This is a genomic window from Bacteroides sp. AF20-13LB (assembly GCF_003603065.1).
In the GTDB taxonomy this organism is placed as follows: Bacteria; Bacteroidota; Bacteroidia; order Bacteroidales; family Bacteroidaceae; genus Bacteroides; species Bacteroides uniformis.
This window is the reverse complement of sequence record NZ_QTMH01000011.1, coordinates 104242-161912: the sequence shown is the minus strand read 5'-3', so window position 1 is coordinate 161912 and position 57671 is coordinate 104242. Positions and strand designations below refer to the sequence as shown.

At 42.4% G+C, this 57671-nt stretch carries 53 protein-coding genes, 1 tRNA gene, 2 pseudogenes and 1 riboswitch (1 of these 57 running past the window's edge); of the genes and pseudogenes, 22 read left to right on the top strand and 34 right to left on the bottom strand.

From position 1 onward, the window contains the following. The 3 genes from DWX62_RS14970 to radA all read right to left on the bottom strand — a co-directional run. Positions 1-2444, bottom strand: partial view of a two-component regulator propeller domain-containing protein gene (locus DWX62_RS14970; RefSeq protein WP_120172976.1) — the 5' portion only. 1549 nt of this gene lie to the left of the window's left edge; the window shows 2444 of its 3993 coding nt (coding positions 1-2444); it begins with the start codon at positions 2442-2444; its stop codon lies beyond the left edge, outside the window. Between the two features lie 93 nt (positions 2445-2537). Next, positions 2538-4160 carry an FAD-dependent protein gene (locus tag DWX62_RS14965; protein ID WP_120172975.1) on the bottom strand — a complete coding sequence of 541 codons (1623 nt, stop codon included), beginning with the start codon at positions 4158-4160 and terminating at the stop codon, positions 2538-2540. A 5-nt stretch (positions 4161-4165) separates the two neighbouring features. Further along, positions 4166-5533: a DNA repair protein RadA gene (radA, locus tag DWX62_RS14960; protein WP_120172974.1), complete on the bottom strand. Its 1368-nt coding sequence runs from the start codon at positions 5531-5533 to the stop codon at positions 4166-4168. A gap of 121 nt (positions 5534-5654) precedes the next feature. Between radA and DWX62_RS14955 the strand changes: the two genes are divergently transcribed. After that, positions 5655-6197, top strand: a complete 543-nt coding sequence (locus DWX62_RS14955) for a carbonic anhydrase (protein ID WP_005834976.1) — start codon at positions 5655-5657, stop codon at positions 6195-6197. Between the two features lie 10 nt (positions 6198-6207). Here the strand turns inward: DWX62_RS14955 and DWX62_RS14950 are convergent, their stop codons facing one another. After that, a complete protein-coding gene (locus DWX62_RS14950; RefSeq protein WP_005828507.1) occupies positions 6208-7245 on the bottom strand; it encodes an asparaginase in 1038 nt (345 codons plus the stop codon). A gap of 448 nt (positions 7246-7693) precedes the next feature. Here DWX62_RS14950 and thrA point away from each other — a divergent pair, with 448 nt between their 5' ends. From thrA to thrC, 3 genes are all read left to right on the top strand, one after another. Further along, on the top strand, positions 7694-10126 hold the full coding sequence (thrA, locus tag DWX62_RS14940) for a bifunctional aspartate kinase/homoserine dehydrogenase I (protein ID WP_117681354.1): 2433 nt from the start codon (positions 7694-7696) through the stop codon (positions 10124-10126). A 21-nt stretch (positions 10127-10147) separates the two neighbouring features. Further along, positions 10148-11407, top strand: coding sequence for a cofactor-independent phosphoglycerate mutase (locus tag DWX62_RS14935; RefSeq protein WP_120172973.1), 1260 nt, complete (start codon positions 10148-10150; stop codon positions 11405-11407). A 70-nt stretch (positions 11408-11477) separates the two neighbouring features. Continuing rightward, positions 11478-12779, top strand: a complete 1302-nt coding sequence (thrC, locus tag DWX62_RS14930; RefSeq protein WP_120172972.1) for a threonine synthase — start codon at positions 11478-11480, stop codon at positions 12777-12779. 485 nt (positions 12780-13264) lie between these two features. Here thrC and DWX62_RS14925 read toward each other — a convergent pair whose 3' ends face one another. Next, positions 13265-13588, bottom strand: a complete 324-nt coding sequence (locus DWX62_RS14925) for a type II toxin-antitoxin system RelE/ParE family toxin (RefSeq protein WP_005834986.1) — start codon at positions 13586-13588, stop codon at positions 13265-13267. Continuing rightward, positions 13573-13740, bottom strand: coding sequence for a hypothetical protein (locus tag DWX62_RS14920; RefSeq protein WP_016274202.1), 168 nt, complete (start codon positions 13738-13740; stop codon positions 13573-13575). Before DWX62_RS14920 ends, DWX62_RS14925 begins: the two co-directional genes overlap by 16 nt. A gap of 69 nt (positions 13741-13809) precedes the next feature. On the opposite strand from DWX62_RS14920, the gene DWX62_RS14915 reads away from it, so the two are divergent. Next, the gene (locus tag DWX62_RS14915) at positions 13810-14718 is read left to right on the top strand and encodes a DMT family transporter (protein ID WP_022402260.1); all 909 of its coding nucleotides are present in this window, start codon (positions 13810-13812) and stop codon (positions 14716-14718) included. Here DWX62_RS14915 and DWX62_RS14910 read toward each other — a convergent pair. From DWX62_RS14910 to DWX62_RS14900, 3 genes are read right to left on the bottom strand one after another with little or no spacing between them, the layout of a single operon-like run. Beyond that, on the bottom strand, positions 14678-15355 hold the full coding sequence (locus tag DWX62_RS14910; protein WP_009037242.1) for a thiamine diphosphokinase: 678 nt from the start codon (positions 15353-15355) through the stop codon (positions 14678-14680). The genes DWX62_RS14915 and DWX62_RS14910 overlap by 41 nt on opposite strands. 7 nt (positions 15356-15362) lie before the next feature. Beyond that, positions 15363-16013, bottom strand: a complete 651-nt coding sequence (gene pnuC / locus DWX62_RS14905) for a nicotinamide riboside transporter PnuC (RefSeq protein ID WP_022402261.1) — start codon at positions 16011-16013, stop codon at positions 15363-15365. Next, entirely contained in the window at positions 16013-18325 is a 2313-nt protein-coding gene (locus tag DWX62_RS14900; protein WP_057253224.1) for a TonB-dependent receptor, read from the bottom strand. Before DWX62_RS14900 ends, pnuC begins: the two co-directional genes overlap by 1 nt. A 33-nt stretch (positions 18326-18358) precedes the next feature. Continuing rightward, a riboswitch (TPP riboswitch) is annotated at positions 18359-18455 on the bottom strand. 123 nt (positions 18456-18578) lie between these two features. On the opposite strand from DWX62_RS14900, the gene DWX62_RS14895 reads away from it, so the two are divergent. Then, positions 18579-19430 (top strand): mechanosensitive ion channel domain-containing protein, encoded by an 852-nt coding sequence (locus DWX62_RS14895; RefSeq protein ID WP_009037240.1) that lies wholly within the window; start codon positions 18579-18581, stop codon positions 19428-19430. A 125-nt stretch (positions 19431-19555) separates the two neighbouring features. Here the strand turns inward: DWX62_RS14895 and DWX62_RS14890 are convergent, their stop codons facing one another. Beyond that, entirely contained in the window at positions 19556-19798 is a 243-nt protein-coding gene (locus DWX62_RS14890) for a hypothetical protein (RefSeq protein WP_005828479.1), read from the bottom strand. A gap of 128 nt (positions 19799-19926) precedes the next feature. Between DWX62_RS14890 and DWX62_RS14885 the strand changes: the two genes are divergently transcribed. Further along, entirely contained in the window at positions 19927-20469 is a 543-nt protein-coding gene (locus DWX62_RS14885; RefSeq protein ID WP_005828477.1) for a hypothetical protein, read from the top strand. Positions 20470-20517: 48 nt separating this feature from the next. On the opposite strand, the gene DWX62_RS14880 is transcribed toward DWX62_RS14885, so the two are convergent. Further along, positions 20518-20925 carry a pyridoxamine 5'-phosphate oxidase family protein gene (locus tag DWX62_RS14880; RefSeq protein ID WP_005835009.1) on the bottom strand — a complete coding sequence of 136 codons (408 nt, stop codon included), beginning with the start codon at positions 20923-20925 and terminating at the stop codon, positions 20518-20520. A gap of 76 nt (positions 20926-21001) precedes the next feature. After that, a complete protein-coding gene (locus tag DWX62_RS14875) occupies positions 21002-21817 on the bottom strand; it encodes a helix-turn-helix transcriptional regulator (protein WP_005835011.1) in 816 nt (271 codons plus the stop codon). A 127-nt stretch (positions 21818-21944) separates the two neighbouring features. Between DWX62_RS14875 and DWX62_RS14870 the strand changes: the two genes are divergently transcribed. The 6 genes and pseudogenes from DWX62_RS14870 (at position 21945) to DWX62_RS14840 (ending at position 27207) form a co-directional block, all read left to right on the top strand. After that, a complete protein-coding gene (locus DWX62_RS14870; protein WP_117878733.1) occupies positions 21945-22394 on the top strand; it encodes a hypothetical protein in 450 nt (149 codons plus the stop codon). A gap of 234 nt (positions 22395-22628) precedes the next feature. Further along, positions 22629-22838, top strand: a complete 210-nt coding sequence (locus DWX62_RS14865; protein WP_005828467.1) for a winged helix-turn-helix domain-containing protein — start codon at positions 22629-22631, stop codon at positions 22836-22838. Between the two features lie 636 nt (positions 22839-23474). Then, on the top strand, positions 23475-24851 hold the full coding sequence (locus DWX62_RS14855) for an MATE family efflux transporter (protein WP_005835018.1): 1377 nt from the start codon (positions 23475-23477) through the stop codon (positions 24849-24851). Between the two features lie 139 nt (positions 24852-24990). Further along, positions 24991-25830, top strand: a complete 840-nt coding sequence (locus DWX62_RS14850) for an AraC family transcriptional regulator (RefSeq protein ID WP_120172970.1) — start codon at positions 24991-24993, stop codon at positions 25828-25830. 8 nt (positions 25831-25838) lie between these two features. Beyond that, positions 25839-26612, top strand: a complete 774-nt coding sequence (locus tag DWX62_RS14845) for an N-acetyltransferase (protein ID WP_005828455.1) — start codon at positions 25839-25841, stop codon at positions 26610-26612. A gap of 4 nt (positions 26613-26616) precedes the next feature. Then, a pseudogene (locus DWX62_RS14840) lies at positions 26617-27207 on the top strand (RteC domain-containing protein). 81 nt (positions 27208-27288) lie between these two features. Here the strand turns inward: DWX62_RS14840 and DWX62_RS14835 are convergent. From DWX62_RS14835 to DWX62_RS14770, 13 genes and pseudogenes are all read right to left on the bottom strand, one after another. Then, positions 27289-27516, bottom strand: a pseudogene (locus DWX62_RS14835) (Arm DNA-binding domain-containing protein); the annotation flags it as partial. Positions 27517-28088: 572 nt separating this feature from the next. Next, entirely contained in the window at positions 28089-28838 is a 750-nt protein-coding gene (locus DWX62_RS14830) for a hypothetical protein (protein WP_046451571.1), read from the bottom strand. Beyond that, the gene (locus tag DWX62_RS14825) at positions 28838-29839 is read right to left on the bottom strand and encodes a hypothetical protein (RefSeq protein WP_046451572.1); all 1002 of its coding nucleotides are present in this window, start codon (positions 29837-29839) and stop codon (positions 28838-28840) included. Before DWX62_RS14825 ends, DWX62_RS14830 begins: the two co-directional genes overlap by 1 nt. A 20-nt stretch (positions 29840-29859) precedes the next feature. Then, the gene (locus DWX62_RS14820) at positions 29860-31083 is read right to left on the bottom strand and encodes an ATP-binding protein (protein ID WP_120172969.1); all 1224 of its coding nucleotides are present in this window, start codon (positions 31081-31083) and stop codon (positions 29860-29862) included. A gap of 146 nt (positions 31084-31229) precedes the next feature. Continuing rightward, complete coding sequence (locus DWX62_RS14815) at positions 31230-32204, bottom strand: DUF5712 family protein (RefSeq protein ID WP_120172968.1); 975 nt, start codon at positions 32202-32204, stop codon at positions 31230-31232. Positions 32205-32208: 4 nt separating this feature from the next. Beyond that, positions 32209-32793: a BfmA/BtgA family mobilization protein gene (locus DWX62_RS14810; RefSeq protein ID WP_046451574.1), complete on the bottom strand. Its 585-nt coding sequence runs from the start codon at positions 32791-32793 to the stop codon at positions 32209-32211. Between the two features lie 284 nt (positions 32794-33077). Beyond that, positions 33078-33410 (bottom strand): helix-turn-helix domain-containing protein, encoded by a 333-nt coding sequence (locus DWX62_RS14800; RefSeq protein WP_046451575.1) that lies wholly within the window; start codon positions 33408-33410, stop codon positions 33078-33080. A gap of 161 nt (positions 33411-33571) precedes the next feature. After that, positions 33572-33994 (bottom strand): hypothetical protein, encoded by a 423-nt coding sequence (locus DWX62_RS14795; protein ID WP_007656975.1) that lies wholly within the window; start codon positions 33992-33994, stop codon positions 33572-33574. Then, the gene (locus DWX62_RS14790) at positions 33969-34202 is read right to left on the bottom strand and encodes a hypothetical protein (RefSeq protein ID WP_085978836.1); all 234 of its coding nucleotides are present in this window, start codon (positions 34200-34202) and stop codon (positions 33969-33971) included. Before DWX62_RS14790 ends, DWX62_RS14795 begins: the two co-directional genes overlap by 26 nt. Before the next feature lie 111 nt (positions 34203-34313). Further along, entirely contained in the window at positions 34314-35012 is a 699-nt protein-coding gene (locus tag DWX62_RS14785; RefSeq protein WP_057098592.1) for a hypothetical protein, read from the bottom strand. A gap of 2 nt (positions 35013-35014) precedes the next feature. Next, a complete protein-coding gene (locus DWX62_RS14780) occupies positions 35015-35677 on the bottom strand; it encodes a hypothetical protein (RefSeq protein ID WP_046452808.1) in 663 nt (220 codons plus the stop codon). Further along, positions 35674-36522, bottom strand: a complete 849-nt coding sequence (locus DWX62_RS14775) for an ABC transporter ATP-binding protein (protein ID WP_007656984.1) — start codon at positions 36520-36522, stop codon at positions 35674-35676. The genes DWX62_RS14780 and DWX62_RS14775 overlap by 4 nt, the downstream gene beginning before the upstream one ends. Before the next feature lie 123 nt (positions 36523-36645). Next, the gene (locus DWX62_RS14770; protein WP_007656985.1) at positions 36646-37236 is read right to left on the bottom strand and encodes a TetR/AcrR family transcriptional regulator; all 591 of its coding nucleotides are present in this window, start codon (positions 37234-37236) and stop codon (positions 36646-36648) included. A 287-nt stretch (positions 37237-37523) separates the two neighbouring features. On the opposite strand from DWX62_RS14770, the gene DWX62_RS14765 reads away from it, so the two are divergent. The 3 genes from DWX62_RS14765 to DWX62_RS14755 are packed head-to-tail and all read left to right on the top strand — an operon-like array spanning position 37524 to position 38465. Continuing rightward, entirely contained in the window at positions 37524-37838 is a 315-nt protein-coding gene (locus tag DWX62_RS14765; RefSeq protein WP_025835668.1) for a helix-turn-helix domain-containing protein, read from the top strand. Next, positions 37825-38118 carry a DUF3876 domain-containing protein gene (locus DWX62_RS14760; RefSeq protein ID WP_025835670.1) on the top strand — a complete coding sequence of 98 codons (294 nt, stop codon included), beginning with the start codon at positions 37825-37827 and terminating at the stop codon, positions 38116-38118. The genes DWX62_RS14765 and DWX62_RS14760 overlap by 14 nt, the downstream gene beginning before the upstream one ends. 53 nt (positions 38119-38171) lie before the next feature. After that, complete coding sequence (locus DWX62_RS14755; protein ID WP_120172967.1) at positions 38172-38465, top strand: helix-turn-helix domain-containing protein; 294 nt, start codon at positions 38172-38174, stop codon at positions 38463-38465. A gap of 282 nt (positions 38466-38747) precedes the next feature. On the opposite strand, the gene DWX62_RS14745 is transcribed toward DWX62_RS14755, so the two are convergent. The 4 genes from DWX62_RS14745 to DWX62_RS14730 form a co-directional block, all read right to left on the bottom strand. Next, the gene (locus tag DWX62_RS14745; RefSeq protein WP_025835674.1) at positions 38748-39968 is read right to left on the bottom strand and encodes a site-specific integrase; all 1221 of its coding nucleotides are present in this window, start codon (positions 39966-39968) and stop codon (positions 38748-38750) included. 242 nt (positions 39969-40210) lie between these two features. Beyond that, a tRNA-Lys gene (locus tag DWX62_RS14740) sits at positions 40211-40283 on the bottom strand. 94 nt (positions 40284-40377) lie between these two features. Beyond that, positions 40378-41493 (bottom strand): AI-2E family transporter, encoded by a 1116-nt coding sequence (locus tag DWX62_RS14735; protein WP_120172965.1) that lies wholly within the window; start codon positions 41491-41493, stop codon positions 40378-40380. A 22-nt stretch (positions 41494-41515) separates the two neighbouring features. Beyond that, positions 41516-42121 carry a thymidine kinase gene (locus tag DWX62_RS14730; protein ID WP_005828444.1) on the bottom strand — a complete coding sequence of 202 codons (606 nt, stop codon included), beginning with the start codon at positions 42119-42121 and terminating at the stop codon, positions 41516-41518. Between the two features lie 110 nt (positions 42122-42231). Between DWX62_RS14730 and DWX62_RS14725 the strand changes: the two genes are divergently transcribed. From DWX62_RS14725 to DWX62_RS14705, 5 genes are all read left to right on the top strand, one after another. Then, a complete protein-coding gene (locus DWX62_RS14725; protein WP_034523325.1) occupies positions 42232-42774 on the top strand; it encodes a hypothetical protein in 543 nt (180 codons plus the stop codon). Between the two features lie 13 nt (positions 42775-42787). After that, a complete protein-coding gene (gene rsmI / locus DWX62_RS14720; RefSeq protein ID WP_008665787.1) occupies positions 42788-43462 on the top strand; it encodes a 16S rRNA (cytidine(1402)-2'-O)-methyltransferase in 675 nt (224 codons plus the stop codon). Between the two features lie 34 nt (positions 43463-43496). Next, positions 43497-44375: a hypothetical protein gene (locus DWX62_RS14715; protein WP_005835026.1), complete on the top strand. Its 879-nt coding sequence runs from the start codon at positions 43497-43499 to the stop codon at positions 44373-44375. A gap of 86 nt (positions 44376-44461) precedes the next feature. After that, positions 44462-45160: a YjjG family noncanonical pyrimidine nucleotidase gene (locus DWX62_RS14710; RefSeq protein ID WP_016274189.1), complete on the top strand. Its 699-nt coding sequence runs from the start codon at positions 44462-44464 to the stop codon at positions 45158-45160. Positions 45161-45212: 52 nt separating this feature from the next. Beyond that, positions 45213-45878: a MarC family protein gene (locus tag DWX62_RS14705; RefSeq protein ID WP_008665785.1), complete on the top strand. Its 666-nt coding sequence runs from the start codon at positions 45213-45215 to the stop codon at positions 45876-45878. 59 nt (positions 45879-45937) lie between these two features. Here the strand turns inward: DWX62_RS14705 and DWX62_RS14700 are convergent, their stop codons facing one another. After that, a complete protein-coding gene (locus DWX62_RS14700) occupies positions 45938-47455 on the bottom strand; it encodes a RagB/SusD family nutrient uptake outer membrane protein (RefSeq protein WP_117681205.1) in 1518 nt (505 codons plus the stop codon). Positions 47456-47472: 17 nt separating this feature from the next. Then, positions 47473-50322, bottom strand: coding sequence for a SusC/RagA family TonB-linked outer membrane protein (locus DWX62_RS14695; RefSeq protein WP_257932148.1), 2850 nt, complete (start codon positions 50320-50322; stop codon positions 47473-47475). A gap of 417 nt (positions 50323-50739) precedes the next feature. Between DWX62_RS14695 and DWX62_RS14690 the strand changes: the two genes are divergently transcribed. Beyond that, the gene (locus tag DWX62_RS14690; RefSeq protein ID WP_008665782.1) at positions 50740-51960 is read left to right on the top strand and encodes an ATP-binding protein; all 1221 of its coding nucleotides are present in this window, start codon (positions 50740-50742) and stop codon (positions 51958-51960) included. 95 nt (positions 51961-52055) lie between these two features. Here DWX62_RS14690 and DWX62_RS14685 read toward each other — a convergent pair whose 3' ends face one another. The 3 genes from DWX62_RS14685 to DWX62_RS14675 are packed head-to-tail and all read right to left on the bottom strand — an operon-like array spanning position 52056 to position 57627. Beyond that, entirely contained in the window at positions 52056-53009 is a 954-nt protein-coding gene (locus tag DWX62_RS14685) for a hypothetical protein (RefSeq protein ID WP_005824271.1), read from the bottom strand. A gap of 30 nt (positions 53010-53039) precedes the next feature. Beyond that, positions 53040-54629, bottom strand: coding sequence for a RagB/SusD family nutrient uptake outer membrane protein (locus DWX62_RS14680; protein ID WP_008665781.1), 1590 nt, complete (start codon positions 54627-54629; stop codon positions 53040-53042). A 31-nt stretch (positions 54630-54660) separates the two neighbouring features. Next, positions 54661-57627 carry a SusC/RagA family TonB-linked outer membrane protein gene (locus tag DWX62_RS14675; RefSeq protein ID WP_081027245.1) on the bottom strand — a complete coding sequence of 989 codons (2967 nt, stop codon included), beginning with the start codon at positions 57625-57627 and terminating at the stop codon, positions 54661-54663. Positions 57628-57671 lie beyond the last annotated feature (44 nt).

Below are 57671 nucleotides of genomic sequence, written 5' to 3'. Positions count from 1 at the left end.
CGGATATCATGCGCGGTATTGACAAAGAAACGGGTTTTCTCATCGGATATCTTTTTCTGTTTTCTCAGTGCCATGACACGGAAACCGACAACGGACATCAGTACTGTCAGCAGGACATAGCAGGCTATGGTCCAAAAACTGAACCAGACGGGGCGCGCAATGCTGATGTCGATGCTTCGCTCTTCAAAATAAAGATAAGGCTCTTCCTTGGATACCGCCCGTATGTAAAGTTTGTAATCGCCCGAGGCAAGGTTGGTGAAGCGGAGATGCCCTTCTTCACCCAGGCGGTTCCAGTCATCGTAAAAGCCTTCCAGCTTCCAGTAGAAAGTGACATTGTCCGGCGCGTCATAATTGATGGATGAAATACTGAGGGAAAAAGTGTTCTGGTTATATTTCAGCTTTAACCGGTCTGTCTGGTTGATGTTTTCCTTCAAGGGGGAATTCGGACTGCCGGGAAAGACTGTCTGATAGAGTATCTGAAAATCGCTGAGTATCATAGGAGAGTAGATGTACTTGGGCAAACGGGTTCCTTCGGGAAACTCGATGGCTCCGTCTGTGCTGCCAAAGACAAAACCCTTGTTCTTGCGTAGCGTTCCGGAAGAGGCACTGAAGCAGGAGGACATCAGCCCTTGCTCTTTAGTCCAGTTGTGGAATGTCTTCTCCGTAGGGTGGAAACAGCTGATTCCGTTTTCGGTACTCATCAGGATATGCCCGTCCGACTCGGGGAGTATGGTGTAGATGTTGTTTGAAACCAAGGCACAATTGTCCTTGTGATAATGCTTGAACGTACTGTCCTTTGCGTTGTAGACAACCACTCCGGAGCCGTTTGTTCCTATATATAGAGAGAGGTCTTCCGCTTGGTAAAGTGTGTTGATGTAGGTCGTCTCTTCCTGCAAGGCGACATATTGGAATCTACCCGACTCTTTGTCCAGCAGATACAGTCCGGCACTTGTCCCAATCCACATGTGTCCGTCGTCCTTTTCTGTAATGGCGGTGACGGAATTTATTCCGGGATACAGACGGACGGAATTCAGGGACAAATCGAAGCACTTCAGATTATAGAACCCTCCGGACCAGATATATCCTTTGGAGTCTTTTACAATGTCGCGGATATACTTGTCAGGACGAATGTTGTCCGGATTGAGCAGGTAAGGGGAGAAATATTCTACCGAGAGTGTCCTTTTATTTATTTTGTATACTCCCGAAGTATATCCTCCTGCCCAAATAATGCCGGGTGATACCTCGCATAGCGTAATGAAGATGTGATTCTTGTTTTTCAGTTGATGGTCGAAGGAGCTCAGGAATGAATGCCACTGCCCGGTTTTCGATTGATAAAGGCTGATTCCGTTACTTGTTCCGAACCATAGGTCTCCGTCACTGTCTTCAATGACAGAGTGTACCTGGTCGTTGACCAGCGATTGTCTGTTTCCGATAGAATGCTTTATCCAGTTGTAGCTTTTGTACCGGTTGTCTATAATGGTAATTCCTTCCGGGTAGTTGGCTATCCATATCCGCTTTTCTTCATCAATATAAATGTCATTGATGTTATTACTGTTCATCTCATTGTGGCTTTTGTAGCTGGAGACGATGTACGGTTCCGAGATACACGAGTTCATGTTGATTTTGTGTATACCCATACCTTCTGTCGCTATCAATAGCTCTGTCTGGTTCAGAGGTTTGATTCGGGCAATGTTTACATCGCTCAAATCCGTATTGGAGTGTATAATCCGTTGTTGCCGTATGTCGTAGGCAAAGACTCCTTTTTCAAAAGTACCGATGAAAAGTCTTTGTGATTCTTGGTGGAAATAGAGTGAACTGATTTGGGCCTGGATTTTGTCAAGAGGTTCAAGAGGGACAATCTGCAATGTCTCATTTTCGAGTTTGACATATCGCAATCCCTTGTCGGTACCCATGAAGAAGTGGTTATTGTCCACTTGTTCGATACTTGTAATGCTGCTTTTCAGTTCATTGGACATTTGATGGACCTCTCCGGTTTGTGTGTCGTAGAGAGCGATGCTGTATCTGCTGCAGAGCCAAATCCTGTGATTGCAGTCCATATAGCCGTAGCTGATATTGACCGGTGTCTTGGGCAGTTTATATACTCTGTTGAACACATCGTGTTCTTGGTTGTATTGAAAAATACGACCGGCTTTACCTATGACCCATAATTTCCCTTTCTCTTCAAAATACAGCCAACCGAGATGGATGGGGAAACTTGACTCTTTGTTTTCTTCTATTAATTTATAATGCTTGATGTCTTTTCCATTGTACCGGTCTATGCCTTCGTTGGTGAGGAACCACATATAACCTACCGAATCCTTTTGAATGTCGAAGATTCTGCGGTTGCTCAATCCGTTTTCCACCCCTATGTATTTATATGTTTGCGCCGTAGCTATGAGAGGCAAAAGGAATAGAAAGCATACAATGTTTATGATGAACCTCATAATAAATACAATATAACAACATATATGTGATAATAGTTTACAAATTAAACGAGAAAAAGTGAAAAATCAAAATTTGGATGTAAATATTATAGCTTAATCAAAGAATGCCTTTGCCGCTTCCGCACATCGTTCGCCGTCAATTCCGGCAGAAACAATGCCTCCGGCATATCCGGCGCCTTCTCCGCAAGGGAACAATCCTTTTACGCGTACATGTTGCAGTGTCTCCTTGTCTCTTGTTATGCGTACCGGCGCCGAAGTACGGGTTTCCACTCCAATCATTGTCGCCTCGTTCGTCAAGAAACCACGGCTGTATTTCCCGAATAGCTGGAAACCTTTGCTCAGGCGTTCTGCAATGAAAGAGGGCATCCAGAAGTGGAGAGGTGAGGAAACCAGTCCCGGTGCATACGAAGTTTCCGGCAGGTCGTAACTCAGTTTTTTCTTAGTGAAGTCTGCCATTCTCTGTGCCGGTGCTGTCTGCTTCATATTGCCTTGTTGCCAGCAGAGGCGCTCCAGATACTCTTGAAAATACATCATGCTTAATTGGGAGTTGACGGTTGGCAATTGACAATTAGTCGTGCTGTCGTGCTGCATAGAAATTGTAAATTGTAGATTGTCAATAGTAAATTGCTCTATGTCTTCCGGGCGTAGCTCTACCACCATTCCCGAATTGCTCCAACGGGAACCGCGGTTGCTGGGACTCATCCCGTTGACTACAATCTGCTCGGGACCGCTGGCGGCGGGCACAACGAAGCCGCCGGGACACATGCAAAAGCTATATACTCCTCGTCCGTCCACCTGGTTTACAAAACTATATTCGGCGGCAGGCAGATATTTTCCCCGTCCGTTCCGGTTGTGATATTGTATTTGGTCTATCAAGGTGGCAGGGTGTTCCAGTCGTACGCCTACGGCAATGCCTTTAGCTTCAATCTCTATATTGTTGGCGGCAAGCCAGCGGTATACGTCCCGGGCGGAGTGACCGGTGGCAAGTATCACCGGGCCGAGGAAAGTCTTGCCGGTATTTGCTTCAATGCCTTTGACTTCATCCTTCTCTATGAGCAGGGCGTCCATGCGTGTTTCGAAGTGGACTTCGCCACCACACTGGATGATAGTGTTCCGCATGTTTTCGATGACACGCGGCAGTTTGTCCGTACCTATGTGCGGATGTGCATCTACCAGAATGGAAGTGGAGGCTCCATGTTGGCAGAAGACGTTCAGAATCTTGTCTACATTGCCACGCTTCTTACTGCGTGTGTACAGCTTGCCATCCGAGTAAGCTCCGGCACCTCCCTCTCCGAAGCTGTAATTGGACTCCGGGTTGACGAGTTGCTGGCGGCTGATTTGCGCCAAGTCTTTCTTGCGTTCCCGTACGTCCTTTCCACGCTCCACAATGACGGGGCGCAGACCGAGCTCTATCAGTCGCAGGGCGGCGAAGAGTCCTCCGGGACCGGCGCCTACCACTACTACTTGGGGCTTTCCTTCTACATTATTATATAAGGTATGTTGATATTCGTCCTCTTTCGGCATTTCGTTCAGATATGCCCGTACGTTGAGGTTGATATAGATTGTCCGTTGGCGGGCATCGATACTGCGCTTCAAGATGCGCGTTGCTGTTATCTCCCGTGCATTCAGTCCTTTCTCATGTACTAAGTACTCTTTCAGGCGTTGCTCGTTTGCCGCTACTTCGGGCAATACGCGCAGTTGGTATTCTTGTATCATAATGATTATCCGAATAGGGCACGGAATGCTTCTTCCACCTTCCGTACCGGTATCAATTCCATTTTAATCTTCTTCGTGTTCAGTCCTTGCATATTATACTTGGGAAGTATGAATCGCTTGAATCCAAGTTTCTCTGCTTCTCCGATGCGCTGCTCTATGCGGTTCACTGGGCGGATTTCACCTGACAGACCTGTTTCTCCCGCCATGCACACCTCCGGCTCTATGGCCGTGTCCATGTTGCTGGAGAGGATAGAGCTGATGACGGCAAGGTCTATTGCCGGGTCGTTCACTTTCAATCCGCCGGCAATGTTGAGAAAGACGTCTTTCTGTGCCAGCTTGAAGCCTACACGTTTTTCCAATACGGCCAGCAGCATATTCATGCGGCGGATGTCGAACCCTGTGGCAGAGCGTTGTGGGTTACCATATACGGCACTGCTGACCAATGCCTGCGTTTCGATGAGGAACGGTCTGATGCCTTCTATCGCGGAGGCGATGGCTATGCCGCTCATACCTTCATGGTCCTGGCTCAGCAGTAGTTCGGATGGGTTGCTCACCTGCCGTAATCCATCTTGCCGCATTTCGTAAATACCCAGTTCGGCAGTGCTTCCGAAGCGGTTCTTGATGCTGCGCAGGATGCGGTACATGTAGTGCTGGTCGCCCTCGAACTGGAGTACGGTATCCACGATATGTTCCAGTACCTTGGGGCCGGCTATGCTTCCTTCCTTATTGATATGCCCGATAAGGATGACCGCCGTATGCGTTTCCTTGGCAAAGCGCAGGATGGAGGCGGAACATTCCCGTACCTGGGCAATACTCCCCGGCGACGATTCAAGGGTTTCGGTAGAAATCGTCTGTATGGAGTCGATGATGACGATGTCCGGGCGGATGTTCTTGATATGGACGTAAATCTGTTCCAGGGAAGTTTCGCACACGATGAGGCAATCACTGGAAGCACTTGTCAAACGGTCGGCACGCAGTTTCAACTGACGGGTACTTTCTTCGCCGGAGACGTAGAGGATACGTTTCTCCGGTATACGGAGTACGGTTTGTAGCACCAGGGTGGATTTCCCGATACCCGGTTCGCCGCCAATTAATACAAGAGAACCTTGTACCAGACCGCCACCCAGTACCCGGTTCAGTTCGGCATCATGGAGATCGATGCGCGGTTCGTCATCGGCTACAATTTCATGGAGGGTTACGGGTTTGGCTTTGGCGGTCTCTATACCCGATACGGGACGTTTGTTCACCACTTCTTTCCGTACCACCTCTTCCACATACGTGTTCCACATTCCGCACGACGGACACTTGCCTACCCATTTGGGAGAGTCTTGTCCGCAGTTGCTGCATACATAAACCGTCTTCTCTTTAGCCATAGTTGTGCATTCTCTTCTAAAATGATTGCCCAAAGGTACAATTTTTCGATGCAGGGCTTGCAGACTCCCATAGAGTTTTTTTATTTTTGTGAGTAGAAAACAATAACATGTTATAAAAGCCATGATAGAAGATATTCTTGCATACAACAAGCGTTTTGTAGCCGAGAAGGGGTATGAGAAATACATCACGAATAAATACCCGGATAAGAAGATTGCCATCCTCTCTTGTATGGATACCCGTTTGACCGCTTTACTGCCGGCAGCCTTGGGCATCAAGAACGGCGATGTGAAGATGATAAAGAATGCGGGTGGAATCATTTCACATCCGTTCGGTAGTGTCATTCGTAGCCTGATGGTGGCCATTTACGAGTTGGGCGTGACGGAAGTGATGGTTATTGCCCACTCCGATTGCGGTGCGTGCCACATGAGCAGCGCCCAGATGATAGAGCATATGAAGGCCCGGGGCATCAAGCAGGAGACGATTGATATGATTCGTTTCTGCGGAGTGGATTTCGAGTCTTGGCTGTATGGATTCGAAGATACGGAGAAATCGGTAAAGGGTACGGTGGAAGCTATTATCAATCATCCGCTGATACCGAATGATATCAATGTCAGCGGTTTCATAATAGATTCTGTGACGGGAGAATTGACCCCGGTGCAGTGATAGTTGTGCTTCACACGGTAATTTCCCCTGCCAGCGGTCGTCCCATCAGTTCGCGTATTTCGGCAGGTGGATAATCGTGCCCCAGAAGGAACATCAGCTTGGTTACGGCAGATTCCGTTGTGCTGTCATATCCGCAGACAACTCCTGCCTGCATCAGTTGGTAACCGGTTTCATAGCGCTCCATTTCAACAGTGCCGGCACTGCATTGGGTGACGTTGACAATGATGATGCCTTGTTCGCAGGCATCATGCAGGTGGCGTAGAAACCATTCCTTTCGGGGAGCGTTGCCGGAACCGTAGGTTTCGAGGACTACGGCCTTCAGTCCTTTAGTGGCAAGTATGGCTGCCACGACATTTTCCTGAATACCTGGAAAAAGCTTCAGTATGGCGATGTTGGTATCAAGCAGATAATGAGGCTCCAGTTCGTGGGGAGTGCCGTGCGTATGAATTTGCACATTATTATATTTAATATGTATACCGGCGGAAGCGAGTACCGGATAATTGAAGGAACGGAAAGCATTGAAGTTCTCCGCGTTCATTTTGGTGGTACGGTTGCCGCGCATCAGGTGGTTTTCGAAGAAGATGCAGACTTCGGGTACGATGGGCTGTCCGTTGGAGTGGCGGTCGGTGGCTATTTCGATGCTGGTCAGCAGGTTTTCCTTGCCGTCTGTGCGGAGCACGCCAATGGGCAGTTGCGAGCCGGTTAGGATGACGGGCTTGTTCAGCCCTTCAAGCATGAAGCTGAGTGCAGAAGCTGTGTAGGCCATGGTGTCTGTGCCATGCAGGATGACGAAGCCTGTATATTGGTTGTAGTTGTTGCTGATGATGCGTACCAGTTTGCGCCAGGCATCGGGGTCCATGTCCGAGGAATCCATGGGCGGGTCGAATTGATAAGTGTCGATACGGAACGCAAATCTCTGAAGTTCGGGAACATGTTTCTGCAACTGCTCGAAGTTGAAGCTTTCCAGGGCGCCGGTTTCTGCATTCTCTATCATTCCGATAGTTCCACCGGTGTATATTAGCAAAACGGAAGTATTTTCTGGGTTCATGCGCACTTTTCTTTCATGTTTTCCATGCAAATATAATGATATATATTGAGAGTGATAGCAAAATGTTAGAAAAGAATAAACGGATATACAGAAAAAAGGTATGGAAAGTGTGAAAGTGTAAGCCGTAAGTTGTGCATATTTCTTGCCTTTTTAGAGGCTTTCTGTATTTTTATCGCAAAAAAGTCGCAAAAAGTGATAGATTGAATGTTTTTATTGTTACTTTTGCAACACTTATCATAAATGATAGAAACAAGAGACTATGAACAAGTACTATCAACATACAGTCACATCCATGTGGACCATGACCCTTAGGGGTTAGGGATAGTATTTTGTGTTTCTACGTGTTACACCATTTTCAAGCAGTTTTTCCATTTAATTAAAGTCAATGCAAGCCGTAGCAGCTTGTTTCCGACACATTGTATCAACCATCTCAACAATATAAAGAGAAATGAAAGTAATGAAATTCGGCGGAACGTCCGTAGGTTCCGTGAACAGTATTTTGAGCGTCAAGAGAATTGTAGAAGCAGTCGATGAACCGGTTATCGTGGTGGTGTCCGCATTGGGCGGCATCACGGACAAGTTGATAAACACCTCTAGAATGGCGGCAGCCGGTGATGCTTCTTACGAGAATGAGTTCCGGGAGATTGTCTACCGTCATGTGGAAATGATTAAGGAAGTGATTCCGGCAGGCGAGGTGCAGGTTGCCTTGCAACGCCAGATTGGTGAGCTGCTCAACGAGCTGAAGGACATCTTTCAGGGCATTTATCTGATAAAGGACCTTTCGCAGAAGACGTCCGATACGATTGTGAGCTATGGCGAACGTCTTTCATCTATCATCGTTGCCCAGTTGACGGGAGCGGAGTGGTTTGACTCACGCAAGTTTATCAAGACGGAAAAGAAGCATTCCAAGCATGTGCTGGATACGGAGCTGACAAATTCGTTGGTGCGCGAGACATTCAGCAGCCTGCCCAAACGCGTATTGGTTCCGGGTTTTATCTCCACAGACAAAATGACGGGAGAGGTAACGAACCTGGGTAGAGGTGGCTCTGACTATACGGCGGCAATCATTGCTGCTGCACTGGATGCCGACAGTCTGGAAATCTGGACGGATGTAGACGGATTCATGACAGCTGACCCGCGTGTGATTTCCAGGGCATACACTATCAATGAATTGAGCTATGTGGAAGCTACGGAGCTTTGTAACTTCGGTGCGAAAGTGGTCTATCCGCCTACAATCTATCCGGTTTGCCACAAGAATATCCCCATTCTGGTGAAGAATACCTTCAATCCGGAGGGTGTGGGAACTGTCATCAAGCGAGAGGTTTCCGACCCGCAAAGCAAGGCCATCAAGGGTATTTCATCCATCAATGATACGAGCCTGATTACAGTGCAAGGCCTTGGTATGGTAGGTGTCATCGGTGTGAACTACCGTATCTTCAAGGCGCTGGCAAAAAATGGCATCAGTGTATTCCTTGTGTCCCAGGCTTCTTCGGAGAATTCAACGTCTATCGGTGTGCGCAATGCGGATGCCGACCTGGCTTGCGAGGTGCTGAACGAGGAGTTTGCCAAAGAGATAGAGATGGGAGAGATTTCTCCTATTCAGGCAGAAAAGAACCTGGCTACCGTGGCCATCGTAGGCGAGAACATGAAGCATACACCGGGTATTGCCGGAAAGCTGTTCGGTACGTTGGGGCGTAACGGTATCAATGTGATTGCTTGTGCGCAGGGTGCTTCGGAAACCAACATCTCGTTTGTAGTGGACAGCAAATCATTGCGCAAATCGCTGAATGTCATCCATGATTCTTTCTTCTTGTCGGAATATCAGGTACTGAATCTTTTTATCTGCGGCATAGGAACCGTAGGCGGCAGCTTGATAGAGCAAATCCACAGCCAGCGCCAGAAGCTGATGCAGGAGAACGGCCTGCAGCTGAATGTAGTGGGCATTGCCGATGCAAACAAAGCCATGTTCAGCCGCGAAGGTTTCGATTTGGGACGTTTTCGTGAAGAACTGCAGGAGAAGGGAAAGGACAGCTCTCTGGAAACGCTGCGTAATGAGATTATCGGTATGAACATCTTTAACTCTGTCTTTGTGGACTGTACGGCAAGTGCAGGCGTGGCTTCCCTTTACAAGGACTTGCTGCTGCACAATGTTTCGGTAGTGGCTGCTAACAAGATTGCTGCTTCTTCCGAATACGAGAACTACCGTGAACTGAAACAGATTGCCCGCCAACGCGGTGTGAAGTACTTGTTTGAAACCAATGTAGGCGCCGGACTCCCCATCATCAATACCATTAACGACCTTATCCATAGCGGTGATAAGATATTGAAGATTGAAGCCGTGCTGAGCGGTACGTTGAACTATATCTTCAATAAAATCAGTGCCGACATTCCTTTCAGCAAGACCATTAAGATGGCGCAGGAGGAACGTTACTCCGAGCCCGATCCGCGTATCGACCTCAGCGGAAAGGATGTTATCCGCAAACTGGTGATTCTGGCACGCGAGGCCGGTTACTGTTTGGAACAGAGCGATGTTGAGAAGAACCTCTTTGTGCCCGATGACTTCTTTGAAGGCTCCCTGGATGACTTCTGGAAGAAAGTGCCGAGCCTCGATGCCGATTTCGAAGCCCGCCGCAAGGTGTTGGAAGCCGAGAACAAGCATTGGCGTTTCGTAGCCAAACTGGAAAATGGCAAAGCATCTGTCGGTTTGCAGGAAGTCGGCGCCAACCATCCGTTCTACGGGCTGGAAGGCAGCAATAACATCATCCTGCTGACCACGGCACGCTATAAGGAATATCCGATGATGATACAAGGCTACGGAGCCGGTGCGGGTGTAACGGCTGCGGGGGTATTTGCGGATATTATGAGCATTGCAAACGTTTAATCCAAATCGTAATATAGAAAGATGAAACACATCATTATATTGGGTGATGGTATGGCCGACTGGCCCGTGAAGGCTCTGGGAGGCAAAACCTTGCTGCAGGCGGCTACAACTCCCTATATGGACAAGCTGGCACGCATGGGACGTGTGGGAAGGCTGGTGACGGTGGCCGAGGGATTTCATCCCGGCAGTGAGGTGGCGAATATGTCCGTTCTGGGCTATAACCTGCCGAAGGTGTACGAAGGCCGCGGTCCATTGGAGGCGGCGAGTATCGGTGTGGACTTGCAGCCGGGTGAGATGGCGATGCGCTGCAACATTATCTGCATCGAGGGAGACAATATCAAGAATCATTCTGCCGGGCACATTACTACAGAGGAAGCGGATGTGTTGGTAAAATACCTTCAGGAGCATTTGGGTGATGACCGCGTGCATTTCCATACGGGCGTGCAATACCGCCATCTGCTGGTAATAAAAGGAGGGGACAAGCGCATTGACTGTACGCCGCCCCACGATGTCCCTTTGAGGCCTTTCCGTCCGTTGATGGTGAAGCCGATGGAGGGTACGGAGAATATTTCGGTCCCCGAAGGCGGTGCAGAGCTTACTCCGAAGCAGACTGCCGATTTGATTAATGATTTGATTCTCCGTTCGCAAGTGTTGCTGGAAAACCATCCGGTCAACATGAAGCGGAAGGCCGAGGGTAAGGACCCTGCCAATAGCATCTGGCCGTGGAGTCCCGGTTATCGTCCGCAGATGGAGCGCCTTTCAGACAAGTTCCCGCAGGTGAAGCGTGGTGCTGTGATTTCTGCCGTGGATTTGATTAACGGCATCGGCTACTATGCCGGATTGCGGCGCATCACCGTAGAAGGTGCGACGGGGCTTTATGATACCAACTATGAGAATAAGGTGGCTGCCGCCCTTGATGCATTGCGGACGGATGATTTTGTCTACCTGCATATCGAGGCCAGTGATGAGGCCGGTCATGAAGGAAACGTCCCCTTGAAGATTATGACGATTGAGAATCTGGACAGCCGTGCCGTAGGTCCTATCTACGAGGCTGTGAAGGATTGGGAGGAACCCGTTGCTATCTCCGTATTGCCCGACCATCCCACTCCCTGCGAACTCCGTACGCATACGGCCGAACCTATCCCGTTCCTCATTTGGCATCCGGGTATCGAGGCTGACGAAGTACGGACATTTGATGAAGTGGCAGCCTGCGAAGGCAGTTACGGACTGATGAAAGAAGACGAGTTTATTAATGAATTTATGAGTTCCACCACAGAGTAACACAGAGTTTCACGGGGTTTTATTTATAGAGAATTCTGTGAGACTCTGTGGTGAATAAAAAAATACCGCAATGAAATATTATAGCACCAACAAACAAGCCCCCGAAGCCACTCTTGAAGAGGCCGTGGTAAAGGGGCTTGCCGCAGACAAGGGGCTTTTCATGCCCTTTACAATCAAAACTCTGCCACAAGAGTTTTACGATAGCATCGATACACTCAGCTTTCAGGAGATAGCCTATCGCGTGGCAGATGCTTTCTTTGGCGAGGATGTTCCTGCCGATACGCTGAAACAGATTGTTTATGACACACTCAGTTTCGATGTCCCTCTGGTCCGGGTGACGGAGAATATTTATTCGCTTGAGCTGTTCCATGGTCCGACGCTTGCCTTTAAGGATGTGGGCGGTCGCTTCATGGCGCGTTTGCTGGGATACTTTATCAAGAAAGAGGGCAAGAAGCAAGTCAATGTTCTCGTTGCTACTTCCGGTGATACGGGGAGTGCTGTTGCCAATGGTTTCCTCGGTGTGGAAGGCATACACGTCTATGTGCTCTACCCGAAGGGAAAAGTCAGTGAAATCCAGGAGAAACAGTTTACTACCTTAGGGCAGAATATCACGGCCATTGAGGTCGATGGCACGTTCGACGATTGCCAGGCTCTGGTTAAATCCGCTTTTATGGACGGGGAACTCAACGAGCACCTGCAACTGACCAGCGCCAATTCCATCAACGTGGCGCGTTTCTTGCCGCAGGCATTCTATTACTTTTATGCCTATGCTCAACTGAAGCGTGCCGGTAAGGGAGACAATGCCGTCATTTGTGTACCCAGTGGTAACTTCGGCAATATCACTGCCGGCCTCTTCGGCAAGCGTATGGGACTACCCGTGGAACGCTTTATCGCTTCCAACAACCGCAATGATATCTTCTTCCAATATTTGCAGACGGGTGTTTGTACACCGCGTCCCAGTATCGCTACCATTGCTAACGCGATGGATGTGGGCGACCCGAGCAACTTTGCCCGCGTACTCGACCTTTACGGAGGCAGCCATGCCGCCATCTCTGCCGAAATCAGCGGTGCCACTTATACCGACGAGCAGATTGCCGAAACTATGCGGGAAGTGTGGAAGAAAGACCATTACCTACTCGACCCGCACGGAGCCTGCGGCTTCCGGGCCCTGGCCGAAGGACTGAAACCCAGCGAAACGGGCGTATTCCTGGAAACGGCCCATCCGGCGAAGTTCAAGGATACAGTGGAGAAGATTATCGGTGAAGCCGTAGAAATACCTGCCAAGCTTCAGGCCTTTATGCGCGGCGAGAAGAAGAGCCTGCCAATGTCGAAGGACTTTGCAGACTTCAAGCAATATCTGATGCATGTATAAAGAATGGGACGTCAGTAAAGAAAAACACCGGATTGCTTGACATTGTCTTTCGGATGTTGTATCTTTGTAACTGCAATCTTAGTTCAGATTCAATTTTAAATTAGCATAAAAGGAGAGGCGTCGCTTCTCCTTTTTTGTTGTGTTCTTCCGTCACTTCATTAGCCAAAGCTTAGGGTTTACTCTCCTAAACCGGTGCTTTACAGATTTAATCCTCCACTTCAGCAAGCGGAATGGCAGGCATTTGCTTGGAAAATCCCGGCGGTTTTGACGAAAAGCTCGGATGTTTTTGACGAAAAGTCCGGATGTTTCGGATGAAAAGCTCCGAGCTTTCGGATGATATGTTCAGCGCTGACAGATGGTGTGTCGAGGATAAACGGATGATATGTTCGGGACGGATACATGGTTTGTTCCGGCTATATGAACGGACGATCATGCGTCTGTTCCGTTAATCTTCCATAAATCTGCTCTTGACAAGATTGGCTGCTTTATTCTGTATCGGGTTCTTCCCGGATGATGTTTATCATGCTGCCCAACTTATGATGGTTGTTCCATAGCACAAGCACTTCAATTTTCCGGAGACTGTGCCGGTAAAGAAGCGTATAGTCGGGATGCGGAATGATGTACCGTATGTTCTCTGCTTCGGTGGGCTGTCCGATAAACGGATTCAGCGTGACACGGTACAATGCATTTTGGAACAAGGTGTACAGAGTCCCGCCACACCGTTTGTTGCCATCTCTTTCTTGCGAGGAAATCAGCAAGTCCTTCAGAGCTTCTTTGGCAAGTGGCGACCATATTATTTGTTTAGCCATGCCTTCACCTCCTTACTGATTGTGACATCCTCTTGTCCTTCTCCCTCATCCAGTTGCCGGCAGGCTTTCTTAAGGTCATGGCGTAGCCGGGTGGAGAATGCGAGGACTTGCTTTGTTTGCTGGGACGATTGCTCTTCTTTAACTTTTGCCATAACGTTATCTCCTTTTCCCTTAAAACATTTCAAAGTAATGAATTGTTTGAGGGGAAAAATACGAAGCTGATGAAAGATAAGAAACTGGAAGCCAATCTCAGTATGGTTGCATCGCGCGTCATGGCGGGGTTGAATATGAATGGATTGAAATTTCTGCTCCCTTTGTGGCTGGGTGCATTGACGGGTGTCACGGTGCGTTGTGTCTTTGCTGCCGTGGCATTTTGGATAACAAGCTGGTTTGTAAAGGAGGCACCGGTCACAAGGCGGCAGCGGATAGGGCTGTTCTGTCTGGGAGCTTTCGGACTCTACGGGTTCATGTTCTACTATCTGCTGGGTATCAGTAAGACGACTCCGGTTTCCAGTGCCATCTTCAACTCCATGCAGCCCATTTGGGTTTTTCTGATATCTGTCTTTTTCCTGCACGAAAAGGCTACGCTGATGAAGATAATCGGCATAGCGCTGGGTTTTGGCGGTGCGTTGTTGTGCATCCTTACGCAAGGCAGTGATGACCTGGCGCACGATGCGTTTACGGGCAACATGCTCTGCATGGTGAGCTCGCTGGTCTTTGCCGTTTACCTGATTGTGAGCAAGAAACTGCTGGAAGAGGTCGGGGTAGTGACGATGATGAAGTACATCTTTGGCGGTGCGGCAGTAACGGGATTGATTGTGTCGTCCATTATAGGCTGGGATGCACCCTTGCTTACGGATGCCTTGCATGGGAAGTGGCACTGGGTGCCGTGGGCGGTGTTGGCGTTTGTGCTGGTTTTCCCTACTTACCTCAGTTACTTTCTGGTTCCGGTGGGCTTGAAGTATCTCAAGACGACGGTTGTAGCCATGTACAGCTATCTGATACTGGTGGTGACTACCGTTGTTTCCCTCACCTTGGGGCAAGACCGTTTCAGTTGGACGCAAGCCGCTGCCATTGCCATGATTTGTATCAGCGTGTACTTTGTTGAAGTGGCGGAAGCGAAGAAGTAGTGACGAATACCAGGTATTCCCCTTCCGCTTCGATGGTGAATTCTGTACTGGTGCATTCGTTGAGTGTGCCTTGCCACCAGTTGGTGAAATCGCTGAGGGGATAGACCAGTCCTTTGCCATGCAGACCGTGTGCAGTGAAGTTGATGATGGATACTTGCTGTCCGGGATGGCTTGGGAAGGTGCGGGTACTCCGGCAGGGGATGAAGATGCCGTAATCGGTATAGGTACGTACATCGGCTCCGGCACGGAGATAGTCGATGAGCAGGCTGATATTTCCCAGTGTATGGTCTTCACGTTTGCCCGTGGCACCGATGATGGCGATACGGCGTTTGCCTTTCGCCAGCAGGAAGTTGACGGCTTTAGTCTGGTCGTTGGTCTCCTGGTCGCTGATACGGTGTAGGATATGTCCGAACTTCCGGCGGTTTTCATCACTGAGGGAGTCACCGTCGCCGATGATTACGTCGGGAGTATGGCCCCGGCGGATGTATTCGTCCGCTCCACCGTCGCAACAAACCACATAAGGCGCTTCCGCCAATATCTTTAAAGGTAGGGGACTTGCAGGATATTCCCCATTTGCCAAAACTACGGCATCAATAGTTAATAATTGCTCGTTGCTCGTTGATAGTTCGTCTTTCATGTCTTTCTTAATCCCTAATCTCTAATCCTTCATCCTTGTTCATCATTTTCCTCCATTTGAAGTAGCCAAAGATAGCTATAATTGTGTAAAGGGCATATAGTCCGGCTGTAAAATCAAGTCCTTTGTAGATGTACAGTCCGGCGCTAACGGCATCTACCGCAATCCATGCCCACCATTGCTCTACATATTTCCGTGCCAGCATCCACATGCCGGCTATGCTCAGTGCGGTGGTGAAGGAGTCCAGCCAGGGCACATTGCTGTCCGTGAAGTTTATCAATATCCAGGCAATGCCAAGCAGAGCGGCGATGAATACGGCAGTAAGTGGCAGCCGATAGCGCGCCGGCATATGGGTGATAGGAAGTTCCAGTTTTTGTTCTTCTGTTCTTGTGTCCTCTCCTTTCTGTCCTGCACCTTTCCGCCGCAAGATAGTCCGGCGCAGAAATGCTCCGTACTTCCACATCATCCAGCCGTAGATGGCAGCACCCAGATAATAGATGTTGATGCCGAAATCTGCATACAACCCCGCATCATAGTAGACAAAAATATAGACGGCAGGCATAATGATGCCCGCTATCCAAAGATAAATGCTTGCCCGGTACTCCAACCAGAGATAGAGAATCCCGACCACAGTGCCTATAATCTCAAGAGTATGTTCCATCAGAAATTGATTGCTATATGTCCCAATACATTCGTTCCCGCCTGGGCAGCGTAGCCGGCATAGTTGTAACGGACTTTTCCTCCGTTGTCGTCGTGATAGTATCCGCTGCCTGCGTATCCGTTGTTTTCGTATTCTTCATTGAACAGATTGTAGATGGTGCACCCTATGGTTACCGACTTTACTTTAGGCAACTTGAAGGTATAGGAAAGATTTAGGTTGCTTACGAAATAAGCATCCAGTGTGCACTCCTCTTGCTTGGCGTTACTCATGTATTGCTTGCTGATATATTGTGACTGTAACGAGGCCTCGAATCCCTTGAACGTATAGCCGAAGCGGTTGTTCAGTATGAAGTCGGGAGAGAATGCGATGGGGGTATCCCCGTGTTTGATGACCCATGCTTCCGACCCAGCCTCCTCGTTTTCAAAAAGTGTCTCGGTAAAGTTCTGCACACGGTTCTTGCTGAGTGTGGCATTGATGTCCCATTGGAAGCCGCAGTCCAGTTTGATGCCAGCCATCAGTTCAATACCCGTACGGTAGCTGTCGGGCACGTTGCTGGCCATGGCTTCGCCTATCTCGTTCAGCTCTCCCGTCAGTACCAGCTGGTCTTTATAGTCCATATAGTAGAAGTTGGCACCCGCATGGAGCCATGAGTTGGCGAAGGTATATCCCAGTTCGTAGTCGAACAAACGCTCAGCCTTGGGATGTTCGGTGAAGTAGCCGTCGGTGTAGTTGTTGCGCGTAGGTTCTTTATGGGCTACGCTGAACGAACCGTATAGGCGGTGGTTGCGGTCGATTTGCCAGGACAGTCCGGCTTTCGGGTTGAAGAAGTCGAAGTCTTCGTCGATGTCCAGCTTCTGCATTCCCGGAGTGGCGGCAGTCCAGTTGTACTTGTCGTTCAGTCCGTTTATCTTGTAGTTGATGTGGCGGTATTGCAGGTCGAGGTAGGCGCTGAGGCCGCTTACCAGTTCATAATTGGCTTTCAGATAAATATTTCCGTCATTCTTTGTGGCGTTGTTGCGGTAGTAGTCGTGGTCGGGGTTCAGATGGCCGATATAATTCTTTACCCAAAGCACCCTGCCGAAGTGGTCGCCGTCATAGCGGTTCAGTGCACCGCCTAGCGAGGCATGCAGACGGTCGGCTTTGTAGCTTACGGAGAAGATTCCACCGCCAAACCAGTTGTCCATTGCCTTCTTGCGGATAAGGTCGCTTACTTCTACCTTGCCGCCATTGTATTCGAAAGGAGACATGCCGTACTCTGCTAACGAGCGTTCACCTTTATATTCTTGATAGTATCCGTCGCCTTTGGTGTAGTGCAGGCCGATATTCAGGTTCCATTGTGGGGTGAAATTGTGGTTGAATAGCAGCTGGTAATTCTTTTGCGTATAGTTGTCGGTCTGGTCGTCATAGAAATGCAGTGCACCTCCTTCGTCCGTGAGGTAATGCTTCTCGCCGTTGTCGTCTTTATAATATTCTTTGTTGTATACATGGCCGTCCCGGTCGGTGGCGTACATGAATCCGCAGGAATTATAACGCCGTCCGTAACGTTCCATCTCTTCCTTGCTGGCATAGTTCCATGCGTGGTAAGTGCGCTCTTTGCCGGCAAAGGTTATCAGCTTGATAGAGGTGTTGTCATTGTAGTACCCTCCTTGCAGGTAATAGGAGTTCAGTCCCACAGACGCCCGGTCTATATATCCGTCTGTACTGATGTTGGAGAGCCGCGCGTCGAACGACCAATGATTGTTGATGAGTCCCGTTCCCACTTTCACCGTCTCCTTGTGCGTATGGAAGGAGCCGTAGGAACCGTTGAATTCTGCATAGGGTTTCATGGAGAAATCACCCGTCTGCATGTTGATGCTGGCACCGAAAGCTCCTGCACCGTTCGTTGAGGTACCAGCTCCGCGTTGCACCTGCATATCCTTGACGGAGGAGGCGAAATCCGGCAGGTTGACCCAGAATACCGTGTGGCTTTCCGCATCGTTGATGGGAATACCGTTAGCGGTGACGTTGATGCGTGTGCCATCTGTTCCGCGGACTCTCAGTGTGGTGTAACCCACCCCGGCACCGGCGTCGCTGGTAGTAATGGCGGAGGGTGTCATACTCAACAGATACGGCAGGTCTTGTCCGAAATTCTGTTTTTTCAGTTGTTCTTTGCCTATATTGGTGAATGCCACCGGTGTGCTGTTTGTGGCACGTGTGGAGATGACTTCCACTTCCTGCAGGTTTATCACCCGCAGACTGTCTTGCTCTTGTGTCTGCGCACAGACACCCAGTGCTGCCATAAGGAGGCAGGTCGCCATTGCATGTCTCTTCATTTGCAATTGTTTCGTTTAGATGAATACAGAAAAGGGGAACTTTTCTTCTTTTCCCTCCGCCGGCATTACCCGGATCAGGTTAATGGGTATGATCTCAGCCCGTCGTATTAGGGCACCCCTTAGTTGAAATCGGGAGCAAAGGTAGGAGTTTTCGTCGAAAGTGGCAAGTTAAGTGAACGAAAGTCAGAGTTATTTGTTAATTTTGCAGCATTAATTTTAAAAAAAGAGTATAGTTATGTTATCATCTTTATTCATGGCAGCCTTTGCTGCCCAAGTTGCTGACGATGGTTTCAGCAAACTGCAGATATTCCTTCAGCAATTGATAGATTGGGGCGTAAGTGCCGGTGGACGTATTATTGGAGCTGTCATCATCTTTGTGGTAGGACGGTTCTTGATTTCCTTTCTTAGGAAAATGCTGGCGAGGTTATTGGCAAAAAGACATGTGGATGCCAGTATCCAGAGCTTTGTGAAAAGTTTAGTCAATATCTTGCTGACCATTCTGCTGATTATTGCCGTTATCGGCAAATTGGGAGTGGAAACTACTTCTTTTGCAGCTTTGTTGGCATCTGCCGGTGTGGCTATCGGTATGGCACTTTCCGGAAACTTGCAGAATTTTGCGGGTGGATTGATTGTACTGTTGTTCCGTCCTTTCAAGGTAGGCGACTGGATTGAAAGCCAGGGAGTGTCCGGAACGGTACGTGAGATTCAAATCTTCCATACGATTCTGACCACAGCCGACAATAAGGTAATCTATATCCCTAACGGTGCGTTGAGCAGTGGTACAGTGACTAATTACAGCCGTGAGGATACGCGTCGTGTAGATTGGGTGATCGGTGTAGAATATGGTGAGAATTATGACAAGGTAGAGAGCACCGTGCGTCGTATCATCTCCGAAGACAGCCGTATCTTGAATACTCCCGAACCGTTTGTAGCTCTTCATGCCTTGGATGCCAGCAGTGTGAATGTGGTGATTCGTGTTTGGGTGAAGAGCGGAGACTACTGGGGCGTTTATTTTGATATGAACAAGAAGATTTACTCCGTATTCAATGAGGAAGGTATCGACTTCCCATTCCCGCAGTTGACGGTGCATCAGGCGAAAGACTGAGTGGGCTACAAGTTTCAATTTACTGGCTATCAGCTACTATAAGTTACGGGCTACAAGTGTACTGCATTATCATACTGCAGGACACTTGTAGCCCGTAACTTAATAGTAGTCGGTAACTCCGTAATTTATTTATAACTTAATTCTGCCTCTATTTCTTCGCAGACATCTTGCTCCAGGTTGAGCAGCTGATTGATTTCTTTTCGTTTTTCCAAATCCGTGAAATAGCTCTCCACTACTGCATAGATGTTGAAGCCGGTTGTGGAACCCGCAGCCAAATCCAATGACTCAACCATTTTCTCTACTGCTTGATGAATGCGTTTCTTACTGATAAAATGCAGTTCATTACTATGAATTAAGCTCTTTTCCATGATATTTTCTGTTTTAGTTATTGTAGTTATAACATTCTATCAAGCAAGTAAGTTCATGTAGATTGAACAGATTTGACAGTCGGTCGAATGATATTTTTCCTATATTTGCAAAAAATATAAACGCGGCAATGAAAGAACTGTTTATAAAAATACTCCGTTTTCTGATGTTTGTACTGGTCGTAGCTTTGGGCTGCATCGGATATAACATCTATGAAGATACGTTGGCTGCTGTGTGGATACCCGTAGGGGTAGGACTTGTGGTGGCAGTCGTTACACTTCCTCTATATAAAAAATGGATATGGCTGACAACGATGGAGCAAAAGGCAGTGAATATATTGTGCCATGTGGTGTGCGTGGGTGTCATCAGTTGTTCGCTTTTTCTGGTAGGGAATTATCGGATGGCGGCTCCTGCTTCGACAAAGGAGGTGACGGTTACCGTACTTGAGAAGCTGATAAAAGAACATGAAAAGAGACGTAAAGTAGGCAAGCATCGTTATGTGTCGGACGGAGTACGTAAGGAATATTACTTAAAGGTGGCTTTCGAGGATGGAGCGATAGAGACCTTGCATGTTTCCACAGCCACATACAACAAAGCACGAAAAGGCAAACCGAAAGTCCTGACTTTGCAGAAAGGAGGTTTCGGATTGCCGGTGATAACGAAGGGGCTATAGTTTTCATCCCCCCATGCAAGACATCAGATGAGGAACTGAATGCTCTTCTTAAAGATTTCTGCGTACAAAATGTCCGTCAATCCAAATGGTGGCATGGTGTCCTTTGAATTTCAGTAATACATAATTGGGATCTGTCGGGCCTTTGCTGAAGTGTGCGCTGAACCACTCTTGCCACATTTCCTGCTTGGTGGCTTCGTCTTCTATAATCTCCACCTCACCGGTGAGCACTACGCTGTTTCCTTTTTCCTGAAAGCACAAACCTGCTTTCGGATTGGCTGCAAACTCCTTTGTTTTAAGACTGTCTTTGCCGGTCGCCAACCATACGGTTGTGGCCCCTTCCGACTTGATGTTGCTCATTGGAACGGGGCGGGGATATCCCTCTTGGTTGATGGAAGTGATGACGACGGTTTCGCATCTTGCCAAGATTTCTGCTGCTTTCTCGATTAATGTTGCCATATTGGATGTTTTTATTGATTTGATTGCTGCAAATATAGGCATGGTAATAGGAAGAGCTATTGTAAAAAATCGACTTTTATGTTTTCACATAACTCAAAGTCCCTTCTTCCAATGGAGCGGAAGTGAGAAGCTGGCTTGGCGCGTTGCCGGACATCTTTTTGATTTCTTTTGAGAGATGGGAAACATCATAATATCCTGCTTTGATGGCAACGGACAGCAGATTGTCGAAAGAGGTACTTCGCAACAAGTCTACAGCATGTTTGAACTTCATAATCCGACTGTACTCTTTGGGTGTAAGTCCGGTGTGCTGCTTGAATTTCCGTTCGAAATGGCGTTGGCATAGGCAAGTCTCCTCCGCTAACCGGAGGAGTGACAAGTCACCCTTGCATCGATTGATTTGCTGTATGGCGAACAGCATGCTCCGTTCTGCTTTTGGACTGTATCGGCATAAGGCTTGAAGCAGGAAGTTTTCAATAAAGACCAGGTGCTCTTGAATGGTTCCCAGTTCGCCCAGTCTCTCTGCAAAAGAGTGGGTAAAGAGGCTTGTAAGCTCATCGGCGTTTAACCGCAAGTTGGTGAGCTCCTGCAAAGGGAGGTCCATGAAACGAAGTATTCCGCAAGGCAGAAAACGGATTCCCAGCATATGGACTGTTACCGTATGGGTCACTAATTCGGAATATTTGGTCATGGCTCCAATGAAGTAGGTATGGTAGGGCTGCATAACGAGGCTGTCGTGTACGGCCTTAGGGGCTTCACCCAACGTGAATATAAAGTCTGTGCATCCGTCCGGCAGGATGTTGATATGCATGCCGTATCCGGGTTGTCCTTTAAACTCCCAATATTTGTCAATATAGGGGGAGAGCAGGGGGCTGGGATGATATTCTTTGTACATAGGTTGTAAAGATAGGAATAAACTTCGAAGATAGGGAAATCCCTATGTATAAATAGAGAGAATCACGGAAAAGGAGGTTTTTATCATACTACATTTGCTGTATGGATAAATACTAAAACTTTCTATTATGAAAAAGATGTCAGTTGTTTTAGGCTTGTTACTCGCTGTCTTGGTGACGGGCTGTGGCATTTATGAGAGCTACGGGTTTGATTATAAGCAGTTGAGCAGCATTGAACGTGGTATGAGCTTTAAAGAGGTGTGTACCATTTTAGGAGAGCCTGCATTTCGAGATTTGAATAAGGAGGGAGAGGCTTGGACATTCCGTGCTTATACTCCTGCGGGGTGGTCGGCTGTCAAGGTGTGGTTCAAAGACGGAAAAGTGGACGAAATGAAGAGCTATCTGGAGGATACTTATCCGGTTACCACTTCGCGGGACAAGAGTTTCATGAATGAGAAAAAAGAATCTTCCGACAAGAGTAGCGAAACAAAGGTAATAGTTTCGCCGGAAGGGAAACATTACATCAAAATGGGCTCGGTAGTAGTCACTCCCGAAGGCAAGCATATAATAGTACCTTGATTATACCAACATAATCGTTTCCGGATATAGTATAATGTGAATATACCTTTCTATAAAGTGTTGATATTTATAAAGTTCTATATTTTTTGCAGATTTTAGGTATATGTAGTTCAAAGAATGTTATCTGAAATGAAAAGAATGGGCAATGTTTGTCATTGCTCTGTCTTTATCTTATATTTGAGTAGATAATATAGGATATCATTTTAAGAAAGGAACTAATAATAAGATAATAATATGAAGAGTATTGAGAAGGCGACCAATAATATGAAAATGGTATATTCCATTTTGTGCAATCTTAAGAAGTGTACAATCTTTGAATTGCAGAAACTGACGAAGTTCAGGGATGTGGATTTGTGTTTGGCCTTGGGGTATCTGCTGCAGAATAACCAGATTTATCAGAAGCGTATTGATAACATGGTTTACTATGGAGTCATCGCAAAATGAAAAGAGATACAATAGGTTTACCACACATTTTGCTTACATGCTTGCATGGTGCTTTCTAATTGTTTGTTATACCGCATTTTACAGTATGTAAGCAGATGCCATGCAAGTATGTAGGCAAACTTTGCTTGCATGCTGTTTTTTCTTGTGCAAATGGCTGGTCTTCTTTCCGCAAAGAACAGCTCTTTCTCCTACTAAAAGCTTATTAATGACTATTGTGCACGGTTGTGATGCAGTTTCTTCACTATTGTGGTACGGCTTCTTCATGCTTGTGGAGAAGTCGTACCACAATAGTGCGCATGCCTAACTATCATTTATTCAGTGTATTGACAGCCTATGTTAGAGCAATGAAAGACTGATAGACTGTCTTTCATTGGCTGTGTGTCTACCTTCAAAAGAGTGATATGGTAGTGGATAATGTTCATGTTTTGCTGCTTTTTCAGTGAAAGAAATCATGAATATTTGGATACTTGAAAAAGAAGTCCCACCTTTGCACGCGAATTAGAAAACCAAAAGAGTTTTGTAATCCTCATCGGAGGGCTGTAAAAATGCCGGATAAGATGACTGGGTAAAACCAATCATTTTATCCGGCATTTTTTTGCTTTTGGGCAAGACAATAACCTATAAATATAGTTGAACATGAAAAGAGATGCAATTGATTTGAGTACACTGAATGTGTTTACATTGTTTCGGAAATATTTTGTTCCTACGTTGCTGGGTATGCTCAGTATGTCGGCCGTAACAGCGATTGACGGGATATTTGTCGGGCATGGAGTAGGTAGCGACGGGATTGCGGCCGTAAATATCTGTGTCCCTTTACTGATGCTTTTTACGGGAATCGGGCTTATGGTTGGTGCCGGGTGTTCTGTGGTCGCTTCTATCCAATTGTCGAGAGGCAAAAGCAAGTCTGCTCGGTTGAATGTGACACAAGCATTACTGTTTGTAACGATTGTTGCTTTGATACCCTCTGCTTTGATGATGGCTTTTCCGGCAGAAACAGCCCGGATGCTCGGCTCTTCCGAACATCTGTTGCCTATGGTGACGGATTATCTGCTGTGGTTTGTTCCGTCATGGGTCTTTCAGATATGGATAACGGTGCCGCTGTTCGTCATTCGTCTGGACGGTGCTCCAAAGCTGGCTATGTTGTGCAGCCTGATTACGGCTGTAATCAATGTGGTGCTCGACTGGCTGTTTATCTTTCCTTTTGGCTGGGGAGTCATGGGAGCAGCATTTGCCACTTCCATCAGCATCATGGCCGGCGGACTGGTGGCGATGGTCTATCTACTGTTTTATGCTCGGCATTTGCGTTTACAACCACTCAAATGGAGTGTCAAGAGCCTGCGGCTTTCCGTGCGGAATATTGGTTACCAGTGCCGTATCGGTCCTTCTGCCTTATTGGGAGAGGCAACGCTTGCTGTTCTTATGTTCGTCGGGAACCAGGTATTTATGTCCTATCTGGGGGACGATGGCGTAGGGGCATTCGGTATAGCGTGCTATTATATTCCTTTTGTTTTCATGGTAGGTAATGCTATTGCACAATCTGCCCAGCCTATTATCAGCTATAATTTCGGACTGGGCTACAAGGAAAGAGTGATGACGGCGGAACGTATTGCGTTGCTGACGGCTGTGGTCTGCGGTGTGGTTGCAACGGTGGCATTCACTGTTTATCCTTATCTGCTGGTTGGCCTTTTCATCAGTCTTGACAGTGAAGCGGCGAAGATAGCGATACACGGTTTCCCCTATTTTGCAAGCGGCTTTGTCTTTTTCATTGTGAATATTGCTGTGGTAGGTTATTTTCAGAGTGTTGAAAGAATAAAGCCAGCTACGATTTTTGCTTTGTTGCGTGGCTTTGTTTTCCTTATTCCGAGTTTTATTTTGTTGCCGAAGTTCTTGGGTGTGTCGGGAATCTGGTTGGCAATGCCACTCTCGGAGGCTTTGACAATCATTGTGATTCTGCTTTTTGTTCTGAAGCATCGGTATGCTTATAAAGTTTCCAGCCAACTCATTACGTCGTAGATGCCTTTAAAAAAACGAGGTTGTGCCAACGTTTTGACATAACCTCCTAAAACCGTAACCTAAGATTTCTAAAATTGGCGAGATTGGACAATCATACATTTGTATGAACTCTATATATTTGCAAATTATATCGTTATAGATGAAAAGTAGCACTGAAAATATATACAAACAGAAAGTCAATCAAGTAATTGATTACATAAATTTTAATCTGCATCAGCCATTGCAATTGAATGTAATAGCCGACATAGTAAATATGTCTCAACGGCAATTGCTCCGTATGATGAGTTCTGCTTTGGATGAACCATTATACTCTTATGTGGCGAGGCAACGAGTAGAACGAGCTGTACTATATATGCAAACTGAAGACATGAGTTTACAGAATTTGGCTGGGTTAGTCGGCTACGATAATCCGCAATCGTTCTCCAAAGCATTTAAGAAACAATTTGGTATCTCTCCCAAAACATATATCAGCAGATTAAGGATGCGATTAAAAGAGTGCGAACATGATGGAAAGGAGTGCGAATTGCATTCTGAAGTCTACAATTTCGAGGGATTAAATTTAGTATATATCCGTATATGGGGTAAGTACGGAGAGGAAGAACCTTATGAAACAGTATGGAGTAAATTGATACATTTCTTAAAGAGCAATGACTTACTTCTGCCCGATACACATTTTATTGGGTTAAGTTTTGACGACCCTAATGTGACAAACCCTAATCAATGTCGTTTCTATGCTTGTGCATCGGTACAAAAGGAAATTATGCCTACTTGTGAATTTGGTACAATCCGGCTACCACAAGGTAAATATGCGGTCTATACGTTGCAGGGGTATTATACAGATTTGCAGGACTGGTATAACATCATTAACGTAAGCCAAGAATATTCACTTCGTCATGGGATGTCTTTTGAGGAGTATATCAATTATTCAAAAGAAAATAAAAAAGAGAGTATCACAAAAATCTACATACCGATAAAATAAATAAAAGCATGGAAAATAGTTTACCTAAATATATAACTCTAACAGAGGATAATATAGATAAAGAACATATCTGCTGCGCATTCTCTGACAAAAAATGCTTGGAAGGATATGAGTCCAAAAAGGAATGGCTAAAAAAGGAATTTGCTAATGGCTATGTTTTTAGGCGGCTTGATGCACGAGCCAAAGTTTTTATAGAATATGTTCCTGCTGAATATGCGTGGCTTCCGGTTACTGCCCCTAATTATTTAATGATTAATTGTTTTTGGGTTTCAGGGCAGTATAAAGGTCAAGGGCATGGATATAATTTGCTCCAATTTGTGATTGAAGATGCAAAAAAGCAACAAAAAAATGGATTGGTTACTGTTGTAGGTACAAAAAAGAACCATTTTATGAGTGATACGAAATGGTTACTGCAACATGGCTTTAAGGAAATAGAAAAACTTCCAAATGGATTTTCATTGTTGGTAATGAGTTTTCATGAGAATAGTGCAGTTCCATATTTTAATGATTGCGTCAAAAGTGGAGAATGCCCCGACAAACTGGGAATAGTGGCTTATTATTCTAATCGTTGCCCATATACGGATTATTATGTAAATGGAGTGTTGCGTGTTCTTGCGCAAGAAATAAATATTCCTTTGAAAGTAATTAAATTGGAAACGAGAGAGCAAGCACAAAACTCTCCTACACCAGCTACTATATTTTCTCTTTTTTACAATGGGAAGTTTGTAACTACGGATTTAAGTATTTGTACTGAGTCTAAATTTACAAAACTATTAAAGTAGTAAAATGAAAGAACTGGTTAATAACATGTTAGCTGAAATAGAGGTCAATATATCTGAAATCGACCTCTACGGTTATGATATTGTTGAAACTTTTCTTTCAATAGTGCGTCGTTTGCAAGCGGTTCTCAATGATTTAAAAACAAAACTGCAAATTCATTCCTTCTATAAGATTTATCGGATAGAAACACAATGCCCCGATGGTAGTAATGATGTAATCAGAAACTATATTAAGTAAAGAACTGGATAACCTGACCTGCTTCTTTAACCGTAATCTGGACTTTTACCAATATTATCGTTTTCATTCGACCTTGTATGATGAATATTATGTTGTTCGTGGAAAGTTTGATTTACGCCTATGTACCGATAGCGCACAATTCGATAAAGACCTGAATTTCTCAACCTTGTTTCTTCGGGTGGCATTAACAATGGCAACGTGGGAATAAAAGAAATGATGAATTTTCTCAGTACGGTGCTCTAAATGGAGTTAGGCGATTATTATGCCGCTTATATTGCCATGAAAGAACGGAAGAAGGATTGGACGGCATATCTTAGCCGTTTGCAAGACAGCTTAGTCAAACGAATGGACGAAGGATAGTAAATGACAAACTTCTGTTTTTCTTTTCGCCAGTATTATATTGCTTCAATATTATAAATCAACCATTTAGTCTTGTTGGGGTACCGTGCTGTGGATGCTTTCCAGCATAGAATTGATATGTACGGCTTCTGCGGTTCTGCCGGAAGCCTTGCCTAACTTCACGCTCCAGTGAGCCGGATTTATTTCCAGTTTGGTGTTGAACTGGGCTACAACTTGGTCGATAGTGATACGTGCGATAATCGGTGCGTTGCCGTTCTTCTTTACTGCATTTCGTTTGACGAAATAGAGTAGCTTGAAAGTACTTCTCATAATCTCTTTTTTAGTTACAAAATTAAATTGATGAACTGAAAATGAGATATTTGCAGTACGGACAAATCAAGACAACAAACCGACAATTTCAGACATTCCGTGACCTAAAATCCGAAAGGTCGGACAGGTCACGAATTGGTCACGAAAGTATGTCTTTTTGTGACCATTTCGTGTCTTAGGTCACGGACTTTATACAAAGAAAAAACTCCTGCAATACCTTGATATTGTAGGAGTTGTCTTTTCTTTGTCTGGTTTTGTCCAGCTTCTTGGTGATCCGCCTGGGATTCTCCTTGCAGAGTTACCACGCTGATATTTAAAACTTTATATTTTTAACTTCAAGCATATCCCATGAATTATCCCACTAATTTGCTACGTACTTTTGCGGCAGTTTGCTCATGGAGAATACTGAGTGCAAAAATAGTGATTTTAATTGGTTTTACCAAACTCATTAAGGCTTCTTTGTTTAGCATTTCTGCTATAAGAATAATTTTCATTTCTCAATCGATCTCATTTTAGTACTGGGTTATTCTTAAGTTATATTGTTTCTTGATACTTTTGGTTCATGACAACAATTAGAACAGGACATAAAGCATAGCCAAAATAAATGAAATTATAAAAATAATTTTCAAGTATTTGGGTAAATTTCCATATTCTTCTTGCATTGTATCATTTATTGACTCTTCTCTATTTACTTTTATATTGGGTCTTTCTTTTATAAATTCATTACTCACATACTGAAAAATACTTGATATGGCATAAATACATAAAATAAAGAAATCCAATAGAAAGTATGCGATAACTATTCTAATTGAATATACAAATAGTAATTTGAGAAATAAAAGGATTGATTCAAATGTAACAAGTTTATATGACACAAATGTATATTGAGAAACATCAATTTCTTTCCCAAACATTAATGTAAATACCAGTAATATAATAACTGATGTCGATATTAAAATCGCATATGATGTAATCGCATTAAATTGATAAAAGAAATTCCACATATGAAATTTGTGAATCTTTTCATCATCACCCTCCCCTTTGAAATTGAAATTATTAAACTTATCAAAGATAATAATGATCAAACTCAAAAACAGAGCCGTCATTATTGAAAGAGAGCTTAACACATAATTAATCATTTCATTACTCAGCCCTTTAGGCTTTGTGTAGACAAAAAGAATAGAAATAAGAAGTGCTATCAATTGTAATTGTGTAAAATACAATTTTGGTCTATCTCCTTTTCCATTCAAATTTTTATATTGCCATTCTTGACCTTTAGTTATTAATTTTAAAACATAATATATTAAATAATTAGTTTTCATTATTCATTTGAAATAGGATAAATATCGGAATAAATTTGTTGCAAAAGACCATCGCAATAGGTCTTTAAATCAGCTCTACAGAAATTCCCATCTTCGTCTATTCCTAATGTTTCTATATCATCTAGCATAATAACTGGACGAACTTTTTCATCATCATCAAGACTAAAAGGAGATGTTTTTTTCATGTCTTCATTTCTAAGTGCCCCTTTTTTCTTTTCAAATTCAGATAAAGGCTTTATACGTTGACCTACTTTTATTGCCATATTTCCGACCTTGTCTAATAAAGAATTTATTGAACCTAATTCAACCGTCTGATTTTGAGGTTGAATTTGAATTATAACATTATATGCTTCTTCATGGTTGGTTATCCCGTCGGATGTATCAACTTCCGTTACAAACTGTTGGCTATAAGTTAATGATTGAACTATTGCCCCTTCCTTGAATTCTTCTTTCAGGAAAGTAGGTATATAAGTTTCAACTTTACATCCTTTATTTATATCCGTTTTGCAAATCTCCGGCAAAAATTTCTTGATTGCTGTTCGGATATTAGCATTTGATTTACTCTGTAAAAAGACAACTCCTACATTGGAGTGTAAAGGGAAATACATATAAATATAATATCGATCTGTAATAATGTCATCTTTCTTTATATTTTGGCTTTTTGTTTTTGATAGATTCGATAATTTCCTAATCATATCATAGGGTCCTCCATCAATATACCCTTCTATAACAAACTCAGAAGAATGAGATGTTAATATTTTATTCTCCTTTTCCCCTCTTTTCTTAAATAAAGTAAGACCAATTTTACTTTCTGGATGTCTCCATATCTCTTTTGCTATTTGTTCAAGAATTGCTTTATATAGAAGATTGAATAATCCACTATTTCGATAATTCGTTTCTTGGTCTTGAACATATCGAGAAGTAATGAGTGTTTTAAAATTAAAACCTTTTTTTTTCTTCAAAATTATTTTATAAACATCTAATTGATTATTTGCAGCCATAGTGTTATAGTTTATGTTATTTAATTTTCGTTAGAAGTATACATATAAGATTGAACAATCCTTATATACGAAGCCATTCTTGGATCAGAAAAACGATATACACCTTTATATATTCGTTTGAGAATTTTGCTATTATCATCTGAAGCAATTCTAGAAAAACATGAGTCTAAAGCACTTCGCATCAAAGGTTCTCCAAATTTTGATTCATATTTCGCCTTTACATCTTTTTTCTTGATAAATTCATCATTACATAAAGCTATTGCATATAATACTTTCTTGTAACGTTCAACTGATGATTTTATCGATATTTCATAAAGCTTTTGCAGAGAACTTTCACAATCATTTATTGCTTTTTCTATCGCAAAATTGAGATTATTCAATGCAATAGTTTGTCTTTCCTCAATTATAGCTTTTTCGGCGGCTTTTAATGCTAAAAGATGTGTAAAGTAAGCATATCCTGAACTTAATCTGACAATTCGATATATTACTTCTTTTTCAAAAATTAAGTTCAACATATTCGCCCCATATTTTATTATGTGTGTAAGTTCTTCATATTTCATTCGACTCAATTTGATCTCTTTAAGACAACGTTGTACAGAAGGATGTCCTTCTGTTAATTCTGAGGAAGATTCTGCAATACCTACAATCAGTATCTTCAACTTAGAATCGGAATCACTTAATTGTTTTATGAGTTCTGCTACTTTATATTTATCTTCTACTCCTTGTATAGCATCGAACTCATCTATTAGCAAAAGTACATTTAAATCTTTGATTTTCTGGGCAACCCATGATGGTGATAATGATTGATTTACATTGCCTTCTTTTTGTACAGTATTTCCAGATGTTATATTATTTTTAAAAATTGATATATTGAAATTTTGTTGAGATGTAATTGAAATCGTGCGTGGGCAGCATCCTGCCTCAATTAATGCAGGTTCAATAATACTTAGAAAGTTATCAGAACTATCACATCTTTTTATGATTAATTTTTGTTCGGTCAGCTTAACTAAATTTTGAGCAGTGATATTTGCTAAAGAACTTTTTCCTACACCTCTATCACCATATAGTAGTGCATGCTCTCCAGGAGTGTTGAGAGTAGATAAAAGTTGCTTCATCTCCTCTAAACGTCCTCTAAAAAAACGTTCATCAGTAATAGGTTTGTGAGGAGTAAAAATGTGCCTCACATTAGATTTTCTAATGCGTCTTTCATCTTCGCCAAAAACTTCTAAATCTAAGGTATTCATTATGAAGTAATTTATGTTTCAACAAAAATAGGAAAAAGGTATGTAATATATATTATCTAGCACCATTTTTATGAAATATTTCTATGAAGATGCTGCTATAATTTGTGGCAAACAATCGGAACTTTCGATTTTAAGTTGATAAGGAATTACAGTTTACGCCTTTTTTTCTTTTTGAGTTTGGACTTTTGTTCCTCTGAAATATTTGGATTTGATAATAGGTCTATACCTGATAGAACAAAGGTGGTAAGGGAGCAAGGAGAAATATTACTTTCTTGTCTACCAGATTGTATTTTAGGAATATACGTATCATTATCTCTATCAGTTTTTCTATCTGTATTGAAAGAAATATTGCTTATTTTTTTGTTTTCAAGATTGACAGAAAATAGGTTTTCTTGATTACTAACCTGATTGATTTCTGTTTCTCTTTCACCAGATTGAATTTGTTGCTGCTGTAATTTAAACAGCTCGGATATACAGCCGTTTTTCATTGTGTTGTGATAATCGAATAATTCTACTTGTTGGCGATTGTAATTGAACAGCTTATCAAATCCTTGTTCTACTTGTTGGAACAAATTCACACGGTCAAAACCACCTTTTATTATTCCGGCTTCGGTGTTTTTATGATTGGTAAGCGGTGACAGCTTCTTTTTGTTAGTTTGGTCTTTCCGGCTTACAATCAAATGACAGTGCATATTTAGTTCATTATCTGAACGGCTACGGTCAAAATGAATCTTGCCATAGAACTTTATATCCGAAGCGGTAAGTTCTTTGTTGAAGTTATTGGCATATATAGGAATAAATACCTTACGAATATAGCGTTTCATTGCTTCGGCTTGTTCCTGTTCTGTGTTACCCATTGCTCTAAGTTCCTTTTCCGATGGGCTGACATGGATAGAATAAAACTTAGCATCCGTTTTTAGGAGTTGTCCGATATTACTATCTATATCCTTAATCACTTTTGATTTATAGATATTGTCATCCGTCAGATTGAAAAAGCCATCAGTATAGATTCCTTTCTCCATCCGCTCCAAATCTTCATGTTCTAAATAATTAGCTAACTGTCGACTGCTTCCTGCATTATTATATGTTCCATTTGATGGTGGGGCAAAGTCAATGTGCATAATCCTATGTGTTTATTAGATTACTGATTTCGGTTTTCAGATTTTCTTTCCTTTTACTATCCATCACACCGCAAGCTGATAATTCTGAGTAAAGTTGTATCAGGTGAAGTAACTTTTTATAATCACGTTGGTGTATCTGGTAAAGTGCGTTTAGTTGCTTCCCTTGCTGGTTGATTACGTCAGCGTGTTTGCTAAACTGTTCACTTACTTTTTGCAATACGGCTGTTTGTTTTCCCTGACTGGTTTCCAGCCACGAAAGAATAAGAGTTTCCAATGTTTTGCCAATGGTATCAAACCGAACCGCAATAGAATTGGCGGTTCGTATCATCGGATTTAGTTGTTCTTCCTCGTAGTGACGAATGAAGCGGATAATATCATCCTGCCTCTTATTTATTTTCGCCAGTTCTGATTTTACAGATTCTGGTGCTTCGGATGGGTTGATATGCGCCTTGTCTATATACCCGAACGCTAACTTTACAACTTCACTCTTTTTCAGTGAATAGCGTTTGCATATCTTCTCTACCAAAGCAGCCGTTTCCTTGTCTATGGAAATGGTAGTGAATATCGTTTTTCGACTGTTGTTTGGCATGATAATTACTTTTTTATAGAAATTTGAATAGATAAATACCTGATAATAAGTATTTCAAAGAAAATACTTATTACAGGTGTCATTACAGCGTGTTCTTGTAACACGCTAAAGCCGAAGGCTTTGCCCCGCAGGGCAAGAGGGAAGAACAGGACTTGTCCAGTTCCCTCTTGCTCGATTTAGTGAAACCGGCTGAACCGATAGGTGAAGCGGTTTCTGTTAAATCGGGGTGGTAACACAATGTGATAGCTTAAACACAAGCTTCTTTCCTTTGCTGCATTTTGCTGTCAAGGTTTGTTTTCTAATTGATTGGCTTTTTCAAACTGTTTATAAGTTTGAAAATCGGCTCGTTCACGTACAAAAGCTCTAATATCGCTAGCCCGATAGTAGGTTTTATGCCCAATAGTAAAGTAGGGGAGCTTACCTTTTAGTCGATAGCGTTGTAAAGTTCTGAAAGACACTTTTAATAGAAATGCTAAATCCTGATTATCAAGTAATCGTTCATTTTCTTCTAATACCTGATCGGTATTGATAAGGGATTTTAAGTCTTGTCCTATCTCAGTGAGTTTCTTAGATAGCTTCTCCATCCATTTATCGAAGTTCTCGTTGTCTATATACATTTTGCTTCATTTTTAGTTTAACATTATTGTTCTCAATCGATTGATGAAGCAAAATTCAGTAAAACAATGTAACAGAAAAAGAGGAGTAGTTACCTACTCCCCGAAAAGAGAATTTCAAATCTCTGGAAATTAATAGTTTACACAAGTGTCTTTTTTGATCTTTATCGGTTCTTACGTTTTCGATCCTCTTTGATGATAGCATTTCGTAAGGCATCCAATGTTTTGGTAAGGTTGTACGGCTTGCGGGTAAATACTTCACCTACCTTATCGTAAATACTTCCGAATTTTAGATTGAAAAGCTGCTCAAAACCACGAGCTAAACGAACTTCTGGGACAGGTTTTCCATCTTCGCCAACGATTTGCCCCTGTAGAAACAGAGCTAATACGATTTCTGCAATGCCAATAATCCCCAAGTCTTTTGACTTAGGGATTACATATAGGTCGGACTTGAACGCTGTAGGAATAGATAACTTAAATTGTTCTGGATGGTTAATTTTTAAGTTGATTAATTGTAGCTCGGCATCAATTGTCGATAACGCTTTGTGGACATAGAGAATTTTAAGCGCATTTTTCCCCCTGCCCACATTGATATAACTCTTTTAGGGGTACTATCTCAATACGGGTGAGATTTAGCATCCGAAAGATATAGGAATAATCTTCTGAATTGCTAATAGCGACTATGTGCTTGACAAATTCTCCATAGGCATCTTGCATTTCTGTGTTAGTAACTTCTTGTGAAGTTTTAGACAATAGCTCAAAAAACTTCATTTTCAATAACTCATTCATAAGCATAATTTTTAGATAGTGAATAATATTAATTCGTATAATCATAAATTCAATATGCTTATTTAGGTACTATACTTTTTATATCTTCGGTATTTATAGTATCAATTTTAGGAGAAACTATATTTTTGTGCTGTACCTATTATATAATATGTAAATCAGTCCGCCAGAAAGAAATATAGTTGGTAGAATAAACCAATAGTTATTACTTATTAGAAACTTGGCTATCCAAAAAGAAGGGAGAAATGAAAATACATATTGGGTACTATCTGTAATAACAAAAGGTATTATTAATCCCACCATAACTAAAGCAGATACTTTTGCAAGTGCCATACCTTCTACTTTATTCCCCGCATATGCCAAAATAATCATAGCAGCCACAACGCTTAGTATTGTAGCCAATATTGATATTATAAATGTAGTCCATAATGACATATCTGATACAGAACAAAAAGAAAGCAGTACGAAAGAAACAATGGCTGCAAATAAAACAGGAATAAGCAATCTTGATATAAGATACCCCTTCTTACCAAGTGGGGTAATTGTGATGTACCTGTTGATTTTCATGTCTGTTTCATCTAATACCACTAAGACCGAAGCGAAGCAAATCATGTAAGGACACATAATTGCAAGGAATAAATCCAATATCGGATAATATAGGCTGAAATCCTTTAGCATCGGATAATGCTGTACAATTAAAGGGAAAACAAACCTATATATTGCTGCTAATATTAGCGGGATACATATTATTGCAGATAACATACCATCTGAGAATATGTTTCTGATAAACATTTTGAAGGAAATAATATTCTGATTCATAATTATATCGTCATCATTTTTTTTACTGACAGACAAGAAAAAATATACATTGCAATACACCAAATGCTTATTGCTATTAGAGATATGACACTGATATTTCCAGACATAAGTTCTATAAGACTTATACTTGGATGTAATAGCATAGCTCCCGATTTATAGCCCATTGTATAAACAGATATGGGAGCTACAGATATTATTAAAGTGGGAACCATAATCAGCATAAAATTATTCATGGTTGAAATAAAAGCAGAAAGTGATATTCCAACCAGTGTGAATAATGCTGAACCTAACATAATTCCAACAGCAAGATGTATGTAAGAATGTTCCATGCCTGAGAACAATGCGATGAGAACTCCACTTAGCAAAGAAATTAGTCCAATGGAAATTACCTTTGACAAAATGTATGCGTGTATTGATATGGGCGAAACAGCTAATGCCTGCATTACTTTTTCGCTTTTCTCGAATAATATTATTGCTCCCATAAACATTAATCCGATCAGTACGGGATCTGAAAATATAAGGGTAGTTGTACATAGTTCTTTCCACGGCATAGGAAGAATGCGCAATACTGTAATATACACTAGTGTAAATAACGTATATAGGGCATAAAACCCATATTTGTATTGTTGCCGAATATCACCTAGTATTAAACCTTTAAGCTTCATAGTAATTTCCTCCCTGTTATTTCTGAGAATATATTGTCTAATGTTGGCTCATTGCTATGTATTGATAATAAGGCATTAGCTTGAATCAGAGATTGTAGCTTTTTATCTGTACTTATTTTGTCAAGTGCGATTGTAGTATTTAATTCTTTTTGATTCTCCAAATATGAATATGTTACTTCATTATAACGCCTTGACATGATAAGATTATGAGGAGTGTCCATAGCTTTAATGTTGCCATCAACAATAAATGCTACACGATCACAAAGTTCGGTTGCATCGTGCATATTGTGAGTAGTCAGAATGATTGTTACTCCTTTATTTTTAAGATCAAGAATAATGTTTTTCATCACTTGGGAGTTCGAAGGATCTAAACCAGATGTTGGCTCATCCAAAAATAACACTTTGGGCTGATGAATAATTGACCGGGCAAAGTTTAATCTGGATTTCATACCTTTAGAAAAACCTGCCACTTTCTTATTGGCATGTTGTGATAGTCCAACCATTTCTAATAATTGTTCGATAGGAATCAGCTTACAGTCATATAAAGAACCAAAGAATTTTAAGTTTTCCAATGCGGTGAATTTCTCATAAAAACTAGGAAATTCAAAATCGACACCAATACTCTCATAGAACTGGTCAGACTTATTTCTAATTTCATTATTATTAATAGAAACACTCCCCTTATATTTAGGGAGCATACCTATTAATATCTTTTGGAGAGTGCTTTTTCCTGCTCCAGAAGGTCCTAAGAAGCCAAATATTTCTCCGCTTCTTACTTGAAAATTCATATTCTCAATAAATGGTAGTTGAGAATAACTAAACGATAAGTTTTTTACTGTAATCATAATTTTTAAATTTTATATCGTATGACTAAAACTGTTTATATAGTCATATTGTAAATTCAAAGTATCGCTATGTAACATATTTGCACATAGTCAGTTGATATTATATAATCTTGTTGTATTGGATTAGTCTTTAAATAGTTGCTGTACTATTCCCCTAACTATAAACTTGAAAACTTCATTGTAAATATCTGTTCCAATTGTTTTCTCGTTTAGAATAGTCAAGAATGCAGCTCTTAAAGCCCCTGCAAATACTTTTGTATCAATTGATTTACTTTCTGGAATAAATTTCAGTAGTTCGTTTGCTAGCATGACATCATCATCTACGTGTTTTGAAAGTACTTCTTGAGGGAGCTTTCTATTTAGATATTCCACATCACTATTAACGAAGATAGATACAAAGTATGGTTTGTTGTTGATTAGCAAGTCAGATATAATATCTGTCAATGTATCAACCGTAATATTATTGGTATGCTTATTTATGGCATTAAGAAATTCTTTTTCCAATTTCTTATGATAGTCTATTATTGTATCGAAAAAAAGAAGTTCTTTTGATGTATAGAATAGATAAAATGCTCCTTTAGAAATATTGGCATATTTAACAAGCTCATCTACAGAAGTTTTACGTACCCCTTGTTGCTGGATAAATAGCAAAGCTCCTTCTTTGAGTTTATCCTTTATAAGCTTTCTTTCGTTGTCATCAAATGCTTTTGCCATACCGTGTGACTATTTTGTTGTTATTGGTCACTGCAAACATAAGCGTTATTTTTGAATTGACAAAGAAATATCGGTTTATTTTTCTTTGTTTCTATATGATCTGCCTAAATCAATGAGTATTTGGTCTATAAATCATTGTATTATGTTGCCACGATAAGTACATATTAAGTCATTAAGAACCTTACTTCGCCACTTTCGGACAGTTTTGAAAACGGCTCATGATTCTTCTTTTATTTGCCGATGAAAATAAAATCGACACGTTTTATAAACCTTTTAAAATTGAAAGTATGGAAGTAGTAACTATTGAAAAGAGAACCTTTTCGTATGTCTGCGAGAGGTTCACGGAGTTTGCCAAACGGATAGAAAGTTTGTGCAGCACTCATACCCAGAAAGTCGAAAACTGGCTGGATAGTCAGGAAGTGTGCCTGTTGTTAGGCGTTAGTAAGCGAACTTTGCAGTATTACAGAAGTAGCGGAAGATTGGCTTATTCTCAAATTGGTAGTAAGATTTATTATAAGACTTCCGATATTGAAAGAATTATTGCAGACAGTGAAACGCAAAATCAATCCCCCAAACACCCCACGTCTTATGAAAAGAATTAAAAAAGATTATCCGTTTTTCAACTTGTTTTCCATTGTTGGCACATGGGAAAGCATTAATCTGAATCCTACGGTTATCATCTATCGGAGCGACAAAGAGTACCTTCTTTCTATTATATATGTATCGGAAACAACCAAACAGGCTTCACCTGCTACTTATGAGATACAGCAAGATGGTAGCCAGTATTTTATTGCCCCTGCATCCAAACGGCTCTATGTAGATTATGATCCGGCAAAAGACGTACTTAACATTTCGTCTTTGGGTCACTATCTGCGTAACTAACCAGCTATCTAGCCATCTTGAAATCAATATTTCAATAAAACAATCTTTCAATCATGGAACTAATAAATAAAGATACCCCACAAGTCAAAGAATTTATTTCTTCGCTCAATTCGATGCTGGATGGTATTGAATCTATTGTAAAGCACTACAAGCCCCACCTGAATGGGGAACGCTTTCTTTCTAATAATGAGGTTTCCAAGAAACTGAATGTCAGTTTGCGAACCCTGCAAGAATGGCGAGATATAGGGCTAATTCCCTTTATCCAGATAAAAGGTAAAATCATCTACCGTCAGAGTGATATTGATAAACTGCTCCAAAAGCACTACTTTGAAAGTTGGAAAGAGTAACCTGCCAAGCCCAAAACATTGTTTTTCGGAATTTAATTTGAATCATTGACTTTCCCAGTGAAGTATTTAGTCTGTGCAAGTCTTTAGATGAAAATACGCTCGAACATAGTGAGAGGAAGATTTTCATCAAAACCGAAGGCTCGGACTTGAACAGGCTAAATACGGAACTTACCTTTGTCAATGCTTCATATTGAGTTCTGGAAAACTTACTATAAAAGAAAAGGATTGAGAAAATGAAATTCATTCTTCCCAATCCTTTTTCAATATTAGCTACTATCTTTATTATATAGCCAATTCCGATAGGCAGCTATTTACTTTTTGCATATCCTTGAAAATATTCTGATCCAATACCCTTGCATAGTGTTTTGTTACGCTTGTATCTGCATGACCTAACATCTTAGCAACATTCTCCATACTCACGCCATTTGCAAGGCAAATGCTTGTGGCATAGCTATGACGGGCGGTATGTGTGCTAAGATTTTTATGTATTCCGCACACATCGGCAATTTCCTTCAAATAACTGTTCATGCGTTGATTACACAATACAGGTAAAAGTTTTCCGGTACACTCTGCCACATCCTTATATTTATCAAGTATGGAAGCTGCCACTGGTAACACAGGAATGTTACACATGATTTTTGTCTTTTGGCGGTTCTTCCTTATCCAAAGTTCCCCTTTGTTGTCTTTTACCAAGTGTTCGGGTGATAAATCTTTCACATCGCTGAACGCCAAGCCAGTAAAAATGCAAAAGACAAAAACGTCACGTACCTGTTCTACTCGTTTAATTGTAAACTCTTTGGCGAGAATGATTTTAATCTCGTCCATCGTCAGAAATTCAGGATCGGTTTCTTCCAATTTGAAACGGTAGTAAGCAAACGGATCTTTCTTTATCCAGTCGTTTTCCAAAGCAATACGGATAATCTTCTTTAAATTCTTCAATCGGGTAATAGCGGAGTTCTGCGCACAACCTTTTTCAATCTTCAAGAAAGCATCGAACTTAGAAATGAAGTTGGCTTCCAAGTTATTCAGGGCAATATCCGATAACTGATATTCTTTCTTAATGAATTCCTCCAAATATCGGGTAGTGGTTTCATACCGTTGAACGGTTTTACTAACAAAGTCTTTGCCGATCAGCTTACGACTTTGTTCGTTGTGTTCTCTGAATACTTGCAAAAGGGTTTTGCTTTCTTCATCCACACCATAATACAGTTTTCTCACAAGATCAACGGTGATAACCTTGTCGGAAGTTTCCAGTTCCCTATAAATTTGGTGTATGCGTGAGCGTGTGATTTCTAAGTAGTGGTTCAGTTCCACCGACATACGGTCTTTTCCTTTTGAATTCTCTTTTGCTTGATTCCATAGGTTTACGGGACAACTTCTTTTGATAGAAATATCTACCATACAGCCGTTTACAGTGATTCTCATGCACACAGGTGCTTCTCCGTTCTTTAATAACTTGGCTTTTTTGATAAAGAACAAAACAGAAAATGATTTTCGAGCCATTTTTACATCGTTTTTAGAGTTACAAAACTATGTATTCTCTTCCAAAGTACGACCATGCAAAATACTATGAATCAGTGAGAAAGATGCAAATTCGTGGGACTTTTTCGAACTGAATTTTAGTCCCACGATTTATCCACCGATAATATGCTTGAAACGGCTATTTTCTGCTACCTGCCAGAAAAAAGAAATTCCTGATAATATCTGATTATCAGGAATTTGCTTGATTCTTCTTGTTGTTTCAGTGATCCGCCTGGGGCTCGAACCCAGGACCCCAACATTAAAAGTGTTGTGCTCTACCTGCTGAGCTAGCGAATCAGACCTTATTGCTGTTAAGCGGGTGCAAAGATAGCTACTTTTGTTTAAAAAACAAATGGATTAAGGGAAAAAGTTTTGAGAACGACTTCTGCTTTTACTTTTCTTGTTGATTATCAGTCTGTTCAAACTTGTGAATTTTTTCTCTGTTTATGATGAAACGTTGATAGTAGGAGAGCATAAGGGTGGTAAGCGGAAGTGCTATAATCATACCCAGCATACCCATCAATGAACCCCAAATTGATAAAGACAGTAGGATGATGGCAGGGTTTAGGCCCGTAATCTTCCCCATGATACGCGGTACGATGAATCCGTCTTGAATGACTTGTACTATTATGAATACAGCAAGGGCCGATGCAATGATAATCCAGAAGTTTCCTCCCGTATCCGCTGCTTTCAGTATGGCCAGCACGATGGTAGGTATAAAGCCGATAATCTGTAAATAGGGCACTAGGTTTAAAGCACCGATGAACAAGCCGAGCCCAATGGCCAGTGGGAAATCAATAATCAGAAAGCCTATACTGAACAGAATACCGACACACAATGCCACGAATGCTTGTCCGCGGAAGTATCTGTTCATGCCGTCTTTCACATCGTTCATTACATTGATTACGAAGGGCCGGTATTTCTGTGGTACCAGGTGGGGCCACCCTTCGGAAATGCTTTCATAGTCCAGCAATATGAAGATTATATAGAGAAGAATGAGAAAGAAAGTGAAGAAGCTGAACAGTAGATTGACGGATTCTGACAGCAAGGACCAGAGCCGGGGAACGGTTTCCTTGATGGCGTTCAGCATATTCTCTTCCTTGAACAATTGGGTGACAAACTGGGTGTCTATGTTCTCACGAAGGAATTCAGAGAGTGTTTTGGGCACATTGCCGTCGTGGGTTCCGTTGGAAAAGTAGTCTATTACCAAATCTTTCACCCTGACGAATTCGTCCATCATGGGAGGCACAAGCAGATAAAATGCGGTTCCTCCTACAATCAGAATACTGAATAAGGCGCAGAAGATGGATATGACCCGGTTCTTGAGCCTTAATCTGTACTGGAAAAAGGTGACCAGGGGGTATATCAGATAGGCAATGAGCCATGCGATGAAGAATGGCAGCAATACGCCGCTTAGACGCTTGAAGAGCATAAGGATGCCGATAATAATGACACCGAGTATGACACCGCGGATAAAACTGTCGAATGTAATCTTTTTGCGTTCCATAATGCTCTGTTTTTTGTATTCGTTAATGACCGCTTTCTTTTTGGTCGGCTTGGATGGCTTGCTGATAGCACTCCCGGCATAGAGGTTCGTACTCTTCGGTTTCCCCCAGCAGTACTTGTTTGTCGTTCTTGACGGTACGGTGGGAGAACGAGGCGAGTTGGCCGCATTTCACACAGATGGCATGTACTTTGGAAACTTCGTCTGCAATGGCACACAGTCCCGGCATAGGACCGAATGGAATACCCCGGAAGTCCATGTCCAGTCCGGCAACAATGACGCGTATACCATTGTTGGCAAGCTGGTTGCATACATCAATCAGGCCGCTATCAAAGAACTGGGCTTCGTCAATGCCCACTACATCTATCTCTGAAGTGAACAGCAGAATGCTGGCAGATGAATCGATGGGAGTGGAGGCTATGGAATGACTGTCATGCGATACGACATCGGCTTCGGAATAACGGGTGTCTATGGCAGGCTTGAATATCTCTACGCGTTGTTTGGCAAACTTTGCCCGTTTCAGTCTCCTTATCAGCTCTTCGGTTTTGCCGGAGAACATGGAACCGCAAATGACCTCAATTCTTCCCCTGCGTTTGGTTTCCTGTATATGATCTTCTGAAAATAATACCATGTTTTTGAGTGTTATATTTAAGCGCAAAAGTAACACTTTTGTTTGCTTTCCGATATTTTTTCATTATTTATTTCTACATTTGTAGCGTTAACACGGACTGTGTAAAGGATATGCAAACCTTATTAAACGACATAGAATTAGATATTCAGGAATTGAAATGTTTGATGCAGGCCATTTCAAGTGATGCCAATCCGACATTGAAGATTGTGGCAAAACGGAATATCCAGCAGATGAAGGCACGCTTGGAGGCGTTGCAAGAACTGCTTGAGGAGGCGCCAACGGCTGTTGTGTCGCCCCTGGAGGAACCCCCTGCTGTTACTACTCCTTTGACCGAATCGGTTTCTCCGGTCGAATCGGTTATTCCTGATACAGTGAAGATGGTATGTGAGGAACCGGAAACAGTTCCTATTTTGGCAGAACGCATCAAGCCTGCCAAGGATTTGAAACATGCCATCAGTCTGAACGATTCATTCCGTTTTGTCCGCGAACTGTTCGCAGGCGATGCTGCACGGATGAATGAAGTGGTACGACGTTTGGGTGAGGCTCCTTCTTTGGACAAGGCTATGGATATTTTTGCTTCGGAAGTGCACCCGGATGAAGAAAATGAAGCCGCCGTCGATTTTATGGAACTCCTCAAAAAATATTTCAGCTAAACGACCGATAAGTATGGGAAAACTTTATGTAGTGCCTACCCCGGTAGGAAATTTGGAAGATATGACATTCCGTGCTATCCGGATTCTGAAAGAAGTGGATTTGATACTTGCTGAGGATACACGTACCTCCGGCATATTGCTGAAACACTTCGAAATAAAGAATGCGATGCAATCTCACCATAAATTTAATGAACATAAAACGGTTGAAAGTGTTGTTAATAGAATAAAGGGGGGAGAAACTGTAGCTTTGATTTCGGATGCAGGTACGCCAGGTATATCCGACCCGGGCTTTCTGGTAGTCAGAGAGTGTGTGCGTAACGGCATCGAAGTGCAATGCTTGCCGGGAGCGACAGCTTTTGTACCGGCATTGGTGGCTTCCGGACTGCCGAATGAGAAGTTCTGTTTTGAAGGTTTCCTTCCACAGAAGAAAGGAAGGATGACCCGCCTGAAGGCATTGGCCGAGGAGTGTCGTACCATGGTGTTCTATGAGTCTCCCCACAGATTGGTAAAAGCTTTGACGCAGTTTGCCGAACATTTCGGTGCCGAACGTCAGGCTTCTGTTTCGCGGGAAATCTCAAAGATGCACGAAGAAACGGTGCGTGGAACGCTTACAGAATTGATTGAACATTTCACGGCGAACGAACCGCGCGGTGAAATTGTGATTGTAGTAACAGGAATAGACGATTAAATAACTTCATTAACCAAACGTAAAACGAAAGCGTATGAAAAAGTTAGCAGTTTTAATTGTATGCGCGGCTGTAATGGCTTCGTGTGACAGCTTCTCTGGTGGCAGTAAGAACCAGCTGAAAGCTGAAAATGATTCTTTATTGATGGAACTGACTCAGCGTAATGCTGAATTGGACGAGATGATGGGCACTTTCAATGATATTTCAGAGGGATTCCGCCAGATTAATGCAGCAGAGAGCCGTGTGGATTTGCAGCGTGGTGCTGTGGCAGAAGGCTCTTTGAATGCCAAGCAGCAGATTGCGTCGGATATTGAGTTTATCCGTAAGCAGATGGAAGAGAACAAGGAACAGATTGCCAAATTACAGTCCATGCTGAAGAACAGTAAGAATAACTCTGCCCAGTTGAAGAGGGCTGTGGAGTCCCTGACTCAGGAGTTGGTAGCAAAGACCCAGCGTATTGAGGAATTGCAGGCTGAGCTGGCTTCCAAGAATATCCGTATCCAGGAACTGGATGCTGCCGTAACCGGTTTGTCTACTGAGAAAGAAGAATTGACTGCCGAAAATGAGGCGAAGGCTCAAACCGTTGCCGAACAAGATAAGGCACTCAATACGGCTTGGTTTGTATTTGGTACGAAGAAAGAGTTGAAGGACCAGAAGATATTGACAAATACCGGACTTTTCAAAAAAGGCCAGGTGCTGAAAGATTCTGATATCAACAAGGACTACTTTACACAAGTGGATATCCGTACGACAAAAGAGATTAAACTATACTCTAAAGATGCTGATATCTTGACTACTCATCCCGCGGGCTCTTATGCGTTGGAGAAAGATGATAAAGGACAGCTGACTTTGAAGATTACAAATCCGAAAGACTTTTGGAGTGTGTCCAAGTATTTGGTAATCCAGGTAAAATAACACTGTTATAGACTGATACAGAACGGACGCAGGTTATTGGAATTGATAATCTGCGTCTATTTTTATATATCTCTTTCCTTTAAATTATGGCATCCCAATATAAGAACCTGTTTTTTGACCTGGACGATACGCTTTGGGCATTTTCTCTTAATGCACGCGATACATTCGAAGAGATGTATCACAAGTATGATTATGGCCGTTTCTTTCGTTCTTTCCAGCATTTCTATACGCTTTATCAGCATCGTAATGTAGAGCTGTGGGAAGAATACGGCAGAGGGCAGGTCAGTAAGGAAGAGTTGAACCGCCAGCGTTTTCTATATCCTTTGGAGGCAGTAGGGGCGGGGGATGCTGCTTTGGCCGAGGCTTTTTCTGATGATTTCTTTTCGGTCATTCCCACAAAAAGTCGGCTGATGCCGCATGCGTATGAGGTACTGGAATATTTGGCGGGGAAATATAACCTCTATATCCTTTCCAACGGCTTCCAGGAGCTGCAATGTCATAAGATACGTTCGGCAGGCATTGACCACTTTTTTAAGAAGATTGTTCTCTCTGATGACATCGGTATCTTGAAGCCCTGGCCCGAAATTTTTCATTTTGCCCTTTCTGCCACACAATCCGAGGTGTGTGATTCTTTGATGATAGGCGATAGTTGGGAGAATGATGTGGCAGGAGCCAAAGGAGTGGGTATGCACCAAGTGTTTTATAATGTAACGGGGAAGGAAGAACTGCCTTTCCAACCGACTTATCATATCAGTAATCTGAAAGAATTGATGCAGATTCTGTGACATTGAAATTTTTAGTTGTACTTTTGTCTACAGAAACGTATATTATACAGCTATGGACACAATCTTACCTTTCGCTTTACTTTGTTTTACCTCCTTCTTTACGTTGACAAACCCTCTTGGCACCATGCCGGTGTTTTTGACCATGACGCATGGAATGACGGACCGTGAACGGCAGTCGGTAGTATCGCGCGCCACTCTGGTTGCCTTTATTACGATTATGGTTTTTACGTTTGCGGGACAGTTCCTCTTTAAGTTCTTCGGTATCTCTACCAATGGTTTCCGTATTGCCGGTGGAGTTATTATCTTTAAGATTGGCTTCGATATGCTGCAAGCCCGTTATACCCCAATGAAGCTGAAAGACGAGGAAATCAAGACTTATGCCGATGATATTTCCATTACTCCTCTTGGAATTCCGATGCTTTGTGGTCCTGGTGCCATAGCCAATGCCATTGTGCTGATGCAGGATGCCCATACCATTCAGATGAAAGGAGTTCTTATAGGAATGATTGCCTTTATTTATCTGATTACCTTTTTCATATTGCGTGCTTCCACACGGCTGGTCAAAATCTTGGGTGAGACGGGAAACAATGTGATGATGCGTCTGATGGGGCTTATTCTGATGGTTATTGCCGTTGAGTGTTTTGTCAGCGGAGTGAAACCGATATTGGTGGATATATTGAAAGAAGGAGGCATACCATCACTGGCACACCTCCTCTAAACACTTTATTTATAAAAACACATTGGGAAAATTCCCAAGTTTCTTTAGGCTACTATTGATTAATAGCCTGGATTTTGTTCTATGTTCGGATTGGCATTGATTTCACCTACGGGAATCAATGGGAGCGCTTTCTTGGAATCTCGATTGAATGTACGCGCTTCTTCGCTCAATACGTCGTGCCATCCTCTGGCATTAACGTCTGTGTAGCGTGTAACAGTTTCACCTCGGCGCATAACATCGAAATAGCGCTGTCCCTCACCTACAAGTTCCTTGCGGCGTTCAATGTAGATGCGGTCTAATGTGATGTTTCCGCTGGTTACTTGTTTACTTTCATCCGTTGTACGGTTGGAGATGATATCATTCAGCAAGTTGGCAGCCTTGTTCTTGTCTCCGGCTTGGAAAGCTGCTTCTGCTGCTGACAAGTAAACTTCTGACAAGCGTAGCAATGGGACATTGGAGTAACGTACATCTCCGTTTACAGCAGGCATTTTGTTGATGTAAACTTTGCGTTTGTCAAATCCTCCTGCTGCCGCAGCCAATAAAATGTCGTTACGGATGTCTGCCGGGTCGGATGTAAGCATGTCAGAGAAGTCTTTTGTGACAATTACATCTCCATATCCGGGAGAAGCGCCAGCCTTGTCGGCATATAAATAGGCAATACCTTCACGGTCTGTCCAGTCAGTATTGTTGTTGATGGAAATCTCGAACATGATTTCTTTTGAATGATTGGCATCACTTTTGCTCCATGCTGCAACATATTCTGACGGTTCCCAAAGTTTGTAAGACGAGTTTGATATGATGTCTTCTGCTACGGATAAAGCCTTGCTCCATTCGCCTTTTGTCATATATACACGTACCTGCAAGGCTTTGGCAGCCCAAAGGTTGACATAACCCACTTCATTGGTTTTGGGCAGTGCATTTGAGTTGATTGCATCTGTCAAATCTTTTTCAATACTCTCATAACATTGAGCTACCGTGCTGCGGCTTGGCTTTTCTGTCGATTCTAGTGGGGAGGTAGCGATGGGCACACCGAGTGAGCTGCCTTGATCTACCGTATAAGGTTTACCGTAGATACGTGTAAGGTCAAACAGTGCCATGGCGCGCAGAACTTTTGCTTCTGCATCATATTGGTCAATAGTGGCTTTTGCCTCTGCCGCATCGGTCAGGTTGCCACTTTCTGCTGCCTGAATCAGACGGTTGGCGCGTGCAATGACTACATAAGGCATCTGCCATACGGCTGTTGAGGTGGTGAAATTGTCTGCAGTTGTATATTCCATATAGTAGTAGAAGTTTGCTCTTCCACTTCCCCCGTTATATTCATATTGGATATCTTCCCCTCTCATGTCACCGTATACGAACATGAGGCGTCCATAATAATTAATCAGGCTACTGTTACCTTTAACGGCAGCATAAAGTCCCGTCCGCACATTGGCCAAATCATCGCTGTTCTTGATTGCGGTTTCAGCATCTATTCCGTCTGCGGGTGACTGATCCAGCCAACTGTTGAGGCATGATGAAGTGCTGACTGCCATAGCTGCGCAAAGCGTTGCTGTGTATAATGTCTTTAATATTTTCATTTTCGTATCTTTATTAGTTAGAAATTCAATTCTATTCCGAATGTATATGTTCTCAATGCCGGAGTCTCAAATGTGCATAGTCCGTCTACACGCATTTCCGGATCTACAAATAAGTCTTTAGACTTCCATGTAAGCAGATTGGAACCAGAGAAGTAGATTCTGGCTTTGCTGAGCCCAAGCTTGCTGATATAGTTTTGCGGAATGCTTACACCTAATGTGAGGTTCTTCAGACGTAGATAATCAGTAGGCATCAGCCAGCGTGAAGACAGTGAAGCAGCGCTTCCATATTCAAATTTAGGCAATGTGGCATTCGTGTCGCCCGGGCCTGTCCACATCTTTGAGATGTCATAGTATGTCGGTACGGCACCACCGTATAGATATGAACCGCCATTGGAGTGCTGCCAAGTGGAGTAGTCAAAAGCATCACCACCCAATGAATAAGTGAAAGTGAAGCCCAAGTCGATAAACTTCCATTTGAGGTTGTTGGTAAGACCGCCTTCTATACTAGCCTGATGCTTGCCTACAATAGTTTTGTTGGCTTCAGAGATATTTGTAGTTGTCTTGCGGGCATTCTCTGTTCCGTCATTCAGATAGAACATTTCTTTACCGGTCTCTGCGTCGACTCCGGCGTATTCATAAACATAGTATGAATAGTAAGGTTCGCCTACACGGTGAATCAGCGGTCCTGATACGATTTCATTCTGCTGGCCATCCAATTTGGTCAGTTTGTTGCTGTTGTGTGCCATGTTCAGAGAAGTGGTCCACGTGAAATCCTTGTTTCTGAAATTGGTTGATGTAATGGTCAACTCAAAACCGGAGTTCTTCAGTGAACCGATGTTTTGCGGGGTGGTATACCCATAATTGCCATCATAATATCCGCCGACTTGTGATACGGGGAGGTCATATATAAGGTCGCTGGTTTTACGCTGATAGTAGTCGAATGTTACAGAGATACGGTCGATGAATGAAAGGTCGAGACCGATATTCCATGTTTTGTTCTTTTCCCATTTCAGGTCCGGGTTTGCAATTCCGACGATGGACATTCCTGACTGTCCATTGTATATGATTCCGTATTTATAAAGATTCATATAAGCGTAATAGTCTGATGGTTGCGTTCCGTTTACACCGTATGACACACGGAGCTTTCCATCTGTCAATACACTCTTGACAGGATTCAGGAAACTTTCGTCTATGAATCTCCATGCTCCGGAAACCGACCAGAAACTTCCCCAACGGTTTTCTCTTGCCAGACGTGAACTTCCGTCGGTACGATAGCTGAGACCGAGATAATATCTGTCTGCGTAGTTATAATTGGCACGTCCGAGGAACGAAGTCATGCGATAGCTCTGTCTGTTGGTTTCGGCACTTGTTGAACCGGCATTTGTCAATTCGTACAAATCACCCGGATAGTCTTGGCCTGCCATGTAGTTGAAAGCATATTCCGTATCTTGTGTTTCAAAACCAAGCAGGGCGTCAATATTGTGCAGACCGAAAGAGTTGATGTAAGAGAGCTGGGTTTGTGTATTCAGCTGGTCATTACGATTGACGATACGCTGCATGACACCACCGGGGGCACCATTGTTTGAGTGTCTGTCCCAAAGAACGTCATTGGTTCCTTGTGCGTAATCATAAGCAATCTTTTCACTTAAATTCAACTTGTCCCAAATATTGTAGGTCAACTTGATTGTATTGAATGCCTTCATCAGGGTATAAACGTCAGAGCTGTGTTCTCTTTCATACAAAGGATTGACTCCAAATACGCCGCAACCATTGTTTAATGTGCCGTCTTCATTATAAGGGGTTGATGAGGGGCTTTGGAAGAATGCGTAATTGGCCACAGGTCCATCATAGGAGGTAGCTTCATTAGTTTTGTTTTGTCTTACTTTTGAGAATTGGCTTGTAACCTGAACTTCAAAGTCTCCAAACTTATGAGTGAGGTTTGCATTACCAGTGAAACGTTCCAGACCTTGTTTGTAAATGATACCTTCCTGATTGGTATAAGCTACTGAGGTGTAGAACTTGGTACGGTCGTTACCACCAGATACGCTCAACTGGTAGTTCTGATGAGAACCGTTACGGAAAAGCAGGTCTTTCCAATCCGTCCATCCGGTTGAGGGTTTTGAAGCAAAGTCCTCGATGTTCTGGTCTGCAAAAGTTGCGGCATCTGCATCGGACATGTTTCCGGTGTATAACCCGTAATTCTTGAGACCGGTCCATAAGAGTTCGCGGCGCGAGTCACCGTCGAGCATAGGACGATAATCTATTGCCATGTTTGAGAAACCCCAGTCGGAACGGAAACTTACATTTGTTTTGCCTTGTTTTCCGCTTTTCGTCGTAATGACCACAACACCGTTAGCAGCACGCGAGCCGTAAAGAGAGGCAGCAGCCGCATCTTTGATAACTGTGATAGACTCGATGTCATTGGTATTGAGTGAAGACAAAATATCAGTTCCTGCATCACTATAAGTGAACTCGGATAAGTCTCCACTTGTGACCGGTGTTCCGTCAATAACATAAAGCGGATTGTTTCCGGCATTGATGGAACCCATACCACGTACACGGATACTGCTTACAGAACCTGGATTACTTGAACTTGAGCCAAAAGTAACACCAGCGACATTACCAGAAAGTTTGTCGGCAACAGAAAGAACAGGTACATCTTCCAAGGTGGAAGTGTTTACAGTAGAAGCAGCTCCAGTAAATGATGCTTTTTTAAATGTACCGTAACCGGTAACCACAACCTCTTCAAGCAGCTCAGAATCGGATTTCAAAATTACCTTTACATGAGGTTTAATCGTTACTTCTTGGGTTTGCATACCAACAAACGAAATCACCAGAGTTTTCGCGGAACTACAATAAGTGTATATTGCTAAAAAACAATTGTTTACGTTTGCTATAGAACAGAGTTTATTCTATTGTATATTATCTATAAAGGTATATGGCAAAGGGAGGTAAGTGGCTCGAAGTACCCATTTCATACCGTTTTGAATAATTAAAAGCTGATAATGAGCGCGTTATTGTAACATTTCATTCTACTCTTTTAATTGGTGATGTACTAATTAACCCAATAAATGTTTTTTATTCAAGAATAACGATAGATTATATAGAGGAATTTATCTTGAAAGATAAATTTTATCCATAAAAGTTCCAAAATATTTTTTTGTTGAGAAATATTTGCTTTACATATGTTATTTATAATTGATGAATATATAATATATACGGCAAGATTCAATTATAATTGAAATATTTTATATCTTTGTATATAAACTAAATCATGTTTGAATATGAAAAATTATATCTCCCGCCCTTTATACATAAGGAGAATTGAACCGTTTATTGATAAAAGTATAATAAAAGTAATAACCGGCCAACGTAGGATAGGTAAAAGCTACATTCTTTTGCAGATATCAGATATCATAAAGAAAAACATACCGGAAGCCAATATCATTTTTGTAGATAAAGAGCAACTTGCCTTCACGGAAATTAGGAACTACATGGATCTTTATCAATATGTTTTAAAGAAGGTTACTGGGCATAATCATAACTATCTTTTTGTAGATGAAATCCAAGAGATTGAAGAATTCCAATTGTGTCTGCGGAGTTTATTGAACGAAAATAAATGCGATATCTATTGCACCGGAAGTAATGCTAAAATGCTGTCCAGTGAACTTGCTACTCAATTGGCAGGAAGATATATAGAATTTCCCATTCATTCACTTAGCTACGGGGAATTCTTAACTTTCAATCAATGTCAAGATTCCACCGAAAGTTTAAAACTCTATCTTACATTCGGAGGTATGCCATACATTCATAATCTAACAATGGACAAGAATGTCATATTCGAGTATTTGAGAAATGTTTACTCTACTATCCTACTAAAAGATGTGGTTGCCCGTGAATCAATCCGGAATGTATCTTTTTTGGAGAATCTCGTAGCTTATCTGATAGATAATACCGGTTCTCTTTTTTCTGCCCAGAATATTAGTAAATATTTAAAGTCGCAACACGTCAACATTCCTACGCAGACAATTCTGAACTATCTAAAGGCACTGTGCAATAGTTTCTTTATTTACAAAATTCAACGAGCTGAAATCCAAGGGATGAAAATCTTTGAGATTGGTGAGAAATATTATTTTGAAGATTTAGGATTACATAATTCCATACAGCATTTCGATTTTCGAAAAGACATCAACAAGTTAATGGAAAATGTAGTATGCATTGATTTGTTAAGATATGGATATGAAGTATATGTCGGAAAGAGTGGTAATAAAGAAATTGATTTCATTGCTTCCAAAGACGACCATAAAATCTATATTCAAGTAGCGTATATGCTTCCCGACGATGCAACTGTTAGGCGAGAATTTGGCAATCTTTTGGAAATAGCAGACAATTACCCTAAATATGTGGTAACAATGGATGAAATGCAAAGCGGGGGAAATTACAAAGGAATTAAACAGATTTCACTGCGAAACTTTTTGTTGGCAGAGGATAAAGAAAAACTGTAAATTAACGATTCAATCTCTACGAATCAATATTTAAAGTAAAAAGCCGGCCCTTTGTGTGAACCGGCTTTTCTTATGTAATTTTTTTAATTTTCAAATTACTCTGTCTCCAAAGAGTTAAGGTATGCTTCCGCACTCAAGTAGAGATAAGACGGGTTGGTACAAGGATATGCACCACCGTCTTGATAGTCAGCCATACTTACGTACAACGAATTGGCTGGGAAGGTAATACTACCGGCCTTTTCATTATAAACTCCCAAAGGATAAGAATTTATATTAGTAGATAGGTTGCCATATACAGAACCACCGCTGAACATACCATATCCCCAATCCATACCATATTGAACCGGTTTCAAAGAAGCACCTTCTTTAGTCACATCAATTACGAAAGTATATTCACCTGGAACTACATCAGCCTCTTCATTAAAGGGATAACCGTTGAAACCGCCAACCTCATCTTGTGCAGTCGCAACTTTGGCAAACGGACTGTCAAAACGGAAACGTGTACTGGTAGCAGTTGTAGTTTTTTCAATTTCCACAGCCATCGGAACAGACGGATCTACGCCAAAGAAATTAGCAACTGTACCGTCCAAATAGTATCCGGTACCGATAGATTCCCACTTCAAGATAGCAAAATTTACTGATATTTCATGGTATCCGGAAGAATAGTTGCTGACATCATTACCACTCAAAGCCAGTTGTAGATTATAAGTGATACCCTCGGCAGCTGACGGTGTTTCAACTGTCAACTTGGCTGTTTTCTCTCCAGCAGCAAATGATACAGTGGAAGGGCATACAAATATATTCTCTTCATTATTTATCACAGTAACATCAACCGTACCGGCAGCATCTGTCAAGGAGCGTGTCAAAGTTAAATCAAAAGAGGTTATTCCCGGCTCAACTTCCACTGTTTGGGTGTAATTGCCCACAAAGCAGATGCCTTGATTACCGTCTTCCAGTTCACCCGGAGTATAACTTTCTGCATCAGGATCGCAAGAGGTAGCTATCAGTGCGATGACAAACAGACTAAGTATCTTATTTATATATTTCATATTCCATATTTTTAATAGTTAACATATACATTATTCTACATCAGGTATTGGTGTAGGTGCCGAAACCAGCGGATTGTTCTCCAATAATGGGTTATATTGTACTTCCTTATTAGGAATACTGTAAATCTGAACCGGATCACCTGCTGTAATATTAAATACGGCAGTAGTCGGGAAGCCGCAGCCTAAACGGTTGACTCCCTTGTTCAGACGCATAATATCAAAATATGCCATACCTTCTCCCCAGAATTCAAGACGACGTTGTTGCCAAACAGCTTCCTGCACAGCTTCCGGTGTAGTGGCTGTACACTGATAAGACGGGTCACGATATGCAGTAACAAACGAGTTAAGGGTAGATACACCGCCACTAACATTACCACTCATAGCTTGTGCCTCAGCCTTGATAAGATACATTTCCTCAACACGCATCAATATTATATCCGTAGCATTGTTGTCAGTTCCCCATTGGTCATTCAGCACCCCATACTTTACTTGTGTATAGGCAGGTGCCTTTTTCCCGGTAATATATGTTTGGGCTGCAGCAGGCAAATTGGCAGATACACCTTCACCGTTCAGGAACCATCCCTTGCGGACATCACTGGCAGGAATCTCATTATAGAGTTTCGGACTGATTCTACGCCATCCACCTACAGAAGCATAACCATAATTCAAAGAGCCCATATGTGAAGGGAAATTACAAATACCGGTTGTACTTACACGGTCCTGTTCTGTAATCAAGATACCCCACATCCATGAATTGTCTTCGATATTAATGAATGAAGGCTTGCTTACATCAGCACGGGAGTATGGAGTGGCAGTAGTTTTGGCCAGTGCGGCTTCCGCATCCTTTAAAGCTTCCGCATAGTTGTGCATTGCCAGATAGACACGGGCACGGATACCGTAAGCGACATCCAAGCTGACATAGCGCTTGTCATCACGTTCTTTTGTAGTGGCTGTCAGCAGCTCAATAGCTTTATTCAGGTCTGCCAAGATAAAATCATAAGTTTCTTGCACAGTAGAACGGGCGCAGCCATTGGCTGCAACTTCTGTTGCATTCTGCTCTGTAATCAAAGGCATACCCATAGCGCTCTCATGTCCTTTGTAATTGAACTGATACAACTGTATCAACGTAAAATAGTCAAAAGCACGGACAGCTAATGCCTGCGCCAGATAATATTGTAACGTAGGATCTTCAGTTTCGTTATCTACAGTACCGATTACGTTATTGGCTGTAAAAATCTGATTGTACAATGTACCCCAGAATTCAATGGTAGCTGTACTTGTATTCAAGCAGTCACTGTAATCGGCTGAATTGGAATACCAGTTATAACCAGTAATATCTGCCACCATGTCCGTACCTCTTGATTCCGTGGCCAGCATAATGGTCGGATAACCTATATCACTATGCACATTGTCATCTTCTGTGTAGATTTTGGCATATTGGGTGAAATTTGCAGCCACAGCTGCTACGCTGGCTTCCAATCTGGAAGGATCAGATTCAACAACTTCTTCCTTTTGGTCAGATGTAATAGTCGAACTCAGCGGTTCTGTATCCAGATCTGTACATCCAGCTACCATCAAACCAAGCATAACATACGGTGTTATCTTATATAATTTCTTCATATTTTTTCTGTATTTTATTATTGAACTATTATCAGAATGTTACTTTCAAACCGCCGGAAATAGTACGTATAGGCGTATATCTATCTGTAGAAGCTGTTGTGTAGCTCATACGTGGATCAAGCCCTTTACGGGCAGAGAAAAGAGCCACATTGTCAGCCGCACCGTAAATACGCAAGCTTCCGATACCCAGACTTCTCAACCATCTCTTAGGTAAAGTATAGCCCAGGGTGATGTTATTGATAGAGAAATAATCAGAACTTGTCAACCAACGGTCTGATGAAGAGTTGGTGTATTTATCAATGGCATCTACACGCGGAATATTGGTATTTCTATTCTCTGGTGTCCATGCATTCAAGATATCCTTGTGCCAGTTATATCCCATGTAGTGGGAGTCACCGCCATGCATGAAAGCTTGATAGCCACTATCATAAATCGTACCACCCAACTGATAAGCACACTGGATGGAGAAATCAAAGCCACGGAACTCCAATGTTGTACCGACACCGCCATAGATAGTAGGCAACAGGTCACCGGAAGCTTGTCTATTGGAATTGTAGGCAGCAGACCAATCTTTATCCTTATACTCTACACCGTTTTCGTCCTTTGCCCAATACAGAGCTTCGCCGGAATCAGGATCTACCCCTGCATATTTAGTCAAATACATCTGGTACAAAGATTCACCTTCACGATAAATATAGGAACCATCAATCATCTCTCCTTTCAAATCCGGATGCAGCTCAAGAATCTTATTTTTCATCAATGTTCCATTCCAATTGATCACCCACTTTAAATCATTAGTTTCAATAGGAGTATAGTTCAATTCAATTTCCACACCGGAGTTGCGTACCGAACCGATATTCATAGGAAGTTGGGTATAACCGTTAGACATCGCTACCGGTTTATAATACAACATATCCTTAGTCTGGCGGTTGAAGTATTCGATTGTACCGTCAATACGTCCTCCCAAAAGAGCGAAATCCACACCTACATTGAATGAATTGGATGTTTCCCAAGTGATATCTTTGCTCCCCTTGTAGTAGAGCACACCATCAGAGAATACACCGTCAGACCCGCTAACCGTGAACTGATCCAGATACGGATAGTAGTTTGTATATCCCTTATAATAGAGGTTGTCATTACCCTGCTGACCGAAAGAAGCCTTCAGCTTCAGCATGTTGATCCAATCGTATTGACTGATAAAGTTTTCTTTTGCCATATCCCATGCTGCACTCACACTCCAGAAGTTACCCCAACGGTTATCCGGATGGAAGCGTGAAGAAGCATCACGACGATAAGAAACACTACCATAATATTTTTCATTGAAATCGTAGCTGGCACGTGTAATGATACCGATTGTGGCATATTCATTGTAACTGCCAGAACCATTCTTGCGGTCGATAACATTAGATGCAGTCCAGTTCTTGTCACTATACATGTTATATCCTAAAATATAGTGACTTTCCGTGTTGAAGTCCATACTTTCATAGCCGGCAAGAATATCCAAGTTATGGTTGCCGAATGTCTTTTTGTAATTCAACAGATATTGTTGGTCAAGCGAATAAACGCGTGAGGAGTATTGCATAACAGAACCGCCATAGGAAGCCGACTGACCATAATACTTGTTACCCACACTATGCTGGCGTGTGTTGTCAATATGCAAGCCCAAAGAAGCTGTCAATGACAAACCGTCAATGATATCAATCTTTGCATACCATTTCCCATTCAGAATATCCATCAGATATTTTTCAGTATCATAAAGGAAACCGCTCATAGGATTGGACATGCTCATAAAATTACGGGTGAAGTTTGTACTTGAACCATCACCATAGTCATATACATGATAGCCAGTATTGGCATTATATTGGAAACTGCCGTCTGCATTCCGTACATACATCGGATAGATTGGTGCGATAAAGTTACCAACAAAGAACGCATTACCGGAAGAAGTAGCAGCATCGGTATCCTGATCGCCCGGTGAACGGCTTGTTACATTTGAATAGCTAAGATTAACTCCGAGCTTCAACCACTTTTTAGCCTGATAATCCACGTTCATACGAGTGGAGATACGTTCGAAACCTGAATTTTCAATAATACCTTCATCATTCAAATAACTGGCAGACAGATAGTAGCTTAATTTGTCCGAACCACCAGAAACACTAAGATTATACTCTTGGCGCAAATTACTTTGGAACATCTCATCAGACCAGTTATCCGGTGTATAATAATAGTCACCGTCACTATATCCCAGAGTTGCATAAGGGTTCAACTTGCCGTTCCGGCCAATAAGATATTGTCCATCAGGTATGGTATAAACTTGGTAGCCCAGCTTTGGAAACAAGTCTGCATTGGCCAATTGATAAGCCCGTTCTGCTGTATATCCGCTATTATATAGGTATCCGTTATACAAAGCAGAATATGCAGTCTCCATATAGGTATTTGCATTCTGCAATACATCATAGTTTTTCACTAAGCGGGAGTTGACTCCCCAACGGGCGTCTAAAGAAATCTGCGTATCACCGCTCTTACCTTTCTTTGTAGTAACCAAAATAACACCGTTTGCACCACGTGCACCATACAAGGCAGCAGCTGCGGCATCTTTCAATACGGTCATTGATTCAATATCTTGTGAATTGACAGCGGAGATATCTCCTTCATAAGGAATACCATCCACTACATACAGAGGATTGTTGCTGGCATACATAGAACCGATACCGCGAATACGAACTGTCGCACTCGTACCCGGCTGGCCATTTGTACTTTGTGTCTGCACACCAGATACAGTACCGGAAAGTGCATTCGATAAGTTGGAGACCTGACGTTTCTCCAATGTCTCAGACTTGATCACAGAGGCTGAACCTGTAAAAGCAGACTTCTTTGCTGTACCGTAAGCTACCACCATTACCTCATCAAGCATCTCAGAATCGGAACGCATGAATACTTTTATATTCGGCTTAATATCAACCTCTTGAGTCTGCATACCAATGTACGAAATTACCAAAGTTTTCGCGGAACTACAACACTCTTATTTTATTAATAATCAAG

Bases quoted from the DNA above. Each gene is read 5' to 3' on its own strand.
- DWX62_RS14965 (WP_120172975.1), bottom strand. From the start codon at position 4,160: ATGATACAAGAATACCAACTGCGCGTATTGCCCGAAGTAGCGGCAAAC.
- radA (WP_120172974.1), bottom strand. From the start codon at position 5,533: ATGGCTAAAGAGAAGACGGTTTATGTATGCAGCAACTGCGGACAAGAC.
- DWX62_RS14955 (WP_005834976.1), top strand. From the start codon at position 5,655: ATGATAGAAGATATTCTTGCATACAACAAGCGTTTTGTAGCCGAGAAG.
- DWX62_RS14950 (WP_005828507.1), bottom strand. From the start codon at position 7,245: ATGAACCCAGAAAATACTTCCGTTTTGCTAATATACACCGGTGGAACT.
- thrA (WP_117681354.1), top strand. From the start codon at position 7,694: ATGAAAGTAATGAAATTCGGCGGAACGTCCGTAGGTTCCGTGAACAGT.
- DWX62_RS14935 (WP_120172973.1), top strand. From the start codon at position 10,148: ATGAAACACATCATTATATTGGGTGATGGTATGGCCGACTGGCCCGTG.
- thrC (WP_120172972.1), top strand. From the start codon at position 11,478: ATGAAATATTATAGCACCAACAAACAAGCCCCCGAAGCCACTCTTGAA.
- DWX62_RS14925 (WP_005834986.1), bottom strand. From the start codon at position 13,588: ATGGCTAAACAAATAATATGGTCGCCACTTGCCAAAGAAGCTCTGAAG.
- DWX62_RS14920 (WP_016274202.1), bottom strand. From the start codon at position 13,740: ATGGCAAAAGTTAAAGAAGAGCAATCGTCCCAGCAAACAAAGCAAGTC.
- DWX62_RS14915 (WP_022402260.1), top strand. From the start codon at position 13,810: ATGAAAGATAAGAAACTGGAAGCCAATCTCAGTATGGTTGCATCGCGC.
- DWX62_RS14910 (WP_009037242.1), bottom strand. From the start codon at position 15,355: ATGAAAGACGAACTATCAACGAGCAACGAGCAATTATTAACTATTGAT.
- pnuC (WP_022402261.1), bottom strand. From the start codon at position 16,013: ATGGAACATACTCTTGAGATTATAGGCACTGTGGTCGGGATTCTCTAT.
- DWX62_RS14900 (WP_057253224.1), bottom strand. From the start codon at position 18,325: ATGAAGAGACATGCAATGGCGACCTGCCTCCTTATGGCAGCACTGGGT.
- DWX62_RS14895 (WP_009037240.1), top strand. From the start codon at position 18,579: ATGGCAGCCTTTGCTGCCCAAGTTGCTGACGATGGTTTCAGCAAACTG.
- DWX62_RS14890 (WP_005828479.1), bottom strand. From the start codon at position 19,798: ATGGAAAAGAGCTTAATTCATAGTAATGAACTGCATTTTATCAGTAAG.
- DWX62_RS14885 (WP_005828477.1), top strand. From the start codon at position 19,927: ATGAAAGAACTGTTTATAAAAATACTCCGTTTTCTGATGTTTGTACTG.
- DWX62_RS14880 (WP_005835009.1), bottom strand. From the start codon at position 20,925: ATGGCAACATTAATCGAGAAAGCAGCAGAAATCTTGGCAAGATGCGAA.
- DWX62_RS14875 (WP_005835011.1), bottom strand. From the start codon at position 21,817: ATGTACAAAGAATATCATCCCAGCCCCCTGCTCTCCCCCTATATTGAC.
- DWX62_RS14870 (WP_117878733.1), top strand. From the start codon at position 21,945: ATGAAAAAGATGTCAGTTGTTTTAGGCTTGTTACTCGCTGTCTTGGTG.
- DWX62_RS14865 (WP_005828467.1), top strand. From the start codon at position 22,629: ATGAAGAGTATTGAGAAGGCGACCAATAATATGAAAATGGTATATTCC.
- DWX62_RS14855 (WP_005835018.1), top strand. From the start codon at position 23,475: ATGAAAAGAGATGCAATTGATTTGAGTACACTGAATGTGTTTACATTG.
- DWX62_RS14850 (WP_120172970.1), top strand. From the start codon at position 24,991: ATGAAAAGTAGCACTGAAAATATATACAAACAGAAAGTCAATCAAGTA.
- DWX62_RS14845 (WP_005828455.1), top strand. From the start codon at position 25,839: ATGGAAAATAGTTTACCTAAATATATAACTCTAACAGAGGATAATATA.
- DWX62_RS14830 (WP_046451571.1), bottom strand. From the start codon at position 28,838: ATGAAAACTAATTATTTAATATATTATGTTTTAAAATTAATAACTAAA.
- DWX62_RS14825 (WP_046451572.1), bottom strand. From the start codon at position 29,839: ATGGCTGCAAATAATCAATTAGATGTTTATAAAATAATTTTGAAGAAA.
- DWX62_RS14820 (WP_120172969.1), bottom strand. From the start codon at position 31,083: ATGAATACCTTAGATTTAGAAGTTTTTGGCGAAGATGAAAGACGCATT.
- DWX62_RS14815 (WP_120172968.1), bottom strand. From the start codon at position 32,204: ATGCACATTGACTTTGCCCCACCATCAAATGGAACATATAATAATGCA.
- DWX62_RS14810 (WP_046451574.1), bottom strand. From the start codon at position 32,793: ATGCCAAACAACAGTCGAAAAACGATATTCACTACCATTTCCATAGAC.
- DWX62_RS14800 (WP_046451575.1), bottom strand. From the start codon at position 33,410: ATGTATATAGACAACGAGAACTTCGATAAATGGATGGAGAAGCTATCT.
- DWX62_RS14790 (WP_085978836.1), bottom strand. From the start codon at position 34,202: ATGCTTATGAATGAGTTATTGAAAATGAAGTTTTTTGAGCTATTGTCT.
- DWX62_RS14785 (WP_057098592.1), bottom strand. From the start codon at position 35,012: ATGAATCAGAATATTATTTCCTTCAAAATGTTTATCAGAAACATATTC.
- DWX62_RS14780 (WP_046452808.1), bottom strand. From the start codon at position 35,677: ATGAAGCTTAAAGGTTTAATACTAGGTGATATTCGGCAACAATACAAA.
- DWX62_RS14775 (WP_007656984.1), bottom strand. From the start codon at position 36,522: ATGATTACAGTAAAAAACTTATCGTTTAGTTATTCTCAACTACCATTT.
- DWX62_RS14770 (WP_007656985.1), bottom strand. From the start codon at position 37,236: ATGGCAAAAGCATTTGATGACAACGAAAGAAAGCTTATAAAGGATAAA.
- DWX62_RS14765 (WP_025835668.1), top strand. From the start codon at position 37,524: ATGGAAGTAGTAACTATTGAAAAGAGAACCTTTTCGTATGTCTGCGAG.
- DWX62_RS14760 (WP_025835670.1), top strand. From the start codon at position 37,825: ATGAAAAGAATTAAAAAAGATTATCCGTTTTTCAACTTGTTTTCCATT.
- DWX62_RS14755 (WP_120172967.1), top strand. From the start codon at position 38,172: ATGGAACTAATAAATAAAGATACCCCACAAGTCAAAGAATTTATTTCT.
- DWX62_RS14745 (WP_025835674.1), bottom strand. From the start codon at position 39,968: ATGGCTCGAAAATCATTTTCTGTTTTGTTCTTTATCAAAAAAGCCAAG.
- DWX62_RS14735 (WP_120172965.1), bottom strand. From the start codon at position 41,493: ATGGAACGCAAAAAGATTACATTCGACAGTTTTATCCGCGGTGTCATA.
- DWX62_RS14730 (WP_005828444.1), bottom strand. From the start codon at position 42,121: ATGGTATTATTTTCAGAAGATCATATACAGGAAACCAAACGCAGGGGA.
- DWX62_RS14725 (WP_034523325.1), top strand. From the start codon at position 42,232: ATGCAAACCTTATTAAACGACATAGAATTAGATATTCAGGAATTGAAA.
- rsmI (WP_008665787.1), top strand. From the start codon at position 42,788: ATGGGAAAACTTTATGTAGTGCCTACCCCGGTAGGAAATTTGGAAGAT.
- DWX62_RS14715 (WP_005835026.1), top strand. From the start codon at position 43,497: ATGAAAAAGTTAGCAGTTTTAATTGTATGCGCGGCTGTAATGGCTTCG.
- DWX62_RS14710 (WP_016274189.1), top strand. From the start codon at position 44,462: ATGGCATCCCAATATAAGAACCTGTTTTTTGACCTGGACGATACGCTT.
- DWX62_RS14705 (WP_008665785.1), top strand. From the start codon at position 45,213: ATGGACACAATCTTACCTTTCGCTTTACTTTGTTTTACCTCCTTCTTT.
- DWX62_RS14700 (WP_117681205.1), bottom strand. From the start codon at position 47,455: ATGAAAATATTAAAGACATTATACACAGCAACGCTTTGCGCAGCTATG.
- DWX62_RS14690 (WP_008665782.1), top strand. From the start codon at position 50,740: ATGAAAAATTATATCTCCCGCCCTTTATACATAAGGAGAATTGAACCG.
- DWX62_RS14685 (WP_005824271.1), bottom strand. From the start codon at position 53,009: ATGAAATATATAAATAAGATACTTAGTCTGTTTGTCATCGCACTGATA.
- DWX62_RS14680 (WP_008665781.1), bottom strand. From the start codon at position 54,629: ATGAAGAAATTATATAAGATAACACCGTATGTTATGCTTGGTTTGATG.